This is a genomic window from Microcoleus sp. AT8-A3 (assembly GCF_036705675.1).
In the GTDB taxonomy this organism is placed as follows: Bacteria; Cyanobacteriota; Cyanobacteriia; order Cyanobacteriales; family Microcoleaceae; genus Microcoleus.
In genome coordinates, this window is record NZ_JAUBVD010000024.1 from 39,120 (window position 1) to 89,936 (window position 50,817).

The following is a 50,817-nucleotide window of genomic DNA, read 5'->3' on the forward strand; positions in this document are numbered from 1 at the left end:
AAGGTGTGGGCGGGAGGACTGGTGGACAAAAAGCTTAAGTTGAACACCTATGGGCTTGTCCTAAGTCCCTACAGTCGCCGTGTTCCTACAAGGGCTTACCACCAAAAGTGCGATACTTACTTGCGGCCCGAAGGTTGACCTTCCGTAGTCGCTATTTCCCCAGCTTCCATCAACTGCTTAAAGCGACGTAAATCATCTGCAATTTGCTGTTCGGGAGCTTCGCCAAATAGTTTAGCAGCACCAGCACCAATTGCACCGCCCGGAGGGTTGTATTCGATGACAACTTTTACCTCAGTACCGCGTCCCGCTGGTGCCGCTTGAAAGCGCACAAAACCCGAATTGTCAACATCAGCCCCTTCCACAGACGCCCAAGCAATTAAGCGATTTTCTTCTTCGCGGACAATCTCTGCATCCCATTCCACACTATTGCCCATCGGCGCGCTAGCAATCCAGTGAGAACGTGTTTCATCGATTACCGTAACGTGTTTGAGATGCTTCATAAACCGAGGCAAGTTTTCAAAATTGCGCCATAAACGGTACAATTCATCCGCCGGTTTGTCGATCGTCACCGTCTTTTCAACTTTAATGCTTTGATTGGCATCTGCGGCCGACTGCAAACCCTCTACAACCCCCAGCCCGCGAGCCGCTAAACCGCCGCCCGCAACCGCCAGCAAAGCACCTCTCAAAGAACGCTGCGACAAACCAAAAAGCACCAGCGCCCCGCCACCTATTAAAGATGCCCAGCGTTCGGTATCGCCGCTGCTACTTTGGTTTTGTTTGTCGGAATTTGTCATTGAAGTAGATTCCATTGCTTTAAACCTCGTGAATTAATAGCGAAAAATAGCAGCTAAAGGTGCCTCGTCCGGCACTTGTTCCGGCGGCATCGCGTAAACAGTTCCGCCGTTGAGAATAGTTTGAATTGCTGCGGCATTCAACAAATCTTCGTCGCCCAATTCTGCATCTGGGTGGATTTGCACCGCGTTCGTATCGGGATTAAAAGTACCCCACTGATGAACGCCAAGAGCCACAAATAGTCGATCGACCCGTCCAAAATAAGCAGCCGAAACAGCTTCTTTCAAATCAGCAGAAATTTTATCGCTGCTTCTGCTCGGACTGGCTCTAGCAATCCCACCGCTTCTTTCTTGTCAAATCCGTACTCTACTATTTTTTGTTCAGCCTCTCTGATTAAATTTTTGAACCGAATCGGATTTTGTTGAGTTTCTGTTCCTTGAGCGACTGGCATATAAATTGATACGCACAATCCCGGAGATTGTTGTACCAGTGCTTTGAGTTCCTCTGCAGATATTAAGTTCACCGCTGAAACTCTTTTTCTAATAAGGGGTTGTGTAATGAAAACAACAGATTCTTTAAAATGTATCTTTCCTGGCGGGGCTCCTGCGTCTGCCTAAAGTAATGATCGCCTGCTGTAGAGCATTTCATCTCCGAACTAAAACGGGGGTTTAAAGCTCTTGTCGCTTTTACTGCCCGCGTCCTGGTTTGCAATCTACGAAACCTAATGCTTCTGTGTCGAGAAAACTGGCGATCGCCATTTCGATCAGCGCTTCGATCGGATATTCAATTTCCGCAGCACGCGCGATTAGAGCTGCTTTAATTCGTTCTGGCAAACGTCCCAAAATAACTTCGGCATCAGCAGGAGAAAGTTGTTCTTGAAGTTTGGCTTGCATGGCATTCACCTTTAGGTTGGAATTTGAACGTTGTTAGGTTGCGTGTGCTATCAGATCGTGACGTTTGAATAGGTTGACCAGAAAATGCTCTACTATTATTTCCGCTTCACTTTCGTTATTAAGTTCATAACCTCCAAATCGATACACTTCATAACCACATAGCTTTAGCCGTCTATCTTCAGCAACCATTTCAGAATATAGCCTTGGACTGGCTGTATCTTCTTCAGCATAATGCTGCTTCCCGTCAATTTCTATTACTATCCTTATTCGATCTGATAGCAGAAACAAAAAATCCATTCTTTGGCGCACCAAGCGACGCCGAGCTTGCAACTGCTTAAGTGTATACGGGTCATAGTGCAAATAAACTTGTGGGACTAGAGCCGGAAGTTTCTCGTTGAATGACTCATAAAACTTCTTAAAATAACTTCTCCAAAATAACTTCTCCGGCTGAGAACTAAATGATTTATCCAAACGAGAATATAGTTTTCGGCCGACCTCTCTATCTGATTCGTTATTTAGTTGTTCTCTCTCCCTCCACCAATCAACAAGCTCCTTCCAAAGAAGACCGTGTGACTTGATTGGACGATCGTATATGAGACAATAATCCGCATTTTTGACTATCTCAATATCGTTGCTGACTGAATCAGAGAAGATGATTTCTGGCTTTGATCCAGTCGCTGCAAAAATCAAATTCTTAACGTTGTTACCTACCCCCAGATTGGCAGGGTAAACTCTATAACCATTCTTGTCTACTGTAAAACCGTGCTTTTCACAAAGCAAGCGTAATTCTTGTTTCCTCTCCTCACTAATCCAACTTATAAGTAATGTGTTTTCTAAAACTTTCACAAACTTTCGGATCGACTCCATACTTTCCCAATTTAGGGAAGCATAATAATCTTCAACAAGTGATCTACGAGTTCCACTTGAATTCTTCTCGGATTTTCCCTGTGCAATTCCAGCAGCAGTAAAAATATCATTGATGTTACGTACCACCAAATTATCTACACAGAATTCACGGAACTCTGTTTTCAAAATTTCAACATTTGGTGTCATCATAAAATAGTCTCATTAGGACAATCTCATCGCTTGCTTACTGCAATAAATTTAACAATTATTTTGAAACCTTTGTCTCTAGCTTACTTCATTTATCGCCCAAAACTCACACCGCGATATAATTCTGCGATCGCCATTTACGGTAGCGGGGGTTGACGAATTCGATCGCCTTAAACTACATCCGTTTCAGCAATTCATCGTACTCGTCGTGTACACCAATCCAGTACCAGTAAATACGATCGGCTTCCAATAAACCTAAAACACGATAATTGATACTGATACGAGCAGAATAAATCGGTTGCTTCTGACTGACTCGCTTGAACTGAAGACTTGGATGATAAGGATCATCCTGCCAAAGGGCATAAGCTTTATCGGCTTGTTCCTGAACTGATGCAGGAAGACTCTCTAGCCGCGTGCGAAATGACTTTGTAACACTTGATTTCATTTTTGTGTTGGGAAAACCTCATCAAGTGGAACCGTTTCTCCTCCCGCAATTTCTTGACGTACCATTGCAGCCATCTGATCCCATTGATCGTCTGTCGTGTCAGCAAAACGAGTTTCCCATTTTTGCTCGTCCTGCAACTCTGCCAAAAACCGAGCCGCGATCGCATCTTGCCGATCGGGTGGGAGTTTTTGGATTTGGGCGATCGCCTGTTGAAGGAGTTCAGTCATGATTTTGTTTGAAACCTGTATCTCTAGCTTACTTCATTTATCGATCGAAATTCACACCGCGATATAATTCTGCGATCGCTATGCTGTAATAGAGATCAGTCCCTTCAAACTTCCATAGTTTATGACCACAGCAGTATCTATTGACATTGGTACGCTCATTACACGCACTCCCGAACTGCACGGTGGATGTCCCCACATCCTCGGTAAAGGTGTTACCGTTCGCCGGATTGTAACCTGGTACAAGCGAGGATTGAATGCTGAAGAGATTTGCGATCGCATTTCTCATCTCACCCTCGCCGAAGTCTACGCCGCATTAACTTACTATCATGCCAACACCGCAGAAATTGAAACTGATTTGCTCCATCAAGCAGCAGAAGCCAAGCGTCTTGAAGCTTTGTACAGCAACTTTGGTAAAGAAGCATGAGTGAGATAGTAGGTGAAGAAACATCATGCTTTGTAAACATCTTTCCGATGTTTGCATTGTAATAGGAGAATGATTAGTTCTTCATCGCCGATTTCATAACGAACGCGATAATCACCGATCCGAATACGGTACTCATTGTCAGCACCTTTGAGCTTGACCACCCCATCTGGGCGCGGGTTTTCGGCAAGTTGCAAAATCTTGACAGCGATACGATCGTAGACATCATTGGGCAGGGCATCTAGCTGCTTTTGTACAGCTTTAGGGGTAAGGATAGTGTAAGTCATGTCGATTTATTTGCCCGCCCGGCCATATATCGATCGAAAGTTGTGTAATCTCCAGCTTTGTAATCAGCACGGGCCGCTTCAATTTCGGCAATATCTTCTGGATAATCGTCCTCATCCGGGAATAATTCAGCTTCCAAAAATTCCCATATCTTGTATCTTTCAGCAATTCCCAGTGACGAAATAGCTTCCAGCAGTGATTGAAATGAGATGTCTACTTTCACAGTATTCTCAGCCATCAGAACTTTCCTCCTATTTTAATTTTACACTTAGTATATTTATTCAAGATGATCAAAGTAGCTGGAATGTGATTTTATATTTAGCTAAATGGTTTCTGTCATGTTCTTTCGCTCTTTTTTTTACCGCAGATTAAAGCAGATTTACGCAGATTTACGCAGATGGAAGAATGACTATTGCTATTTTACCATAAACAAAACCCGCAAGATGCGGGCTTCATTTTAATCATGGCAATTTAACTAATTACTACATCACAACTGCACTAATCAAAGTTTGCACATTTTGTACAAGAGCAGTAGTCAAATTATGAGTCACAGGCAAACTGTCAACGACTATTCCAGCGCACAATAGCATCAGGTACAGAATAGAGTATTTGAAGAGCGATCGCGCAACAATCTTATCCTCTGGAGTCTGCAACAGCAACCAAGCTTTTTGGGCAAAAATAGCACCGAGGAAAATAGCTGTTCCCGCATACACCGCGCCGGCTAAATTCAGGGGATAAACTAGCAGCAAAGTTGCAGGAATCATCAATAGCGTGTAAATCCAAATTTGGCGGGCTGTCTCTTCGTCGCCCTCAATTACAGGTAACATGGGCACGCCTACTTCCTTGTATTCGTCGCGAATCATCATTGCTAATGCCCAAAAATGCGGCGGTGTCCACAGGAATATAATCCCAAACAGCAGCCACGCACCCCAACTCAAATCTCCCGTCACCGCAGCCCACCCAACTAGCGGCGGAATCGCCCCTGCTGCACCGCCGATGACGATGTTTTGCACGCTGTGACGCTTCAGCCAGTGGGTGTAAATTAGGACATAGAAAAGGATGCCTGACATTGCTAGCAATGCCGCTAATAAGTTGGCAACAACTGTGAGCAATGTAAAGGATATTGTAGCTAGGGCGATCGCAAATATCAAAGCATCCCGCTTCTTGACACGCCCCGAAGGAATCGGCCGCCACCGGGTGCGCTCCATGATATAATCGATGTCGCTGTCGTAGACACAATTAATCGTATTCGCCGACGCAGAAGCTAAAGCGCCTCCAGTAATAGTTGATACCAGTAATAGCGGATCTACTTCTCCTTTGGCCGCCATCCACATTCCTGCTGATGTCGTGATTAGCAGCAGTAAAATAATTCTGGGTTTTGTTAGTTGATAGTAACTTTTCACGACTTGCGAAAAGTTTTCGTGGAGACGGGGGCTATTGTTTGTAAGAACTTCTTGCATCGGTTATTAGTTGTTAGTTTTCAGTTGTCAGTTAGTTGTCATTGGTTCGTAGGGGCGGGTTTTACGAGAGATATCTGCCGTAGCTAAAAGGATTAATAAACCCGCCCCCACCGACGAGAGATAAATCAGCCCTCTCTTACTCAAGGAATAGATAAATCTGCGTTTTAGAGAGTGTCCGGTTGATTGGTGCTTGTCTGGGCGGGGCGGGTTTAGGAAACTGTTGGCTTTTATCGAGAATGATGGTGAACCCGCCCCTACAAGACCTTGGATTATAATAATAACGATGCTACCGGACATAATATTACTCTCAAGCTGATAAAACTCGATCGCGCCAAGCTAAAACACTAAAAGCTATCAGGGTTCCCAGCAAAGCAGCACCGACTGCTTGGTGGGCGACTGTCAGCGGTTCTACCTGAAGGTGCAGCCGGAATGTTGCTAATCCCAGAACTAATTGAGCCATTAGGCAAACACTCGCCCAGTTAGCCAGTTTTCGCAAATTTGGACTCAGTGCAGGCTGCCGCCAAGCCATGACTGCTACTGCTAAAGTCGCTGCTGTAGCTGGTACGATACCGGCGATGTGGCTGTTCATTACCGAGCACAATTCTGAGGAGTCCAAACATTGGTGCAGTGCCCATCTAGAGCCTACTAATGCTCCTAGCAAACTTTGCAGGTAAACTAACAATGCTGCGATCGAACTTACCCAAGCTAATTTGCCGACATTTCCTGTAGCTTGGTAGGGAGTCAGCATGAAACCGATGACTAGCAGGGCGCCAAAAAATAGTAAAGCTGTTCCCAAGTGAGCGGTAACGATGTCAAATCTCAGCAGTTGTGTTACTGTCAAGCCGCCCAATACGCCTTGAAAAACGATTAAAAATAGTGCTCCGGCGCTCGCCCAAGGCAGCCATTTTGGCAGGCGGCTGCGGTAAAACAAAGATAGTCCTAAAAGTGCGATCGCGCTCAGGCCAATCGCTGCTGCGTCCAATCGGTGAAACCATTCCAGAAATACCTGCAAATTCATTTGCGCTGCAGGTATTAATTGACCGTAGCACAGCGGCCAGTCGGGGCAAGCGAGCCCCGCATTCATGACTCGCGTGGCGCTGCCTACTGCCATTAACAGCCAGGTTGCGATCGCAATTTTCCACACTAGACCGCGGATAATATCTTGTGGCTGCCACTGCACTCCTGCTGCGTTTGGCTGATTTACAACTGAGTTTGCCATGAACTTTACCTTAGCCTTTGTTATCGATCGAACTTAATGAAATAGCGAGCTTTTACTTTTGCTGAGCTTAGCTGAGCTTAACACTCTTTTTCGGTGACAAACCGTCATATATACTACCTTAGCGACATCGCAATCCAATTAGTTTGTCTTTAGATATTTTTCAACTTTCCTCTTTACATTACAAAGTATTGCAGCTATTTTTATAAATTTCAACAAACTTTAATTATTTTACCCAACCCTTTGCTGTTACAGCCTCCCTCCCACTGCCACTCGCGGAGAAAAATAAAGATATCATTAAGAAAAGCTTTTTTTTAAAGGTTTATGATATATACCCAACTTTAACGTAAAAATTTGTAACTAAATACAGGAATGAAGAGTTACCCCCTAGGTGTTATTCAAGGTAGTTCTCAGGTTTACTCACCTTAGATTGTATAATTCAGTTCCAACACTCAGCGTTTTATCTAATCCACCAGTTATCATTTCTTGCCTGCTTAACTAAATTGGGAATGGAGGAAGTGGCGCTCTTGCAGGGTAGGGTTCACTAATCTTTGAATCGGTAACTTATAAAAATTCCTGCACTTTTCTGGTGGAACCACCTTGAAGGCATTCAGACTAAACAGTGCGAGCGCTATTTTTACTAGGCCAATGTTACTGAATTATATCATGTCCGGGCGATCGCATATAATAAGGGAGTAGTGACTACTGGATTTTAGGCTTGCATGGTGCCTCAGCTCCGAAAGCATCAATTGATAGATAAAATTACCCTATCTGACGCACCATACATCAATTCGGGATCGCCAAGTTAAAATCACTTTTTCTCCTCGATCAAGGTTTTTTACTTGCTCCTAATAACTAATGACAATGACTAATGACTTCGTTATTTCAAAAATCTAAAAATGTAAAATTATGTCACAAAAAAATGAAACTGCTGTTCTCATCTTATCCCTCCTAATTACGATCGGACTAGCCGGTGCAGGTATTTGGTGGCTGACAAGCCGAGGCGGCATCAATGTCGGGGGTTTATCACCCCAAAATCCGACATTTCCCAAGCCTCCGACTAATTCGTCGCAGTCAGATCAGGCAATTGAGCAGCGTCTGAGTGCCGGACAAAAAGTGTTAATTCCAGAGCAAGCCACAACAACTAAACAAGCAGCAGTACAGGCGATCGCATCTGGCAACTATAACGCAGCTATTTCCGACTTACAAGCTTCGCTGAAAACCAATCGCAACGATCCCGAAGCCTTAATTTACCTCAACAACGCCCGCATCGGCGATCGGAAATCCTACACAATTGCCGCCGCAGTTCCCATTGGAGGCGATATCAATGCGGCTCTAGAAATTCTGCGGGGCGTAGCTCAAGCTCAAAATGAAATCAACCAAAGAGGCGGCGTTAGCGGGACTCCATTAAAAGTGCTAATTGCTAAGGATGACAACAACCAAGAAATGGCTGCCCAAATTGCTACTGCTTTAGCAAATAATTCGGAGATTATAGGAGTAATTGGGCATTTTGGTTCAGATACAACGCTAGCAGCTAGCAAGATTTACCAGCAAAAACAATTAGTAGCAATTTCTCCAACAAGTACGTCAGTGCAGCTCTCAGGAGTTGCCAACAATATATTTCGGACAGTGCCGAGCGATCGGTTTGCAGCTAATGCTCTTTCCCGTTATATGGTGGAAAAATTGCAAAAGCAAAAAGCTGCTGTATTTTTTAATTCTGCCAGCAGTTACAGCAAATCTTTAAAAGATGAATTCACTACTGCAGTTTACGGAGATGGCGGACAAATAGTATCAGAATTTGACTTTGCTAAGGGCAATTTTAATGCCGCTGATAGTGTTAAAAGTGCGATCGCCCAAGGAGCAGAAGTCATTATGTTAGCATCCAATTCAGCCACGATCGACCAAGCTTTGCAAGTAGTGCAAGTAAACGCCAAACGGCTGCCATTACTAGCGGGAGACGGTGCTTATACTGCTAAAACACTGCAAATCGGTGGCGCAGGAGCAACAGATATGGTGCTGGCTGTTCCTTGGCACATTCTCGCAGATCCGCAGTCCAACTTTCCCCAAACATCCAAACAACTTTGGAATGCTGAAGTAAGTTGGCGCACAGCTTTAGCCTACGATGCGGCGATCGCGTTAATTGCCGGTTTAGAGCGCAATCCGACTCGTACAGGCATTCAACAAGCGTTATCGGCGTCAGATTTTTCGGCAAATGGAGCATCCGGCCCGATTCGGTTTTTACCTTCGGGCGATCGTAATCGCGCAGTTCAATTAGTAACTGTTAAACCCGGAAATCGCACCAGTTACGGTTACGAATTTGTGCCGATTAATTAAAAAACAAGTTCTGGTCATTTGTCTATGTATAAGCTGTTCTCCATTTAAATTGTGTGTCAAAAATCACTCAAATTATTGTGGGATGGGCACGCGAGCCCGTCCCGAATATGCAATTTAAACGCGCAACAGCTTAGCAGAAGGAAGAAGGAAGAAGCAATAAAATCAATCGTGTCAGCCATTAAGGATCGCGAATTAAATAATTTACACAAGTTTGTGAGTTGGGCGTCCCGCCCGCCCTTTCTGGACGGGCGGGACGCCCATCCCACAAGAACCATCAAAATTCTAAGTTATTTAATTCTCATTCCTAACAAGTCCTAACCGTCTTGGCGGTTGCTATAAAATCTACCATTCTTCCTTGGCGGGGGCAGCTTGATGGGATTTTTTGTTAGCGCGATAAAGGTTTGGTGCAAGCCGCGCGGGATGGAAACTCGATCTAAAGTTGCGAAACTGCGATCGCCCTAACTGCCCTATTCCTCTCAAAAACAGCCCTCGGTTTCAAAGCAATTCTCAACAACAGCCACAACGATCGCCATTCTCCGGGAGTTTCCTGGCGCTGCCACTGGCCCGGGCGACAGTACAGCATTTCGATCAAACAGCGGTGCTGGCTAATGTTCAGGCGATCGAACGCAATTCGCACAGTGGGAAATTCCGCAAAACTGCACTCCTTTTCATCCCGAAAACTCGACTCCCACTGAGATTTATCGCTCACCAACTCAATCTTAGCCACAGGAATAAAACAGTTCTCTTCCATAATTTCCAAAGTCGCCGAATCGCAATCAATCAAACCTTTTGCCAAAGGACGCTCAGTGCCAAACTCAACAACAGACGGCCCTACATATCTCCTTGCTTTGACTGTCGCACTGCGAGGGAGCGCTTTTATTTTACCCTGGGATAAAGTTGTCGGAACGGCATATTTTGGCAAAATGTCTGCTGCTGTAAAACTCTCTTTACTGCCTTTATTTTTCACCGCAAAACTTGGCCACTGTGTCAAAGCAACTTCCGCGCCACTTTCCGAAATTACAGTGGTTACACCCCAAAAACTTTGACCGCCAATATTCAGTTGTACAACCCTGCGTAAATTGAACCATTCGTAAATGTCCGGCTTAGGAATATCCACCAAAATCAGCAAGGCAATCCCCAGCATCAGCAGGTTGTACGCGCTCCAAATCCATCCCCAACCCAGGCTTTTTGACAAATCTGCACTTTCTGATATTGACTGTACGGTGCCAACATTTTTAACTAAATTAATGTTGAAATTGTGCCACAAACTGACTGCTGTAGCTGCGAACAAGACAATCAAAGGCCATCCCAAATTCCAATTAAAACGAAAGCGATCGCTCGCCATTCCTTTTGGCGTCACCTGAAACCCTTTCCCAAACGGATTCAGCATGGAACTCACCACCGTCACCGCTAAAGGAATACACTGGACGAACGAATAAATATCCGAAAGCAAAGCCGATCCCGATCTGCGGTTCAGCCAAGAAAACACAGTCAGTTGCACCAAATAGTAAGGCAGGAAAAAGTACAGCAATTCCCGCGCACTTGCCCGCAAAGGAATTATGCCAAAAAATGAATAAGCTAAAGGTATCAACAGATATAAAACCTTGGTTAAACTGGTAAACCAGTGCAACAATCCTTCCAAATGAGACAGCCTTTGTACGAATCTGAGACCGCGAATTGTTAAAGGATTGGAATCAATAAAAAATGCCTGAAGCGTGCCTCGCGCCCAGCGTAGCCTTTGATTTAGATGAGCCTCTATACTTTCAGCCGCCAAACCAGCACTCAATTTTTCATCTAAATAAACTAAGCGATATCCGGTTGCTGACAGCCGAATTCCGGTAAAATAATCTTCGCAGATTGAATCTGTGACCAAGCCTCCCGCTGCTTCTAAAGCACTTCGCCTCACAACAAAAGATGTACCGCAACAAACTACGCTGTCGGCGCTGTCTTTGATGATTTCAATTTGCCGATAAAAGATTTCTTCTTCCGGCGCGAGCACATTTTCTAAACCTAAATTCCGGGAGATGGGGTCGTGATTGTAAAAGCTTTGCGGTGTTTGAACGAGGGCGATCTCGGGATTTTGAAAAAATCCAACTGTGCGAGTTAAAAAGTTTTTAGTGGGAATAAAATCTGCATCGAAAACTACAATTAGTTCTCCATTTGTTAGGGCTGTGGCATGATTGATGTTTCCAGCTTTGGCGTGAATATTATCGGGTCTGGTTATATACTCGCATCCCAGTTCTTTTGCCAGCAACTTGATTTCAGGCCGCTTGGTATCGTCGAGCAAATATACTTTTTTGTTGGGATAATCTAAGGCTTGACAGCCGATTACACTGCGCCGTAAAATGAAAGCCGGTTCGTTGTAAGTTGGGATAAAAATATCTACGGGCGGGGTGAAGTTTCCAGCTTCCACTGCAACTGCCATGCGATCGGCTTCTCGACGCCGGTCTTTCATTCTCAGCATTAAATACAATTGAATACTGCTGTTAAAAACCAGTAACATTTCTAGGAAAAACAGCCCCAAACTAAAGATACCGTTGAGGGGATCGGTTAAATTTAGAGTAGCGAGCGATCGCCATAAAACGTAGCGAATCGTTAAAGCCAGAACTATTGCAACTACCACAGCGCGCGACCATTTCTGCGGTTGAGGCGAAATTTTAATTGCAGCTAAAGCGGTCGAAACCAGCATAAAAGTCGGCAGTAACAAATACATCTTGCTCGTAGCAGGCACTTGCAGCCACACAGGCGGGTTTTGCTGCCAAATGTTAATTGTGGCAAAAATACCGCTGACTGTACCTTCACTGCCAAACCAGGCTGCGGCGATCGCACCTGCGAAAGCAACCACCCCCAACACGACTAGCGTTGCCGTCTGCACCCGCGAAATCCGCCCAAAGCGGCGTTTCAAGTCTTGAAAATCAAATCTTGAAGTTGTCATAAAATAATTTTAAAGTCCCGATCGTGCATGCCACAGTAAGGGTTTCCTGCTGTCCACTTTTTACTTCAGTTGAAAATTCCGACACTCCCCAATTACTATTTTTACATTTTTTAACATTCTGACCCTTGTATGATAATTCATCTTGCTTGCTGTTGCCAAACTGCTAAGCGAGTCCAAACCTGGCCAAATATAGCAGAAGGAAGAAGGAAGAAGGCTTTAGTTACCGAGGAGAGAAGTCAATCGATTTTAGATTTTAGATTTTAGATTAAAGAATTGAAGCATTGACCCCCCGGATAAATTGGGGGGCTTGTATCCTGGATGCTTTCGGTCAGAAGCAATATTCGGCAAGGATTTCAGCAATGTCCGTAACAGGCTTTCCGGCCTGTTCCATAATAAAAAATATTTCTTGGGGGCCGTTTCTGCGACGCCGCCCATAAAAATCTTACTAAAAATTCTGCCACATCTCAGTCATAAACGTCGGGCGCGCTTGCTATAGTTCAAAAAAAATTACACCAGTTCTCAATCTTGGTGAGGTATGCCCACGGAGGCCTATGCCCACGGAGGCCTATGCCCGCTTATCAAGCGTGCACCTCATGTTACAGAGAAAGGCTATATCTTGTCTAATTACTAGAAACGCCTTTATTGGAGTAAAGCGGAGTTGATTGACGCATATTGATAGCCATCTTGTTTGTGCAAGAATTTGACGTTGCTCATATCTTTTGTACTTAGTCTAAAATTACCGATCTTAATCTCAACACCTTTATCTGTTGGAGTCTTGACCCGTCCAACGTAAAGTCCTGATTGGAATCGCTTGCGGTCTTCTAGAAGCTGAATGGCAACAATATCACCAGTCCTACAATGAGTAAAAGACTGTCTAGGCTTGGCACAAGGAAAACCGTATTTATCGTTTCTAGTGGACTGTCGATTCCCTTGTCCTGTTGATTTAATCAGCAAGGGCTGTAAGGCGAGCATCTCCAAGGAATCAATCTGACCCACACAAGCCGCATCTAACCAGTGAGTTTTAGGCAGGCTTAATCGAGTGCGGTTGTATTTGGTCAGACCACCCGAACCTGTGGAGACAGGAATACCCGCTTCTTTGAGTCGGTTGAACAATGCCCATCGGGTTGAGTTGACAGCCGCCGCGTCTTTTAATGGGCGTTTTGCTTGAGCTAGAACCGATCGCAGAACATCTGGCTTTTTGGCTAAGAAAACGCTAATATCCTGAGTCCCTTTTTTGAGATTGCATTTCTCGCAAGCCAGGCACAGATTGGAGATCCGATTTGTGCCACCTTTTGCTTTGGGCTGGATGTGTTCGACTTGCAATGGTGTGTCAGTCACGTCGCAGTAAGCGCATTTCCTGTTCCATTTATTCAATAAATACTCGCGGATTTCGTACCCACATAAAATGCCTTGCTGATACTGAATGCCTGAGATTTCTGGGTTTTCAAGTTGTTGTAAATCAAATCTGACAAGCTCCTGAACGATCTCACTGATGGGTGCAAATTTGATTAATTTATTCACCCATGTCAAAGTAGTTTCTACGCGATGCTGCAAACTTGGAGGCAACCAACCTGAAGGGCGGGTGCGATTGAGAAACCGTGCTTGCCGATAGCGAGTGTGACGATAACGCCTCCCCCGACGTAGAGAACGACGGGATTCTAAAGATGCTTTGATGGCTTGACCGCGATGAGTCAACTCAGCACCAAAGATTACTTTGTCGTTTTGAACAAGAGCAATCCCTGTGGTTTTAGAACCGGGGTCTAGTTTAATTGTGACGGGTTTAGGAATATCTGCAACCTCTTTTTTGAGAATGATGCTGAACGGATATCTTCTAAAAACAGACGCTCTACCCATCGATAATAAACGTCTCGCCATAGAAGGCTTACATGGTGTCAGCGGTTTCTTGTTGGCATCAATTACAAAAACGAAATTGGGTTTCAACATTTTGGCGTTGCTTCCTAAAAGTAAAGTTTGCTTCAACCCTGTTATCTTCTCGGTACTATGCAGATTGCACTTCCTCTAACCAATCTCGGATGTTTAACAATCTACTTACAGAGCTTGGAACTAGCGAATCCCAAGGTGTGAACTTAAACGCTTAGAGATAACGATTACTCGCTTTGAGTGGTCTGGAGTAGCTGCAATACCTCGGATTACGCCGAAATACTACGGATTGGTGCTACTCTACAAATCAAATAGGATTGCTATATCAAACTATAGCAATCCCTAGGATTTAACAATTAGCCGAATTTGACATCTAACTAAAGGTAGATTAATTTTATATTAATTTAAAAAAATTACCGCGATCGCAGCACAAAAATTTAGCCATCCAAAAACTAATCAGCAATTTCTAATTGCGAGATTGCATAGCGGGCGACAGCCAAACTAACTCTGGCTTGTTCTATTTCCGACAATTGGGCCCAAGGTCTTTTAGTAGCCATCACTAATTCTCCCCCTTCCGAATCCACATCTCGCATGGCATAAGCCAAAGGACGTGCCAACACCTGCAAATCTTCCTCAGCCCACTGAGGCAAAATATCTAAGACGCACTCTACCATTTGGTCAGCTAAAGATTGATACTTAACAGTGGCGTTTTGCACGCTTTGAGCGATGCTGGCCAGAAAATCTTGAGGAACGCGAGCAAATTTCTCGCGCAAAGACTTTTGCAGAGAAGTCGTCAGCCAAACTTGTTCTAATTGCGAGAATAAAACTTGGGACTTCAGGGCAATATCGCTGTCGCTGAATGAATCAGATAGCGCAAATTCCTGCTCTAGGGCAGTTAAATAAGATTCCGATTCAAGCTGTGCAGGATTCCAGGGGTAAGCAACATCAGTCTGAACAATTGTGGCGAGAAGTTCCATCTGGGCCTGAGTTTGAGAATCGCGAAAATATTCAGAATCAGTAGATTGGGTAGCCATGATGTAATACCTAAGTGGGAAAAGGAAAAGACAGAGGGGGGACTGTGCCAAGAGCTAGTGCCGAGCTATCAGTGGTGAGTAACTCTCTTAAATTCAGACTGGAGACTTAACGCCTAGAACTTTGCTGTGCTACTCGCCGCTTGTCTTCATTAGCTACACCCGCACCTTAATTCGTTCCGCAATCAGTCTCACTGTAGCCCGAAGTTTTAGGAACCTCAATAGTGAACTCAAAAATCTGACCTTGAGAACTGCCAAATTTTAGCTGAGTCCCGCTGCGTAGCAGCAATTCTTGGTGGTGAACTCTCTGCCATCCCTCAGAGCCCAAAACTAGAGTCCCGTAGCGAGAAAAATCGCGCAGGAAGTAGCTAGGTTCTTCCCGGCTATCTCCGATCGTGTTTCGGCAGAAAATCTCGGCGTGTTTTTGAGAAACCCACTGTTCTCGAATCACTACGTCGTTTTCTTCCCAGCGTCCGACTCGAACCATACCTGCGCGAATGGGCCAAACCTGATTGCTCGAGTCGGTGGATTTGCCATTGGGTCGATCGCGCCCCCGCAAATAAGCACAAGACGGCAACCGTCCCAGCCAAGTAGAAGAATTTAAAGGCAACTCAGTTTTCAGGTCATCTACCGGCTCAGTTAGCTGACCGTCAAACTCAGGGTGCATATACAGCACAGGCAGCGTCCAAGCCGGTTGATTGAACTTGTAGAGCGTCAGTAACTGCTGTCTGGCGACGGCGACTGCCCGATCGATCGACATCCGTCCGGCCAAAGCTTGGGCAAAAGTTTGGATAAAACTCAGGGCCTCGCGATCGGCGATCGAGTCCCGCATCCCCAACACCGCAGGCACCCCGTGATGGATCAGTACCTCAGCCAAACTGCTGCGGGCGATCGCCTGTTGCTGGCCGTTAGTTGAGTGCCACCTCTCCACCGCCGGCTGAGCTCCCCAGCAGGCATTAAACACCGCCAGAGTCACGCGGCACCGAACTAATACTTGAGCCAGTTCAGTGCCATTAATCGCCGTTTCCGGCCCCAAAAACAGCAAACCGCCGTCGGGGCCCGGTATCCCGTGGCCGGCGTAAAACAGAATGTTGTAAGTTTGCGTTTCCAGCCGAGAAATGAGTTCCGCCGCAGTAGGTTCGATCAGAGTATCGACGCGAGTCGGAACGCTGATGTCAAAATATTTGCCGCTGTCGTCGGTTTGAAAAGCACTTTCCAGAATGCCAGCTAGGGCGAGTGCTTCTTCTCCCAACTGCAAATGACCGTTATTACTGTTGGAAAATTGAGAATTAGCACCGCCGCCTGGTTCTGCTTGTCCCAAAACTAGCAAAATGTTGAGCGACTCCGCAGGATGCAGGGGTGGCAAAGGTTCAACATTGCTGGTAGTGCGGCTAAAAAGCAATTGCTGCGACAGAGAAATTGCTGGTTGACCAGCTTGAGGCTGCATAATTTCCCAAGGTAAAGCAATTAAATACGGTTCGCGCAAGTCTACGCGCACTCGCAGGGGTAGATTTTGCCCGATCGCGATACCTTTACTTTCCTGCAGACTACCCTGAATCGGCCCTTCAAACAGCCACTGCCAAAGATTAATCCCCAAATGCTGCATCAGGCGACTGCTGTAGCTTGCCGGTGGCCGAGGCGGATGCTGATCCCCCTTGTCGCCCCACCCCCCTTGACCGAGGTGGAGGGGCACAGAGGGCGTCGGTATTCGTTGTTCAGTTTCTGCCAGTATATTCTGGTTGTTTTCTGGCGAGACCAAACTGCCATCAGGATTTAGGGGCAATTCGTGAATTGTCCCGGAGGGCGAAAACATTTCCTGCCAAGCTTTCCAAGATTGGGAGAGGGTATCGGGCCACATACAGTCGTGGTGAACGTACCCGCTGGGATAAGGAGCTTGTAGAACCCAAGTGGCAAAATGGTTTGCCCCAGCGGTTCTCAGGCGAGCGATCGCTATACTGAGGCAAGGACTTTCAGGGCGCGCCATTCACAAAAAAGCTCGGTAAGTGGGAAGCTCAGAGACTTTAGTCCTGAGAGGAAAACGACCCGGCGATTTCAATCGCTTTGAATCCCCTTGCGGGGTAGAGGGGTATGGTTGCCCCTCTGGTGAGGTATGGTTGCCTCGATCTCCCTTGCGGGGTAATGTTAGCTTCGCCAATGTTATAGAGGCTTGCGCCGGCTGGCAGCACTGCCGAGCGTGACTTTAAGGCTGTTTAACTACTAGCGACAGAGCAAGGGACTAGCTTCGCATCAAGCGGGTGTCGTGACCTAAATAACGTAGCCAGTTAAGGCGATAGCTGGTCAGTACAGCTTGCTCGATCGCTCTTACAAGCGAGCGTGGCTTTAGCCCGCTCGTTACTGACAACTACCGACTCTTGATATAGGGTGGGATTGAGTTTCTCTATTTGTAGTTTATCGGGTTTGGGGTGCGATCGAGTGCGAGAGATTGCTTTGGGAGTTTTTACTTAGTGCCCAAAAATTTATCAATACTCGGTAAATCTACCCAAGTCCCCGTAGCATTCGACTCCTGGGTCAAATCCATCAACAACTGCGAGTAAACCCCTTCTCTGAGGGACGGTATCAAGGATTTACCTGCATCTATTGCTTCAACCCACCTATCTACTACTCGAATAAACGGTGCAATTCTCCCGTCTGGATAAACTTGAGGAAACTCCAATCTTTGAGGAATTTTGATTTCAGCTAAAGGTTCTCCACCTTGGGAACCCCACAAGCGAAATCCGTGGACGTAATCTTGCTGGTTGTCGCTTCCCAACACCAACGTACCCTTACTCCCGTATATTTCCACCCAGTGTCCCCGCCCTTGATACGTAACAGAACTCAAACAAACTTGGCAAGGCGTTCCCCCAGCTAATTCCAACATCAACGTGCAAGAATCATCTGCATCAACTAATTTTAATTTTCCCGAATCATTCGGATCTGGCCGCCGCGAAATTCCTGTAATCAATTGCCCAGAAAGCCTCTGTGGCGGGCCGAACAGCCAGCTAATATAATCAAAAACGTGAGAACCAGTCGCGCCCAAAACTCCGCCGCCTCGCTCTTTTTGCGCGTACCAATTCCAGGGGCGACTCGCATCAGCGCGGCTCGATACCAGCCAATCAATCTTAATTAAACGCTTTTCTCCCACATATTCTGCTGCCAATAGTTCTGCTAGCATTTGCCATGCGGGGATGAAGCGAAACTCAAAGTCCATTGTGGCAATTGCTCTCGAACCACCATTTTTAAAATCGGTTTGAGATTCGTTGTTTGCCAATCGGTAAAGTTCCCTGGCTTCATTTGCTGTCAGGGCTGTGGGTTTTTCTAATAATAAATGCTTGCCTGCTTCCAAGACGGTTTTTGCCATTTCATAATGCAAAAAGGGCGGTGTGGAAATGCTGACTCCCGCCACTTCTGGGATGGCTACTATATCGGCGATCGAGTCGCAAGCGTAGGGGATATTGTGGGTAGAGGCGAGATCCTTTGCTTTGTCTAAATTCCGGTGATAAACAGCCACAACCTCTGTCCGGTGATGGGCCTGGAATCCGGGAATGTGTACTTTTTGACCAAAACCGGTACCGACTACTGCAACGCCAATTTTTGACATAATTTAATAATTGGGAATTGGGAATTGGGAACTTGTGCTGCCCTGCGACTTCGTTCATGAACCGCGTAACCGAAGTATTAGGTATTGGTAGCAACTAACTAATAACTAATAACTTCAAAATCAGAAGGAACGCTCGATAATTAATCCGTGTATCCGTGTCCTAATCCGTGTCGTGCTTTCCTTCTTCCTTCTCCACCCATTCAATTACTTGTTTCCCCAAATTAACGCCCTCAAACAAGTCAATTTCTCTGATCCCTGTAGGGCTGGTGACATTAACTTCTGTGAGATAACCGCCAATGATATCAATGCCGACAAAGTACAGTCCGTCCCGTTGCAGCACTGGTTCTAACTGAGTGCAAATTTCCAGTTCGCGATCGGTAATTTCGGTTTTTGCGACTCGGCCGCCGACGGCCATGTTGCCGCGAAATTCATTGCCCGTGGGAATGCGGTTGATAGCACCGATCGGCTTGCCGTTTAACAATATAATCCGCTTGTCTCCCTCTTTGGCTTCCGGCAGATAAGTCTGAACCATCACTGGAATTTGCCCTTGTTGAGTGCTAATTTCGACCAGGGAGTTAAGATTGCGATCGTCCGCTTCCAAAAACAAAATCCCCTCGCCAGCTTTGCCGCCCAAGGGTTTAAGAACTGCTGCTCCTTTTTTCTCAACAAATTGCCGAATTACCTGCTTGTTTTGAGAAACAATTGTCTCAGGAATCGCTCCCTCAAATTGCAAAGCATACATCTTTTCATTCGCCGCCCGCAATCCTTTGGGACTGTTAACTACCAAAGTTTTAGCCGGATCGATGCCATCTAGAAGGTAAGTAGCGTAAAGGTAAGGAATGTTGACTGGGGGATCTGTCCGCATAAATACAGCGTCCATTGCTTCCAGAGGCTGCAAAGTAGGATGTTCTACCTGGTACCAAGCCTCAGCCGCCTCCCAGCGTCCCTCTACCACTTTTACTGGGGTGAGGGCTACCCGACTGAGCATTGCCCAGGTTTTGCCGCCGATGACGCTTAATTCGTTGGCTTGAGTCGCCCAGACTTCGTGACCCAACTCTTGAGCTGCCTCCATCAGCGCTACGCTGGTATCGTGTCCTGGAATTAGTCGCGCGAGGGGATCGATGATGAATGCAAATTTCATTGTCAGTTAAAATTAAGAATTGGTCGCCTAAAAATTTGGGCTAATTGAAAATTCCACAGGGAATGCCTCATTTTGCTGCTAGCAGCGGATCTAGCAGGCCTTGAGTATCGAGTTGGTGGATGTCGTCGCAGCCGCCTATGTGTTGGTCGTTAATAAATATCTGGGGCAGGGTGCGACCTCCGTGGGCTCGATCGCTCATTTGATCCCGTGCCGCTTCATCTCCGTCGATCGCGTACTCTGTGAAATCAACCCCTTTTCGTTTCAGCAGTGCTTTGGCACGAATGCAAAACGGGCAGGTTCTCCAAGTGTAAATTTCTACTTTAGGGGTCATGGGACGCTCAAACAATAACAATATTTTTTAATTTTAATCTTAACCCTAGTGCGGACTTTTTTTACTTCCTAGGCTGAAACCCTCGATTTTTCGTTGGTAGCAAACTTGCCTAGGAGCCTTGAAACCCTTATTATACGGTGGGTTCTCAAAAACTGTGCGAAGCATTGATCTTAACCAATCTTATTTTAATTTTTATATTTTAATTTTTATTATATATAGCAACCTTATCTGTTGCACCGGAGGTTATTCATTGCTAAAACCCTTGCAGGGAAGTGCATTTGCCTTCTTCCTTTTTTTTACCCTGATTGAAGTCGCTATCGCTTTCTTCCTTCAACATCCGGCTTTATTTGCAGCGCACAAGCTAGGTGTCAAGTTATTTTTTATACAACTTTTTATTTTTTATATAAATTTAAGTAAACAAATATCCTCGCTTAAAAAAAACGGAGACATTTTAAAGGCAAACAGGTTGGTCATCAGCCTGCCTAGCGCTGCGGACCAACCTGATTGTTTCGCTTTCTGCAGGAACATATCATACCTGCACCTGTCAGTAGGACTGCGATCGCAGTACCCGGTTCCGGAATAGAAGTTGCATTTCTCGAAGGTGTAGTTCTGTATATTTGGGATAAACGGGGCTGGGTCGCCAATGGGCTCTCCGATGCCGTTGGGGTGGGTGCCGGCGGGGGGGCACAGGCAGTAGAATAATTTCCCGGACCGCAGACATCTACTGCAGCTGCCGGAGGGGCGGCAGCTAGATAGTAAAACGCTGTTGCCATTGTGGCAGAGAGTCCAATTGCTAGTTTTGCCAGTGGCGTACACATAACTATTTAGTTAAACAGTGGTAAAATCGAAAAATAGAAATAGTCCTAGAGATTAGCGCTGTACGACGGGCAAGGATTTTAGAGTTCTTACAATCAATCTTACAATCAATTTACAATCAATAAGATGTATTCTCTCGCGGATGTCTGTAAAAGATAGTATAGCGCTTGAGGTAAGTGCCCAAACACTTTAATAAAATTATTCTCTTTTACCTTGACATCCCGTACCGTGGTTTGCACAGAGGTTTGCACAGACAGGTAGTTTGCACAGAGTTAACCAACAGTTAAGCAACAGTTAAGCAACATCTTTTTGCTACCTCTGAACCAACAGCCCTTACAGCCATTAACAAAGAGTCTTTTTACCTTGACCGCGGCCTCCGGGAATTAATTATTTAACCGCTCGCCAAATAGAGCTGCTGTATTGTACTTTGCCATGCACAATCTGACTACTCTTTTATCATCTCATATTTCGACTAAATCTGTCCTCAGTATATGTACGTATATTCCCCCATGTCAACTATTCAAAAGGAATATTTAAGTATTTACCGAGGGTAGAGGGCGTATTGAATGAGCTGAGCTAGTCTGTCGCGGAGAGTTTCCATCCCCAAACCTTTGGCGGCCGAAATAAATACTGCTTGAGGAAATTCTTCTCGGGCGAGGGCGAGAGTCTCTCCATCTACGGCATCTATTTTGTTAAAGACTACAAGGGCTGGGCCCGGAGTTACGGGCATATCTGTCAAAATATTCATGACCGATCGAATTTGGCTCTGCCACGCGGGATGGGAGAGATCGACGAGGTGCAGCAAAGCATCGGCGTCAGTGACTTCTTCGAGGGTAGCCCGGAAAGCGTCGATCAAGGCGGGAGGCAGTTCGCGAATAAAGCCCACTGTATCTGTGAGGACGATCGATAGCGGTTCCCTAGTGACAGTGCCAGGAATGGTCAACCGTCGAGTTGTGGGGTCGAGGGTGGCAAATAACTGGTCGGCGGCATAGACTTCGGAATTTGTGAGCAGGTTGAGCAGAGTAGATTTACCGGCGTTAGTGTAGCCAACGATCGCCACTGAGGGTACATCGTGATGATGGCGGTTCTGCCGCAGCCGGAAGCGGTGCGCCAGCAGTTGATTTACTTCTTGTTGCAATCGAGAAATGCGTTTGGCGATCGTCCGCCGTTCTGTTTCTAGCTTGGTTTCCCCAGGGCCTCTGGTACCGATGCCACCACCCTGTCTCGACATTGCCTGACCGCGACCTCTGAGCCGGGGCAGGGCATACTCTAGCTGAGCGAGTTCGACTTGTAGTTTACCCTCGCTCGATCGAGCTCTTTGGGCAAAGATGTCGAGAATTACCTCTGTTCGATCGACAACGCGAAGACCTATCTGAGTTTCCAAGTTACGTATTTGTGCGGGTGCCAGGTCGCGATCGAATACCACGAGGTTAGCGCTAATCGTCTGAGCGGTCAGGGAAATTTCCTGAACTTTGCCTTCGCCGACCACTGTCTGCGGATGGGGGCGCGATCGTTTTTGGCGCACTGTTTGCAGAACCTGACCGCCGGCGCTTTCAACCAGCCGCGTGATTTCTGCCAGCCCGTCCTCAAACTCCAACTGAGTCATGTGCTGAGTCATTACACCTACCAACAGCACTTTGTCTTGGTCTGCATCGACCTCCCCCGCGACAAACTCTGCTTCAAACTCTGCTTCGAGTCCTTCCACCAAATCCAGAAAGTCTTGGTCAGCGAGTTCTTCCAAATTCAGAGGTTCTGATATTTTCCAGGGAAAGTGTGGAGTTTGAATGAGTGACTTGGGAATTGAAGGCTCTTCTATTTCATCAGTTGAATCTGGTTCTAACTGAGCGCTCAAAACAGAGAACTCAAAATTGGGCTGATCTCCCTGGGGTACCAGGTGAGCGAGATAAGTTTCTTGGATGTAACCAGTCGCACCACCGCCCCGGCGCTGAAATCCTCCCCCCGTCAGTGTCAGCCAAACGAGGGCGTCCAGGCGCTGAATAGCCATTGCTGTGAGGGCTGCTTCGCTTGGGCTTTCTGGCTTTAGGTGGGTAGCGATGCAGCGAATGCCGCTGAGGCGACCTCCCCCATACCGGGGTAATTCTAAGGGTGCAATCTGGGTTTGGCGGGGTGAACCGACGCCGACGCGAATTACTTGTCCGCGGCGGTTGATGTAGGTGCAGATTGGTTTGTCTATTTCCGTGCTGATGGCGGCGACGCGCTGGGCGAATTCTGCAGTGGTAATGCGATCGCCCGGTAGTCGCTGGTGGTACAGCTTTTCGAGTTGCTTGAGCTGGCTGGACTTTAAACCTTGAAGATGGCCGTAGATGGTTTCGATAACTGTTTCTCCCGATCGATCTGTTTATCTCCTATTTTAATTAACTCCCGCGCTATGTGTTCGGCTTTTGAGTTTAAATTTACTAAATTTTCTTGCTTCTAGGATTTCGCGGATTCAGTCTGAGCGAGCTCAAAAACGGATACTTGCTTTCCGACAACAGTCGTGAGTCTGCCAAAATTTTAGAGCTTCCAGATTCATCTGTAGAGTAAATCTCAAATCTCAAATCTACTGACGAGTCAAAAGCGCCGTTGTTTGTCGCGGCAGCGCGATCGGGCTTGTCACAGCAGCAATCTCAACTTGCACTTGTATTTAGTATCTACAGATACAGGCGATCGCTGAAAAATCTCGCGAAACAAAACTTAACATTTTTTTTTCCGTTTCCAAATCCTCCTTTAGACTTGTGTGTATCTTGGGCCTAGAGACAGATAGCAAAGCAGAAATTAGGCCGCTACCATGAGAAGCGAAACATTGTTAAGGAATGTAAAAACATGGAAACTCGTCCTACTAACCTGCCTCCTACAGCTAATGCTTACAACGGCAAAGATCGGAATGCCTTCTTGTTTGGCTTCAACCCACAAGCAGAACTTTGGAACGGTCGCTTAGCGATGATCGGTTTCTTAGCTTATTTGCTCTGGGATGCTGCTGGATTTAGCGTTCTGCGCGACATTCTCCACTTTCTGCCTACCTACATTGCTCAGTAATGAGTAGGTGTGTTTCCTGTCTGGCAGCGTGAGTAAATGCCGCCACTGCCAGACAGGCTAAAAGTTACAAATGGCAGCGAGTATGGTTTTGTCCCTTTGTATCTTTCGTTACTTTTGAATGGCATTAAAAGACTTCTTGCTGTGATTCGACGATTACGGGTGGGGGCGCTGTAGCTGGCGCGGTGAATATTAATAGCAACAGATATTTATGGCGTAAAGGCGATCGCCCCTGCTGTATTTTTGGCAAGAAATCTCATCGAGCATTTCTGATAATTTATGAAAAATAGGAGCATCAACGATGATTAACTCAAATTTACTGGCAGTAGTAGCATCGACAGTGACTGACACAGCATCAGGAGATTGGCAAAAGCCTCTGGTGATGTTTGTTTGCAATATCTTAGCATTGCTAGTTCTCAGCCGCCGAATTTGGTATCCCCACGTCGGGCCGAAAATGCCTTTGCCCTTCCCGTCTTTGTTCAACAATGTTAGCGTACCGGCATTTCTGGCTTGCATGAGCGCAGGTCATTTGCTCGGAGCATTTATGATTTTGACCCTCAACATCGACAAATATTTTTAGAATAAATGGGGTAGCTTTTGTGGTAATTTATTCCTACATTTTTTAGTAGGTTCAAAAGCACCAAAAAAATAGTAGGGGTAAGTGAAAAGCACTCACCCCTAATTTTAATTTTATATATGGAGTGGCGCAGAAATCGTTTTTTTACCATCCACATTATTAGATCAGCTTACTATGCTTAAAGCCTTCAAATTCGACTGCAAAGCCTTCACCTTGGGGAGCCGCACACATTAACCCAACTTGAACGATTGGTGACTCAGTTAGATATGCCAGTCGCATCATTGAATAGTCTGACCCATTCAACGAGTATTGCACTTCCACCGTTTCAGCTCGGCGCTTTACCCGCAGCCACAGGGAAACAGGCGGCACTTCCAGCGGCATAACACACCAATCGGAATAGTCTCGTGTCACAACCGCACTCACGTTTTGCACTCCCTCAACAAACTCAATGCCGCACTTTAGCCAGATATTTTCGCTCTCTCGAATCATCAATCCTGCTTGATCGTAGAGCGATCGATAGCAACCAGTAATTTTGACTTCGGCTGTAAAGTCGCCTGACACTTGACGGTAGTAAAAGTTGCCGTTATCGCGAATAAATCCGTAATGAGTTTGGCGCCAAAAGTCAGTCTTGGCGCCTGCGGTAACGTGGATAACATCGTTATCCTCATGCCATTGTAAAGGTTCGTTGTACCATTGCATTGTTTGCATCTCTTGCTAACTTCCTCCAATTCCGTGCAGTACCAAATCCGCCAAAAAATGAGATAACATTGCGTATTCTAATCCCCAACGCCAGTAAAGAAAACCAAAGGGAATTCCTAAGAGGGCATTGAGTGTAATGGTGCGGATAACGACGATCGGGGTTAATGCCCAGACATTCGCAGCCGCAGGCAAATGACCCACACCAAACAATATTGCAGCCGCCACAATTGCCAGCCAAAAAATCAATGTAGAGGGTTGCGGTTTGTCTCGCTCAAAAATCTTCCAAAGTAGCCACGCAATCAATGTCATACCGAACAGTCGCAGCAAGAGTTCTTCGGTGATGCCTCCGTAGAAGGAAGCTAATATGCGTTTCCACAGGTCAATTTCGAGCGTTGTTGGAGTTGCCATTGGCGGCATCCAAGGTTGGAAAGCTAAACTCAATCCAATTAAGACGATGCCACCGATGCAGCCTACAATTAGCGCTGTGTTAAGGGCAGATTTAGATATTGGCGCGAAAGGCTGTCCGTATACCAAAGCACGAGCTATGGGGGTATCAAGTCCGATCGAGTTACCGAGGCGAAGCCCAATCCAATTCAGGAGAATCAAAAGAAGTCCAGTCTGAAGGGCGGAAGCAATAGCTATAACAGGTAAGGGTGTAGGCAGTTGCGCGACTGCTGGATTCAGAGACAGCGCATAAGGAAATAATGCCAACGCTGCCAGAGTGCCCAGTAAGGCCCAAAACAGCGCCAATCGCAGGTGATGTTTGTTGGAAGTATCTGTAGTCATAATTTTTGATTGCAGATAGAAATACCCAATTAATAAGGATCGCGAATTAAATAACTTACAATTTTAATTGTTATTGTGGGATGGGCTCTTATAGCCCGTCCAAAAAGGACGGGCGGGACGCCCATCCCACTTTCAAGAGTGGAAGTTATTTAGTTCTCATTCCTAAGTCAGGAATTACGCACTTCCACCAAAGAAACCGGGTTTTTTATCGAATCTGGGGGTGGCCACGAAATATTATCGTAAAAAACCCGGTTTCTGGGCCCCCATGCGTAAGCCCTATATAAGATTAATTTGACTGAATTTGCGAATTCAAAACCTTAGAAATTCGATCGCGCGTTTCCTCCAAATGAGCCCGCGTATAAGCATCCGCATTCCGATCCAAATTCCGAATACTCTTGCTCAAACCCTCCCGCAACTGCCGCAACTCGTACCAAGCCAAACTCCGCGCATCCTCTGGAACATTCGTTTTTCGCAGTACCATTCCGATCAAAATTGCTAAATGTTCCCGCTGCAAAGAACGCCGAAAAGTTGAAATTTGCATCTTCTTTTCCGGCTGCAAAACCTCTTGCCAGATATCCTTTTGCACAGTGTTCAACACTTCCGGCAACCTCAAAGCAGTTTCCGGGGCGGATTTTAACTCGGCATCCCGCAGTCTCGCCAAACGCATCGGAGATAGCAAAACCCGCAACACAAACCGCTGCAAAAAAGTAATTCGATCGCCGATCGGGTAATCTAGAGGAAACACCAAAGCCGGACTTCCCCAGTGCTCCCAGCGCGAAGGCGCCAATTTATTCAGCAATTCCGGCGCAAAACTAAACGCATCCGGCGCAAAAACGTACTTTTCAAGGGTTGCTAATGCTTCTCGCTGCACAGAAAGTTCGATCGGCACAAACGGCAACTTCGCATTAGTATCTCCAGGGCGAATCCGACTAAACGACTGTCCCCCCACATACAAAGTAGCATTCATCACCTGCTGAACATAATACCCGAACACCGAATCAAACATCACCCGCAGTTCGTTATAACCATCTCCCCCAACCGGAATTCGCTTTTCCAAACGCTTCCACATCGCCCTAGCATTATCCAATTGCCATTGCGAATACCTCAGCATATTGGCGCTGAGATCAAAGGTATTTGCAGCCGGATCGAGAATATCAAAAGAATCCTCATCCGGCGCGTAAGATAATTGGGGTTCCGCAGCGCGGCTGGCAATTTGTTGCAGCGTGGGTAAGTCGCTGTTCGGGTCCCGGCCGCCAATCACCTTGTAACCATACTCGATCGCCCAATCGTCGTAAGGCCCTACAATCGTTGGAAAATAGTCGCCCTGCACAGTTCCCGGAGGTGCCAAATTAATCGGCACATAATCCATCACCGACGCTACCAAACCTTGCGTGCGAGTTACCTGAGTATTGTGCAAATCCTCCGGTTGCAGCATCGTACTTCCGTGAAAATTGTGCCTCAAACCGAGAGTATGACCGACTTCGTGGGCTGTCAAAAATCGGATATATTCATTCACATAATTGTCAATCGTCCCACTGCTAGGCGCTGCATTTTCCAACAAATCGATCGACATTGCCCCCATCGCAAACTGGCGGTTCGATTCCAACCCAAAACACATATCCGAACTCGACATCAACCGCGATAAAGACGATCGCTTTTGCTCTTGGTATCTTTCTACCAAAGTCGGCAAATCATCAGCAATTCCACCTTGAGCATTTTCCCTGCTGCTTTTTCCTAAATCCCCATTTTCTAGCACATTCAAATAGCGAGAATACATCCCAAACTGACAGGGATTAGTATTAGAACCGTTTCGCCCTTGAAAACTCTTAGAAAGCGATCGATTTTGTTCCACCAAAGACCGATAGCCCTGTTTGATTTCCCGGACAACATTAGCATCCAACAGAATGTCAGCATCCAAAATTTCCCCAGTCAGCGGGTTAGTGCGAGACGGCCCGATGCCGGCAAACTGAGGCTCAAAAGAACTCGACCAGCGGATAGTATTGTAGCGAACATCAGCCGGGTCCCATTTAGCATTGTCCGGCATTTGTTTGACCTGAATTGCCTCAGTAAAACCTGCTTTTTCAAAAGCTTTGTTCCACACCAAAACGCCCTCGCGGATTGCGTTTCGGTATTCGGTAGGCACATTATTTTCAATCCAAAAGACGATCGGCTGAACCGGAGGCGACATCGGCGCTGTCGGGATTTGCTTTTGCAAATGCCAGCGATTGATATAGCGCACAAAAGGCTCCCGGCTATTCTTGTCAGAAAAGTCCTTATATGCTGTGAGGAAATAGCCCACTCGCTCGTCTGCAAGTCTGGGGCGATAGCCGTTATTTAGCGGCACTTCCGAGAAACTATAGTGAATGCGGAGGTTAAAAGCCCGACTGTCAGGAACCGAAGGTAAATAGTTAACTTCACTGTCATTATCGCTAGAAAAACCATAGACAGAAGCAATCTCCACATTCAGCGGAAACGCTTTAACATCTTTAAAAGAAGACTTGTCTGCATCGATCGAGTAAGAAGCGCCCAAAAGCATCGGCAAAATCGCTTTTACCCCTGGCAAATCGCGTTTGTCGCTCATCAGCAAATCGCCTAAATCGATTAGCAGAGTTTGTCTTTGCGGATGAATGCTTTTGAGAGGCAAAGAATAGAGAATCGACTCGCTAAATCCCCGTGCTACCGAACCTGCTTGCGGGTCGCCCGGACTGGTGCGAAAATTTATATTTGGTATCACAAACTGCACGTTATTTTGGACGCGCCGCAGTTGAAACAAGAAATCGCCGATCGGCATTCCGCTCAAAATGCCCGCTTCCCCCAAACCCGATGCCAATGTCACAAAGCATAGGAACTTTTTGTTGAATTGTTCCGGTTTAATTTCCAGATATACTTTATCAGTTGCTTGATTGCGGTAAAGGGTAAATAATCCCTCTAACTTTTTCGCGTCTTTGACAACCTCTTCAAAGGGTGCGAGAGTTTGCTGTTCGCTACTTTGTTCGTTGCTGGGCGGCCCAGATGATAAAGCTACAGGTAAAAAGAAACCTTTATACAAACTGAAACAGAAAAATGCTAAAGATAATATAAAAAATATCAAAGGCAGATTTTTTATAGGATTTTTTATCTGTGTATTTTTGCTATTTTCAGGAAATATCAATCTTTTCATTTTCAGTAATTTAGCCGCAGGAAAGAATAGTTTTGAGATAGTCGCGCCGCACTCGCAATGTTGGGAGCATTTAACATCTTGCACCATTCTCAATTATATCAAGTTCGGTTAATTGCTTATAAGAACCGACCGGGCGGGTTTATGAGATTGTCAATTTTAGGCAATTATTATTGGTGAACCCGCCCCTACAGGAATTATATCTATTTAACCGAACCTGATATTACTTGTTTAGGAACAGGCTTTCCGGCCTGTTCCACAAGAAGAAAACTCACTCTTTGTGGAACGGGTCGAAGAGCCGGTTCTTGACAATGGTGCAACATCTAAGGAGCATTTAACATCTAAAATAACTCAAAGCTCAAAAATTAGAACTATTGTTGCGCTGGCCAGGGAATCATGGGATCTTGAGCCAACCGCTTAGAAACTGCAACAGCACCGTAACGGTTGAGGTGGCTGGGGTCGGAAAAAGATTCCCGCGCCTGGGGCCACAATAAACTCTTATCTAGGAAAATTAGTCCGCTTTGGGCTGCTAATTCTTGCATATATTGCCGGAATTCTTGTTCGTAACCTGTCCGCACCGGGTCTAAATAATCTTCAGTCAGAGGCATATTAACAAACACCAGATTAATGTTGCGAACTTTGGTAAATTCGATCAGATTTTTGAGTGCTAGAGCTTGTTCGCCTACCAATTTAAAATTTTGATAGTCGGAGTCGTAATAACCAGATACTTTCGGGTGTTTCTGAAAGTAAGTTTCGGGATTGAAGCGTATATCGATCGGCAAAAAGCCATTTGGTTGATACTCGCTGACTGGTTTACTCGCAGCAGTGGGCTGAACGTTTTCAGTTGTTTGTTCACCCAGGGCTGCGGTTTGGGGGCTGTCGGTTGCAACAGGGGCTGAGGGATTAACGATCGATCGCAAAAACCCTTTAAGTCGATCGCGCTTTTTGTAAGTTGCAGAACCCTCCACCAACTTTTGACTCACCAATTGCTGAACATTAGCTTGAGCTTCTCCCAAATTCTGCACCAATTCAGTCGCAGTCGCCACCGGATTGTTGGCGCTTTCCTTCGATGTTTCGGATTCTAATTGATTGGTGCGGATCAGAAAACTACCCCGGCTCAATTGCCTGTAACCTTCCGAAGAAGCGATCGCACTAAAAGTCAAATCCGGCCGCCCGCTGTTGAGAGCCCTCGCCCCGTCAGCCAACACCAACAATTTCGGCAGTTGTTGCGGCGGCAAAATCCGGCGGACGATCGAATCTACAACTTGGAGAGTAGCTCCATTAACTCCAAAATTGTAAGCCCTCAGCCCCGGATAGCCCGAAGCTGCCAAAGCTGTTTCCAAAACCGCCGGATCGATGCCCCGCAGCGCCCTCGAACTACCGACAATTAAAATATCCGGCGGTTTTTTGTGCAGGTGAATGTACTCTTGATAGCGCGCTATCTGATCGTCAAGCTGCTCGCTCCTCAAAGTCGGGAACACCGGAGGAGCAGAAACATCAGCTACAGGAACGCTAGTATTTCCCGGTTTCGTAAACCCAGAGCCATTGAAAGCCTCTTGCTGGTTGGCGGACGGCGACGGCTGCAACGGAATTCGAGGCAAATTAACCTCCTCAGCAGGGGGAAGGGGGTTCGCGGTTTCCTTCGGAAGTCGGGCTGTAACGTCGCCAGAAGCCTTGGGAGCTGAATTTTGACAATTTGGGCCGCTGCAAACTTCGGAGGCACTAGGAGCTTGACTGACCGTCGCAGATTGCAGAAATTGACCGAGGATCCAATCGGTATTGAAAGTCAGCAGACAGCCGGCGATCGCCCAAATCAAAGCCATTCCCGCCGCGCGATCGGCTCTCACGCCACCGGGCGCAGCAGCATTCGTGGATAAACCATCGTTGGGAACAAACAAACCCGAAGCGACAAGCGGTTGCACCGCAGCTTGAACTAACTGCTCGCCCAGATTGTATCCGGGGAGTCTGATTTTGAAGCGGGGCCGCCAGGAGTTGGGCGTCGGAGCATCGAACACCAAATTGTCGCCCAAACCCGAAAAACTCCCATCCTCCGCCGGCGCAAACTCCGGCACCGGTTCCTTTTCCAAGACAGCCCCTTGGGAGGGAGCCTGTGCGGGTGCCGTCGCTGATTCTTCGTCAACAGCGGTTCTGAGGTCGATTGCGTAGCGCCACAGGGGCAGCTTCTGGCCCGCGCGCCGTCCGTAGACTCGCACCCCTGCCACTCCCGGAATTTGTAACTGTCGCAAAAATTTCGCCACCGGCGGGCCTATCTTCGACTGAGAAGGGCAAGTCAGAGCTTCTGTCATGACGTGCAGCACGTTGGCTTTTTGCAGCACGACAGCCCGAATCCCTCCTGTTTCCAGCTTGCGTCTGAGATTGGGGTTGAGCAACCTGTTCAATAAAAAAGTCAGAGCCAATTGGTCGCCCTCAACTGCCAGCGTTCTAGCGTTCGCAGCCAAGTCGGGGTGGTGGGCGGCAGGCAAGTCTACCCAGTCTATCCACACCGGCGACTCCGGCGCCGCCTGAGAGTCCTTGGCCGGTTCTACGCCGTAGATTGTAGCTGCGCGGATGCCTTGGGGTGCAAAGGAGGCTAACAAAGGGGCGATCGCGTCGGTGGTTTGCTGCTTGTCGGGGTATTCTTGCCGTTTAGGCTTTTGTCCTTTTTTGGCAGTTTTGCTGCAAAACAGGTGGAGGGTTGCTTCTTTGAGGGTGGCCCGCACTTCGACTCTCGATGCAGCCAAGTGTTGATTTAGCAGTTTGGCGATCGACTGTACGTCTCCCCACCTAGCCCATTCCTTAAGAATTTTGTCCGGCGAAGTCAAATCCACTCGCAGTAGCCAGTCCGGCTTCGCTTCGCCGCTGACTTGGCTGGCGATCGCAGCTTCCCGGAAATCCTCTAGTTGCAGTTTCCGCAGCCTGCCGGCGATGGGTTCGGCCAGCAATGAGGGGTCTGGGCTGTAAGCTGACTCGCACAGCACTAGCAGTCGGCGTTCCTTGGGCTTGATATTTTCCGGCGCATTCACCGGCAGGGTTTCTCGGCTGCTTTTGAGTTCTTTTTCGCGAATGCTGACTTTCACCGAAACTCCCATCGGGCCGAGGATTTCGCTGAGATAGCTGGCGATCGCATCTGGATAGCCCCGGCGCGCCAAGGTTTCCGGCGAAACCGTCAATGTTCCATCTCGATCGCCCTCGCCTGAGTCAGCTTCGGGGGATTGAATCAAAGCCACTGCGCCACGGTTCGCTTTCTGCTGCGGGGGAACGGCGGAACCGACGGCTTCCCGCGTCGCAGCAGCCGAAGTGTCGATCGTCACGGGGGAAGTTTCAAAAGCTTCCGGGTATTCAATGCGGGAGGCGATGGGCAGACTGTCGGCGTCAAAATCCAGTTCTTCCCGTACTTGTGGCGGTTGCGCGACTGTTTCTACGGGTTTTGGTGTCTGTTTGAGTTTCTGGTTGTCATTCTTAAATCTGCCGAAAAATCCGCCTCTTTTAGGGCTTGCTGGCGGTTCGTCGGGGGAACTCGCTGGCGGCGGCACTTCGGCAACTTTTGGTTCCGGTTGCTGTGGCTGTTGCTGTCGCTGGGGACTGCTGCAATCGAGCCGGACTGTCCAGTCATTTTGTCTGGAACCGATTTTGCGGCCGCACAGAAACAACTGGTAAATTTTAGGTCGATCGGGCAGCAGTTGCGTTAAATCAGTGTGTTCGAGGGCGCTGGTAAATCTCGCCGTCACCAATTCTTGAGACGGACACTGCGCTGCTTCGCACAAAATGTGCAGGTGATTTCCCCGCAAACGCGCTTGTACTTGAACTTCGGGAAGCCCTAAAGCTTCTTGCGCCCACTGCGACGCGGCCGATCGATTGTCTGCCAATATGCTCCCGTTCGCATTCAACATGGGACTTTAAATTTCGTCAAGGCTGCTTTCGTCTTCTACAGATAGCACATTTCGTCCGTATTTTGGCATATATTAGGCTTCACTTAGGCGAAGTCCTCAGTCATTGGTCGTTGGTAATTATTAGAAATCGCACCACACTACATATAGTGTGTCTGCGTCCAAGACTGTACAACCTAGTTTCCCAAGCCTTTACTGTTGCGATCGGGTTTTGCGTAATTTTGCAAAAAAATAAGTTACTTTTTATACAGTAAACAGGGAAATTAGTTGGGCGATCGCCAGTCCTAAATTCTCACTCATCCCAAAATTCGTAGCGTGACACTTCAGTACACGGAAGTGGATTAAAGCTTCCATAAAGTTTACTTCCTGATGGTCAAAAGCACTTGCGATCGATAAAAGTTACTGATATTCTCAAATCAATCTGTTAACAACAGCAATAAAAAAATCAACCTAATCCCCTCACATCAAATTTTGGTCAGCCTCGCTGGCAGGTTTTCACCTGTCGATATCGCAGCTTGCATCATCAATAAAAAAAAACAAATTCCAGCATCGTCTGGACTCGCTTTGCTTGCGATTTTTTCAAGATTAACATCCTCATTATTTGCATAACTTTAGTCACTTTCATCATCAAAAAACCAAACTGTAAATCATGTCACCAATCGAAGCATCTACCCCAAAACTAACTGCCAATATTTCCCTCATCCCCGACATTACAGAAGAATTGCAACTAACTACTTCTACCAAGAATTACTCTGACCCTCCGAAAAATCCCCTAACAACAAACGAAACATCCTCCACAAACTCCAGCATCGAACTATCATCATCAAACAACCAAATCCTCGACAAAAACCCAGAAAACTCTCCCCAACCAGACACAGACGCCTTCATCCTCAACAAAAATCCCACACCAACAACCAACAAAATCCCCCAAGAACCGCAAACATCCACCACTAAAACCGACCCAATAACAGGCGATACAGCCAAACCAGCAACTCAAAATAACATTTCTTTCGACTCCGGCATTTTCCAAGCAGACGAAACAGGTAAAATAGTGTTCGATTACCTATCAGACGGAGGCTGGTATCAAGGAGAACTAGCAATTATCAGCCTCACAGGAATGCCAGAATTTGTTCCCGATTCCCAAGCATTTATACTAGAAGCAGCCAGACGCGCTTTAAGCAACTCCTCACTCGGTTACATCGCCATTTCTGACAGTACAGAAGCAGCTTCATTCTCTAGTTTAGAGGGAGAAAACAACTTCAATATCGGAGAATACCGAGGAATCAAAACCTTCGCAATGACACCAGGAGACGAACTTGGCATCATCCTAGTTCCCAACGGCAAAATACAAGAAGCGTACAATAATCCAGCGATTGGCGGCGACAAAAAACCCTTATTTTCAATGGCAACAGCTAATTCCAGCGATGCTTTTCAACGGGGACAAATAGCCAGTGTTGCCAATGGCGGCAGTATATTTGTCATGGAAGATATGGGGATAGGAGAAGGGAGCCATGCTGATTACAATGATATCATATTTTCGCTCAAAGGTGCAACCCCTAAAGTCATTTCAATGGATGATGTAATTGCCAAAAACTCCGATTGGCGTACATCAGAAAAAGGCAAAGAATTGATAGCTGGCGCTGCGCCAAAAACTGAGACTAAATTAGAAGACAAAAAAGCAGATACTACTTCTGCAACAAATCCTGTTGAAACAAAACCAGAAAATTCTCCAGCGACAGAAACTGAAAATCCGACAATTTCCGAAAATCCCAATTCTGATCCAAATTCTGCTGAGATAAAAACGGAAAATTCCTCTGCGACAGAAACTGAAAATCCGACAATTTCCGAAAATCCCAATTCCGATCCAAATTCTGCTGAGACAAAAACAGATTCTCCCGCAGTAGAAACCAAAAATCCGACTGTTTCCGAAAATCCCAATTCCGATCCAAATTCTGCTGAGATAAAAACGGAAAACTCCTCTGCGACAGAAACTGAAAATCCGACTGTTTCCGAAAATCCCAATTCCGATCCGAATTCTGCTGATCCAAAAACAGATTCTCCCGCAGTAGAAACTGAAAATCCGACTGTTTCCGAAAATCCCAATTCCGATCCGAATCCTGTTGAGATAAAAACGGAAAACTCCTCTGCGACAGAAACTGAAAACCCGACAATTTCCGAAAATCCCAATTCTGATCCAAATCCTGCTGATCCAAAAACAGATTCTCCCGCAGTAGAAACCAAAAATCCGACTGTTTCTGAAATTCCCAATTCTGAGCCAAATTCTGCTGAGACAAAAACAGATTCTCCCGCAGTAGAAACCAAAAATCCGACTGTTTCCGAAAATCCCAATTCTGAGCCAAATCCTGCTGATCCAAAAACAGATTCTCCCACAGTAGAAACTGAAAATCCGACAATTTCCGAAAATCCCAATTCCGATCCGAATTCTGCTGAGATAAAAACGGAAAATTCCTCTGCCACAGAAACTGAAAATCCGACTGTTTCTGAAATTCCCAATTCTGAGCCAAATCCTGCTGATCCAAAAACAGATTCTCCCACAGTAGAAACTGAAAATCCGACAATTTCCGAAAATCCCAATTCCGATCCGAATTCTGCTGAGATAAAAACGGAAAATTCCTCTGCCACAGAAACTGAAAATCCGACTGTTTCTGAAATTCCCAATTCTGATCCAAATCCTGTTGAGACAAAAACGGAAAATTCCTCAGCGGGAGAAACCGAAAACCCCACAATTTCCGAAAATCCCAATTCTGATCCAAATTCTGCTGAGACAAAAACGGAAAACTCCTCTGCCACAGAAACTGAAAATCCGACAATTTCTGAAAATCCCAATTCTGAGCCAAATCCTGCTGAGACAAAAACAGATTCTCCCGCAGTAGAAACTGAAAATCCGACAATTTCCGAAAATCCCAATTCCGATCCGAATTCTGCTGAGACAAAAACGGAAAATTCCCCAGCGGGAGAAACCGAAAACCCCACAATTTCCGAAAATATCATCTCAATTATCTCAGAAAACACTCAACCAGCGATCGCAGTTGTCAACTCAATCGACTTCATCACAGGTGACAAAATCGAAACACCCGTCTTTTTCCAACCCGACAAACCAGAAATATCGGCAATACCCGCAGAATCCACAGACATTCTCACTGGGGAAATTGAAAACATCTCCCCAACTCTTATCGATACCCCCGAAATAGCCAGCCAAACTCCTGAAAATTTCCCGCTAATTTCTCCGGAAGAAATTTCCCAACTGTGGGAAAGCCTCAACAGCATATTAGCCCAACAATTCCCTAACATTCCCGAAACAGAATCCAGTCAAAATCATCAACCATCCGCATCAGAATATATAGTTACCGACGCCCAAACTATTATTCCCGAAATTGCCGTCACTGAAAATCATCACTCACAACAATCGGAAAATATCACCGCCGGCAGTGACAATCAGCCACCAACAACCATTGATGAATATGTAAACCCCGACTTCGACTCCGAAAACATCGCCATTACTCCCGAAATACCATCCGACGCCAACAATCAGCCAGACAATTCACTTCATATCATCGCTGACTCCGAAATCGCAACTGCAACTGACAGCGACTCCGAAACAACCATCAACGAATACGCAATCACCGACACAAAAACCAAACTAGAAATAACCCCCAACCTCCCCCAACAAAACCAACCATTAATCGGCATCATCGACACCGGCTTCACAACCAACAATCCCAACATCAACTACAGCCAAATCTTCCTCGGCAAAGACTTAATCGAGGGCGACAACAATCCCCTACTCCAACCAAACCAAGCAAACCAACACGGCGACACAATTTTAGAAATTATCAGCCACTCCAACAATCAAAGCGACACCAAAAAATCCACTCCGATTTGGTTGGGACGAGCGATCGGCAGCGGCAACTGGCATCAATCCCTGATAGAATTTGTAGACACCGCAAAAGCTTCAAAACAACCCAACGCCGTCGTCAACCTCAGCTTCGACTTAACCCAAATCAATCCCGACGGCACGCAAACCACACGCTACCAACTGACAGCAGAAGAAAAATCAGCACTTAAATACGCCCATGACAACAACATACTGATTGTAGCAGCGGCCGGTAACGAAGGGGATCTCGCATCAGCCCTCGGACAAGCCTCAACCGAATTCGACAACATCATCACAGTCGGCGCATCCGACAACAACAATCGAGCCGCCTATTCCAGCTACGGAGGCGGTTTAGATATCCTAGCACCAACAAGCCTTACACAAACAGCAGAACCATCAACAACCGAAACAAAACAAGGCACATCAATCGCTGCTGCTTTCGTTACAAAAACCATCTCCCAAATGTGGGCAGCCAACCCATCCCTGAACCGCCAACAAATCAAAAACATCCTCCTAAAAACAGCAACAGACATCGACGTACCCTCATGGGACGAAAGGACAGGATACGGAATATTAAACCGCGAATTAGCAATAGCCACCGCCACAGAAACAATCCCCACAATTCCAGTATTGGCAGCCGTCAAACAATTGACTAAATCGCTGATTGATGCCGATGCAAATGTCAGTAACTCTCCGAATAATAGTACAGCCAAACCCTCAGAAAGAGCCACCGCAACCAACGCCCCAGGCACACCAAAGACTACCAGTACCTCAACCGGAGACTACAACCAAGGCACCAGCTCCTATACCACAGAATTAGCGCCATACAGAACCACCAGTACCAGCAACTATAACGGTACAAACAGCACTAACTCTCAAACCAATAGCAACTTCTCAAACACAGAATCAAGCTGGGATAAAAGCACCGTCAAAACCAACACCAAGGGCAACTCTTTTAACGAATCTATAAGTGATTCCAGCACAAATGCTGCTACCTACACCAGCAAAAACTTTTCCCAAAACTCAGTCGAAAACAAAAATCAATCGCAGCAAAAATACAGCCGAGTTAAATACGAAGGCACTCGCGCCGACCAAAGCTCATCCAATCAAAAATCTCGCAGTTCTACCAATTATACCACTCCTTCACAAACTACAAATACCACTGCCGAGAGCTACCGAAACAGCTTCTCCCAATCCGACAGCAAATACGGCACGGGGTATGCAATGAATAACGGCAAGCGCCAAGACGATTGGGGGTCAAAATCAACTTCAAATACTCGCAATACTAGCAGCACCGGCAGTTCTCTCAGCAACAGTTCAACTCAAGTTCAAGGCAAAGCCGATTGGACGAATAGCAGTAACGGTAGCAGTTCCAACAACACTCATAGTGGCGAAGAAACGACAGTTACCAAATCTGATTCTCAAAGCAGCAACACCAGCGGTTTCTCCAAAACTAATAACAGTGGCGACAACTATTCTGTAATTAACTCAACCTGGGACAACTCTACAATTAACGGCAAAGCCGTCAACAGCAACACCCGCGATGTTTATTCGGAAGGGAACAGTAATAGTAACAGCAGTTACGACGACGGTAAGTCAAAAAATACCAGCAACAGAGACACTTACACTGTCAATCAATCCCAACAAACCAACAGCAGCAACGGCCCAGCATATTGGCAAAACAACCGCAATAACAATTATTCTGTCACTCAAGGTAATGACACCCAAAACTACAAAAATGGGCCGTCAACTAGCAGCCACAATCGGGATACTTATTCTGTCAGTAAGTCAAATTCTTCGAGCAGCAACAGTTCGGGAAAAGTTAGTTCTAAAAACCAGCAGGAAAATTATTCAGAAAATAATGCTCAGTGGGAGAGCGAGTATAAGGCTGATACTTATACAACTCAAAGCAATAGCGACGAATCGACAATAACCGCTACTAAAAGTAACAGTAGCACCGAAGGCAGTAATTCCAATTCATCTAACAGTAGCGATACCTACCGGACTCGGAATTCACAGACAGTTACCACTTATAAAGATGGTCGAAAAACTGAGAATGGCGGTTCGACTTACGAGAAATGGTCGAGCGAAAGCACTTACGATAGTAAGGGTTTAGTTAGCTCAATTTCCAAGTATTCTACATGGAGTTCGAGTTACAGCAGAAATTACTTTAAAGGAGGTTACAGTTGGAGTGAAACCCTGAGCGGTTACGATTCAGAATCGGGAACAAAAGGAGGTGTTTCGACGAGTAATGGCAGCAGTTGGAGTTGGACTCGGAGCGGGACAGTATGGGATGATGGTCGCAATAATTGGAGTGAAAGCTGGTCGAAGTCTAGTTGGAAAGATGGCAAGTATGCGCCGGGTGAATCTGAATCAAAAAGGGGAGCATTTGACCCGAAGAAAACAACACCGCAGGTTAATGATGTGCCTTCATTTGGGGATGCGCCGCGGTTGACTAAGGCGCCGAAAAAACAGGTGCCAATCGATTTACAGAAGCCTCCGAAGCCGAGTGATGATATTTGGACACCACCGCGTCGTACTGTTACTCCTCCACGAGAAGTAGAGAATTTTCCAGATAATTGGGTTGCTGGGCCTGGTGGTGGTAGCTCACCAAATCAGGACAAAATACAGAAATTTCTTCGCGAATTTCGTAGGGTAATGGCACAGGGAAAACGTGCTGTCATAGATTTTCTCAAAGGATTCATTTACCACTCTCTCATAAATGGCGTTGGTCTCCTCAAGGATGTAGCTGACCTCTTGTACCCACCAGGAGCAAAATCTCATGCGGAAATTGAGGCATATTACCGGAATAATCTGAGTTTTCAGCTAGGAAGAGCCGTTGCCAACGGATTAACTTTTCTAGCAGGAATACTAGGAATTTTGTTGATCGGGCTGACTATTGGAGGTAGTGGTGGCAGTGCTTTAATAGCAGCGCCCGCACAGGCAGCAGCATTGATAGTGGCTGGCAATATGACGGCAGCTAGCGCGAGAGATATCCTCAGTCTTGTAGGTCAAGTCTTTCAGATGACTTCTGGGAACAGCGGTGGTTCTTCTTCTATTCCAAACCCAGACAGAACTAGACCTTCTCTAAACCCAGATCCCAACAGACAGCCTAGTGGCTCGAAAACAATTCCAGAACCAAAGGCTGATGAGCTTAACATTCGGGGGATAGCGCGAGAAAATGAATCTGCTGAGATACTATCTAAAGCTGGCTACAATGTGGAGCAAAATCCAACAGTTAGTGGTACAAGAAGACCAGACTACAAAATCGAAGGCAGAATTTTTGACTGCTACGCGCCAATAACTTCAGACCCTAATAAGATTATATCAGCATTGAAAGACAAGATTGTAAAGGGTCAAGCTGACAGGTTTATACTTAATCTTGATGACTCTAAAGTGTCACTTGCAGATATACTGGTGCATCTTAATCGATATCCCGCACCAAGTATCCGAGAGATAATTGTTGTAAGAGGTGGAACTATCCTCCATTTTTTCCAATAAAACCATAGATCGTAGGAGAGAAAAATGTCTACAGAGTATCAGTTGTATTTAGCAACTATTCTAGAACCGTTACAAGCTTTACAAATAGCATTTCAAGGATTTGAGTTAGAATGGGTTGATGAACCTAATGGGCCCTGTTTATTGGGTTCAGGAATGTTAGTAGGAGCCAATCATGCGATGGAATTTCAATCTATTCTTGAAGAAGAATTTGGATTTGTACCGAATATAACTATTTGGTTTCGACTCAATTGGGATGCAGATTTTGAAAAAGCTAAGCAGATTATGATTCGAGTAACCATCGAGTTGCTGCGCCAGAGTTCAGAAGATGCAGTGCTGCTCTTCAATTATGACAGTATAGTGCTTCAGAGGCTGGGAGGAAATCTGTTACTAAATGATGCCTTTAACCCTTGGATTACAGATTTACTTCCTGAAGTGACACTGCCCTATGAAATCCGCAATATTCCATCTTTGTAATGTGCAATGAATGTGCGCTGTTTCTGATTGTCGATAGTTTGACCTGACTCGGGATCTCGCACACCGGGTACAACTTCCTTTGAGTCGAGAACCCCTTTTTAGCTGATTTTCTGGTTCGGGCGTGAGGGCTGATTAAACAAACGGGATTTCGAACTTTCGTATGACGGGCGTGAGGGCTGATTAAACAAACGGGATTTCGAACAAGCGGGTAGAACTTCCTTTGAGTCGAGAGCCCGTTTTTAAGTGATTTTCTGTTTCCCGGGAGCGGGATATCGAACTTTTGTATGACGCTCCGATTCCCATATAAATCAAAAATTGAGTGATTTTTAATACAATTGCGGACTCAACACTCGCTCGAACTCCTCAATTTTCGATGGGGATCTAAAATTCACCTAAAGTTCGACGCCCGATCGCAAGACCCTTCCTAAGATAGAAGTTAGGGGACGATCGACCTAAAAGCCGATATAGGGGCAAAGAAAGGTCAAGCACCTAAAAATCCCCAACTAGCGAGCCGCAAGACAGGGAGGAGATCGAAATCATGGTAAACGCGCCGACAGGGGAAACCCGTCTGGGTCCGACCGAGCAGGTACAAGCCTTAGACCGCGATTGCACAACCCTACTAAAGCCTGCTACAATGTGGAGCAAAATCCGATAGTTAGTGGTTCAAGAAATCCGGACTACAAAATCGAAGGCAGAGTGTTTGATTGCTACGCGCCAACTACTTCAACTCCGGCTAAGATGATCTCAAGATTGAAAGAAAAAAATTTTCAGGAGCAAGCCGACAGGTTTGTACTTAATCTTGATGATACTCAAGCGTCACTTGCAGATATACAGGCGCAACTTAATCGATATCCCTCACCAAAGCTCCAAGAGATAATTGTTGTAAGAGGTGGAATAATCCTCCATTTTTTCCCATAAAAGCATAGAGCGTAGAAAAAAAAATGGCTATAGATTATCTGTTCTATATAGCAACTATACTAGAACCATTCCAAGCTTTAGATATGGTATCTAAAGGATTTGAGTTAGAGTGGGCTTCTGAACCTTATGGACATTGTTTATTTGGTTCAGGAATGTTAGTAGGGGCCGATCATGCGCTCGATGTTCGTCAATCTCTTATTGAGGAAGAATTTGGATTTGTCCCGGATATATGTATTTGGTTTCGAATTAATTCGAACGCAGATCGTGAAAAAGCCGATCAGATTATGATCCAAGTAACCGTTGAGTTGCTGCGCCAGATATCTGAAGATGCAGTGCTGCTATTCAACGGTGAAAGTATAGTGCTTCAGAGGCTGGGAGGAAATCTGTTACTAAATGACGCATTTAACCCTTGGATTACAGAATTACTTCCTGAAGTGACACTGCCCTATGAAATCCGCAATCTTCCATCTTCGTAATGTGCAGTTTTGTGCGCGAGAATCATTGTCCATAGTTTGACCTGACTCGGGCGATCGTACACCGGGCACAACTTCCTTTGAGTCGATCGACTTTACAAGCGAGTTGTTTTGTGCGATCGCATGATTGTTGATAGTTTTATACCCCTCGGGCGATCGTACACAGGATACAATTTCCTTTCAGCCGATCGACTTTGCAGGAGAGCAATTTTGTGCAATCGAATTATTATCGATAGTTTGACAAGGAAGGGCGATCGACTTTGCCGCCGCCGATCGAACTTTTGTACACGGGATTTTACGGGCGATCAACTTTGGGGGCGCTCGAACTGTGCGCTCGAACTTTTTACGGGCGATCGATTCTGTAGGTGCTCGAACTTTTGTACACAAAACTTTACGGGCGCTCGATTCTTTCGGCGCCGGACTTTACGGGCGATCGATTCAGCAATCAATTCCACCTGGGGCAACACTACAACAGACGGCAAAACAGTCGGCAGCAACAGCCGCGATACTTATTCAGAAGCCAATAGTAATTATCACAGCAGTTACGATGACGGTCAGTCAAAAAATACCAGCAATCAATCCACTTACACCGTCAATCAATCTCAAGAAACCAACAGCAGCAACGGCCCATCATACTGGCAAAACAATCGAGATAATAATTACTCGGTAACTCAGACCAATGACACGCAAAACTACAAAGACGGCCCGTCAACTAGCAGCCACAGTCGGGATACTTATTCTCTCAGCAAGTCGAACTCTTCCAGCAGCAACAGTGAGGGTCAAGTCAGTTATAATTCCGAACTTGAAAATTATTCAGAAAATCATGCTCAGTGGGAAAGCGAGTATAATGCTGATACTTATACTACTCAAAGCAACAGCGATGAATCCACAATAACCGCTACCAAAAGTAACAGCAGCACCTCGGGCAGTAATTCTACTTCATCTCACAGTAGCCATACCTCAAGAACTGGCAATTCACAGACAGTTATCACTTATCAAGATGGCCAAAAAAGCGAAAATGGCAGTTCGAGTTACGAGAAATGGTCGAGCGAAAGCACTTACGATAGTAACGGCGTAGCTAGTTTGGTGTCCCAGTATTCTAGCTGGAGTTCAAGTTACGGCAAGTCTGATTTTCAGGGAGGTTACAGTTGGACGGAAACTGTCAGCGGTTACGATTCGGAATCGGTGACGAAAGAGGGTGTTTCGACGAGTAATGGCAGCAGTTGGAGTTGGACTCGCAGCGGGACTGAGTATGATGATGGCAGGAATAGTTGGAGTGAAAGTTGGTCGAAGTCTAGTTGGGAAGATGGCGAGTATTTGCCGGGTGAATATGAGGTAACGAGGGGGTCATTTGACCCAGAAGGAACACAGACCCAGACGAATAATTTGCCCTCATTTGGGGAAGCGCCGCGGTTGAATAAGGCGCCGAAACAACAGGTGCCACCGGATTTAGTGAAGCCTCCGAAGCCGAGTGATGATATTTGGCAGTTGCCGACTGTGATTTTTAAAGATGGTGCATCTAAAAATGCTTCAGAAGATAAGACTTTTTGGCTCCCAACTGATATTTACAAAGAGCTTACGTCTCAGAAAGTGATTAATGGAGATGGCTATTTTAATGCAAGTAGCCCTAAAAACGAAAGCCCTTGGGACAAATTTTTGGCAAAATTGCGTAGATTTATCCAAAGGTTGTTAGAGCTATCTCAACAAGGCAAGCAAGCTGTTCTAGAATTTTTAGGCGCACTTCTTTACTACTATCTCAAGAATAATGGGGCTTTACTTCAACCTTTCACTGACCTTCTGATACCAGGAGGAGCACAAGCACGAGACAAACTGGAAAAACTCTTACAAAAGAGTAAAGCAGCTCAGTTAGGAAGAGGTGCTGCTGATTTAATCGGAATTTTGCAAGGAATAGCGGAAATTTTGTTGGGAACTGGTGGTAGTATTGGAGGTGGTTTAACTGGAAACCCCGCACTGGTTGCTGCAGGATTGGGAGCGCTAGCACATGGGATCAGCTTAGTGGGAGTTAGCGCTCAGGATCTATCTAATCTGATTGTTCAGGTTCTTCAAAGTAATTCCGGTCATAATCCTTGGGATGATGTTCCAGAAGGGGACTTGGAAGAATTTTTGAATCCAGCGTATGAGTATATCGATACTCGTTCATGGCATCAAGGTGGTTCCACTACAGCAGAAAATTCTGTAAAAAACCATTTTAGGGATCATGGTACGGAAGTAGAGGCAGCGAATGTGCAGGAATATATTGACCTAGCAGAGAAGTTTAAACAAGTAGTTCTGAATAATAATAGAACCGAAATACGCCGAATAAGTGGAGCTACCTCAAATGTTTCTAGGTACGAACTGGGAGATAGATACATAGATTTAGTAGATTTAGGTCAAGGAGAATATGGTATAATATCTTTTGGAAAAGTTTGGCCTCGCCGCTGATTGAATCAAGTGTTAAGAGAATAAAGAGGGTTGTTGAAATATGGCGCTAGAACATAGATTTTTCTGCTTAAGAGAAGGAGAAGTGAGTTATGCAGAGTACATGAAATACTTCAAAATTAAGTTTGAAGTCAGTATCCACGATGATGTAATGCGCTACATGAATGATACCCTAATGTGGATACCATGTACTCATCTTTCAGTTAGACATAGAAGGAAGGCTCACGGATTAATGCTTTACGGTGATACAATTATTAATCAAGAAGGTGTTGAAATGTTTTATCATGTGATCGAGTCATGGTATCGCTTATTTTCAAAAGCTCCTGAGAAATTTCAGCTTGATGGAGGAATAATTATAGAAGCTGACAGAACGGTTTCTAGTCCACCAAAAGTTCACACTATCGAAGTTGAGCGAGACTTGCTCCTTGAAAAGCTTCGGATTTTACTCAATTATGCTAATCAGGTAATTGAGGGTGAATTCTTTATTTTGCATTTGGGTATTTGATGATAAAAATCTCAGTAAATCTCGATGAGTTATTGGATGTTTATTCAGAACCAAATAGTAAAGTAACTCTAACAGCAGTTACGATTGGAGAAGTTTGGTCTGGCCGCTGATTGAATTAAGTGTTAAGAGAATAAAGAGGGTTGTTGAAATATGGCGCTAGAACATAGATTTTTTTGCTTAAGAGAAGGAGAAGTCAGTTATGCAAAGTGCATGAATTATTATGAAAAGGAGTTTGAAGTTAGTATCCACGATGACATAATGCGGTACATGAATGATACCTTAATGTGGATACCGTGTACTCATCTTTCACTTCCCTATAAAAAGAAAACAAAGGGATTATCGCTTTACGGTATTACAATTATTCACCAAGAAGATGGGGAAATGTTTTATCACGTAATCGATTCATGGTATCGCTTATTTTCAAAAGCTCCTGAGAGATTTCAGCTTGATGGGGGGATAATTATAAAAAATGACAGAAAGGTTTCAACTCCACCCAAAGTTTACACTATCGAAGTTGAGCGAGACTTGCTCCTTGAAAAACTGCGGATTTTGCTCAATTATGCTAATCAGGTAATTGAGGGTGAATTCTTTATTTTGCATTTGGGTATTTGATGATAAAAACCTCAGTAAATCTCGATGAGTTATTGGATGTTTATTCAGAACCAAATAGTAAAGTAACTCTAACAGCAGTTACGATGACGGCAAGTCAAAAAATACCAGCAACAGAGACACATATACCGTCAATCAGTCTCTGGAAACTTCGGGCAGCAACGGCCCATCATATTGGCAAAACAATCGAGGTAATAATTACTCGGTAACTCAGACCAATGACACCCAAAACTACAAAAACGGGCCGTCAACTAGCAGCCACAATCGGGATACTTATTCTGTCAGTAAGTCGAATTCTTCCAGCAGCAACAGTGAGGGGAAAGTTAGTTATAATTCCGAGCTTGAAAATTATTCAGAAAATCATGCTCAGTGGGAGAGCGAGTATAATGCTGATACTTATACTACTCAAAGCAACAGCGATGAATCGACAATAACCGCTAGCAAAAGTAACAGCAGCACCGAGGGCAACAATTCCACCTCATCTAACAGTAGCGACACCTCCCGTACTTGGAATTCACAGACAGTTACAACTTATAAAGATGGCCAAAGAACTGAAAATGGCAGTTCGACTTACGAGAAATGGTCGAGCGAAAGCACTTACGATAGTAACGGCGTAGCTAGTTCGGTGTCCAAGTATTCTAGCTGGAGTTCAAGTTACAGCAAGTATTATTTTAAGGAAGGTTACAGTTGGACGGAAACTGTGAGCGGTTACGACTCAGAATCGGTGACGAAAGGGGGTGTCTATACGAGTAATGGCAGCAGTTGGAGTTGGACTCGCAGCGGGACAGTATGGGATGATGGAAGGAATAGTTGGAGTGAAAGTTGGTCGAAATATAGTTGGAAAGATGGGGAGTATACGACGATTGAGTCCTCGTCAGCAGGGGGAGGGTTCGATGCTTCGGGGACGGGGGAGCAGGTTAATGATTTGCCCTCAATTGGGGAGGCGCCGCGGTTGAATAAGGCGCCGAAACAAGAGGTGCCGATTGATTTTCAGAAGTTGCCGAAGCCTAGTGATGATATTTGGCAGTTGCCGACTTTTATTGTTAAGGAGCCTGAGTTTAAAGATGTCTTTGCTAGTTATGAAGTTGATGCGCCTTCAGGTGGGAGTGGGAATGATTATTTAGCTAATAATCCGTCTGGTGGTTCTGGTGCTCCTGGTGGAAAATTACCTGAAAACAAACGTTCTGCACTGGCAGAAGTTATTCAACAATTGTTGAATTTTTTTAGACCTCTTGGAGAGTTTGTTGCTGGCGCAGTCTATCAATGGTTGCGTAATAATGGAGAACCAGCTACATGGTTGCTGGAGGTTTTGAGCCCTGGATGGAACCGATTAGAACAAGATGTGGAGCGTGGGCTTCCTCAAACCTGGCCTTTTAAGGCAGGGCGAACTTTTGGAGATGGGGCAGCAATTGTCACAGGGATTTTAGAGATAATAGGGGGTAGTGGGGCTGCTGGTGGCGGTAGTAGTTTATGTGTAACAGGATTCGGCTGCATTGCAGGTGATCCTGCCATAGTAGCAGGAACCGCTCTAGCGCTACATGGCTCTGGTACAGCTTCCCGTGGATTAGCAAATATATTAGCCGACATAGCTGAAAATCTGGGGGTAGTTTTTCAGAGTTCATCAGGTAAGAGGAACAGTGGAGGTAGACCCTATGAACCACCTATAAGGAGCAGTCAAACGTATGACGGCTATACTCAGGTAGAGTGGAGCACCTCACCTAACGACCCACGTACTCCGTTGGTGACTTTCAAAGAAGTTAATCCAAACATTATCGAGGTGTCAGATATATTTCCACGCGATTTTCCCCGTCGTATTGGTGGTAATATGATTGCAGATGCCTTACGAACTCACGGAATAAATAGACCATCAACCATCAGATTGACGAATGTAACGAACGCTCCCACCAAAGAAGCAATTGACCAGGGCATTTCTGTTGAAAATACGGTCTTGGGTGACACTTTGAAAGATGCAGCCAGAGAATTGGGTGCTACACCTACGAGTTGGAGTACAAATACAAATGCTAGAGGTCAAAGATGGATAGAAGTAAAATTGTCTTACTAGAGCAACTAAAGCAAGCTTGTTCGCAACGAATCGATAAGAGCTGGCACCTGCTAGCAACTGCTGCGGGAAATGAGGAAGGTATTCGTGTGACGTTGCGCGGTCTGGAAATTAATGAGTTACGCCTTGACACATTCATTGCTATGCCCACCCGCTTAGTAGAAGATAGGGTTCTAGCTCTTTCTGTTTCCCGACCCGAGCTTTTACGTAATTTGTTAAATCAGTGGGAAATGGAACCACGCACTGGCAATCCCGATATCGATGCTGGGTGTTTAGAAACAGCTCTTACAACAGGTCGCAGATGTTTCACAGTTTTGGAAATAGATCCAGAAGCAGAACCGTGGTCGTGGGAGGAGGAATTAAAAAACAAACCTTTAAAACTTATATACAACTCCGAGTATATTCGCTTGTTAGGTAGTCGTCCTTTGAAGGACAAAGTGCTAACACAAAAGGATATAGAAAACGCCATAGGATCGGGAATGTTTCTGCTCCAAACATTACGCACACAACAGGTACAAATAGATGAATCTGTATTTGCTCACTATGCAGATTTAATCAGTTCCACAGGTCCCTACGTAACCGCTATGCTGATTGAGTTATCGAGACAAACTAATTTCGATTCCCGGATCTGGTTTGAACGGATTCTGGAAGTATTTCCGACTATTTCTGATCCGCTCGATCTGACTCTATCAACCTATGCTTTACTCAATGAGCAATGGGTTATGCCTTGGTGATTGGATCTCAAATTCCTTTTGTGCTATGGACTTGATAGGCGATTAGTTTTGTGCGCTCGAATTATTGTCAATAGTTTGACCTGACTCGGGCGATCGCACACCGGGTAGAATTTCCTGTGAGTCGAGAGCCCGTTTTTAGTGAATTTTCGGCTTCGGGATCTCGAACTTTAAATACACAACCACCGACACAGAAACCCAACCAGAAACAACCCCCAACCTCCCCCAAAAAAACCAACCATTAATCGGCATCATCGACACCGGATTCACCACCAACAATCCCCACATCAACTACAGCAAAATCAGCCTCGGCAAAGACTTAATCGAGGGCGACAACAACCCCCTACTCCAACCAAACCAAGGAAACCAACACGGCGACACAATTTTAGAAATTATCGCCACCACAGACAATCAAAACCCCACCCAAAAATCGACTCCGATTTGGTTGGGACGAGCAACAGGCAGCGGCAACTGGCATCAATCCCTGATAGAATTTGTAAACGCAGCAATCGCCGCCAAACAACCCAACGCCCTCATCAACCTCAGCTTCGACTTAACCCAAATCAACCCCGACGGCACACAAACCACACGCTACCAACTCACACCAGAAGAAAAATCAGCACTTAAATACGCTCAGGACAACAACATCCTGATTGTAGCAGCGGCCGGTAATGAAGGAACTCTCATCTCTGCCCTCGGACAAGCCTCAACAGAATTCGACAACATCATCACCGTCGGCGCATCCGAAAACAACAACCGCAGCGCCTATTCCAGCTACGGAGAAGGCTTGGATATCCTAGCACCAACAAACACTCAAAAAACCGCAGAACAGTCAACAACCGAAACAAAACAAGGCACATCAATAGCAGCAGCCTTCGTCACAAACACCATCTCCCAAATGTGGGCAGCCAACCCATCACTGAACCGCCAACAAATCAAAAACATCATCCTAAAAACAGCCAGCGACATCGACGTACCAGGATGGGACGAAAGGACAGGATACGGAATCTTAAATCCCCAATTAGCAATTGCTACCGCCACAGAAACAATCCCCGCAATACCAGTATTAGCAGCCACCAAACAATTGACAAAATCGCTGATTGATGCCGATGCAAATGTCAGTAACTCTCCGAATAGTACAGCCAAACCCTCAGAAAGACCGACCGCAACCAACGCCCCAGGCACACCAAAAACTACCAGCACCTCAACCGGAGACTACAACTCTGGCACCAGCTCCTATACCACAGAATTAGCGCCATATACAACTACCTCTACCAGTAGTTCCAACGGCACAACCACCACAAACACTCAAACCAATAGCAACTTCTCAAACACCGAATCAAGCTGGGATCAAAACACCGTCAACACCAACAGCAAGGGCAACTCTTTTAACGAATACACCAGCGATTCCAGCACAAATGCTGCTACCTACACCAGCAAAAACTTTTCCCAAAACTCAGTAGAAAACAAAAATCAATCGCAGCAAAACTACAGCCGAGTTAAATACGAAGGCACTCGCAACGACCAAAGCTCATATCTTCAAAAATCCCGCTCTTCTAGCAATTATACCAGTCCCGAACAAACTACAAACACCACTGCCGACAGTTACCGAAACAGTTTTTCCCAATCAGAAAGTCAATACGGAACCGACTATGCAATGAATAACGGCAACCGCCAAGACGATTGGGGTTCAAAATCAACTTCAAACACTCACTATACTAGCAGCACCGGAAGTTCTCTCAACAACAGTTCAACTCAAATTCAAGGCAAAGCCGATTGGACGAATAGCAGCAATGGTAATAGTTCCATCAACACTCACAGCGGGTCAGAAAGCCAAGTAAATCGCTCGAACTATGAGAGCAACAGTAGCAGCGGCCCCTCCAAAACCAGCAACAGCAGCGACAACTATTCAGTAATCAATTCAACTTGGGACAACACTACAACAGACGGCACAACAGTCAGCAGCAACAGCCGCGATACTTATTCAGAAGCCAATAGTAATTATCACAGCAGTTACGACGACGGCCCGTCAAAAAATACCAGCAATCAATCCACTTACACCGTCAATCAATCTCAAGAAACCAACAGCAGCAACGGCCCCTCATACTGGCACAACAACCGCAATAACAATTATTCTGTCAGTCAAGGGAATGACACGCAAAGTTACAAAAACGGGCCGTCAACTAGCAGCCACAATCGGGATACTTATTCTGTC

38 protein-coding genes are annotated in these 50,817 nt (G+C 45.8%); 15 read left to right on the forward strand and 23 right to left on the reverse strand.

The features are described 5' to 3' along the window. Nucleotides 1–116: 116 nt before the first annotated feature. From QUB51_RS15860 to QUB51_RS15890, 7 genes are all read right to left on the reverse strand, one after another. Nucleotides 117–809: an SRPBCC family protein gene (locus QUB51_RS15860; protein ID WP_333231425.1), complete on the reverse strand. Its 693-nt coding sequence runs from the start codon at nucleotides 807–809 to the stop codon at nucleotides 117–119. A gap of 18 nt (nucleotides 810–827) precedes the next feature. Beyond that, a complete protein-coding gene (locus QUB51_RS15865; RefSeq protein WP_333231423.1) occupies nucleotides 828–1,079 on the reverse strand; it encodes a hypothetical protein in 252 nt (83 codons plus the stop codon). Next, nucleotides 1,076–1,315 (reverse strand): hypothetical protein, encoded by a 240-nt coding sequence (locus QUB51_RS15870; RefSeq protein ID WP_333056717.1) that lies wholly within the window; start codon nucleotides 1,313–1,315, stop codon nucleotides 1,076–1,078. The genes QUB51_RS15865 and QUB51_RS15870 overlap by 4 nt, the downstream gene beginning before the upstream one ends. 163 nt (nucleotides 1,316–1,478) lie before the next feature. Then, nucleotides 1,479–1,685 carry a hypothetical protein gene (locus QUB51_RS15875; protein WP_333056716.1) on the reverse strand — a complete coding sequence of 69 codons (207 nt, stop codon included), beginning with the start codon at nucleotides 1,683–1,685 and terminating at the stop codon, nucleotides 1,479–1,481. 33 nt (nucleotides 1,686–1,718) lie between these two features. Then, the gene (locus QUB51_RS15880) at nucleotides 1,719–2,741 is read right to left on the reverse strand and encodes a DUF559 domain-containing protein (RefSeq protein ID WP_333259083.1); all 1,023 of its coding nucleotides are present in this window, start codon (nucleotides 2,739–2,741) and stop codon (nucleotides 1,719–1,721) included. Nucleotides 2,742–2,913: 172 nt separating this feature from the next. Further along, nucleotides 2,914–3,183: a ParE family toxin-like protein gene (locus QUB51_RS15885; RefSeq protein ID WP_333056714.1), complete on the reverse strand. Its 270-nt coding sequence runs from the start codon at nucleotides 3,181–3,183 to the stop codon at nucleotides 2,914–2,916. Beyond that, entirely contained in the window at nucleotides 3,180–3,410 is a 231-nt protein-coding gene (locus QUB51_RS15890; RefSeq protein WP_293208071.1) for a hypothetical protein, read from the reverse strand. The genes QUB51_RS15885 and QUB51_RS15890 overlap by 4 nt, the downstream gene beginning before the upstream one ends. A gap of 121 nt (nucleotides 3,411–3,531) precedes the next feature. Between QUB51_RS15890 and QUB51_RS15895 the strand changes: the two genes are divergently transcribed. Next, on the forward strand, nucleotides 3,532–3,834 hold the full coding sequence (locus QUB51_RS15895) for a DUF433 domain-containing protein (protein ID WP_333056713.1): 303 nt from the start codon (nucleotides 3,532–3,534) through the stop codon (nucleotides 3,832–3,834). A gap of 23 nt (nucleotides 3,835–3,857) precedes the next feature. Here QUB51_RS15895 and QUB51_RS15900 read toward each other — a convergent pair whose 3' ends face one another. From QUB51_RS15900 to QUB51_RS15915, 4 genes are all read right to left on the reverse strand, one after another. Further along, nucleotides 3,858–4,118 (reverse strand): type II toxin-antitoxin system RelE/ParE family toxin, encoded by a 261-nt coding sequence (locus QUB51_RS15900; protein ID WP_333056712.1) that lies wholly within the window; start codon nucleotides 4,116–4,118, stop codon nucleotides 3,858–3,860. After that, the gene (locus tag QUB51_RS15905; RefSeq protein WP_333056710.1) at nucleotides 4,115–4,354 is read right to left on the reverse strand and encodes a hypothetical protein; all 240 of its coding nucleotides are present in this window, start codon (nucleotides 4,352–4,354) and stop codon (nucleotides 4,115–4,117) included. Before QUB51_RS15905 ends, QUB51_RS15900 begins: the two co-directional genes overlap by 4 nt. Before the next feature lie 244 nt (nucleotides 4,355–4,598). Then, the gene (locus tag QUB51_RS15910; protein ID WP_333056708.1) at nucleotides 4,599–5,576 is read right to left on the reverse strand and encodes a heme o synthase; all 978 of its coding nucleotides are present in this window, start codon (nucleotides 5,574–5,576) and stop codon (nucleotides 4,599–4,601) included. Between the two features lie 307 nt (nucleotides 5,577–5,883). Beyond that, nucleotides 5,884–6,795, reverse strand: a complete 912-nt coding sequence (locus QUB51_RS15915; protein WP_333259080.1) for a heme A synthase — start codon at nucleotides 6,793–6,795, stop codon at nucleotides 5,884–5,886. A gap of 906 nt (nucleotides 6,796–7,701) precedes the next feature. Between QUB51_RS15915 and QUB51_RS15920 the strand changes: the two genes are divergently transcribed. Beyond that, the gene (locus QUB51_RS15920; protein ID WP_333259077.1) at nucleotides 7,702–9,126 is read left to right on the forward strand and encodes an ABC transporter substrate-binding protein; all 1,425 of its coding nucleotides are present in this window, start codon (nucleotides 7,702–7,704) and stop codon (nucleotides 9,124–9,126) included. A 433-nt stretch (nucleotides 9,127–9,559) separates the two neighbouring features. Here the strand turns inward: QUB51_RS15920 and QUB51_RS15925 are convergent, their stop codons facing one another. The 8 genes from QUB51_RS15925 to hflX form a co-directional block, all read right to left on the reverse strand. Further along, nucleotides 9,560–12,061, reverse strand: coding sequence for a glycosyltransferase family 2 protein (locus QUB51_RS15925; RefSeq protein ID WP_333209777.1), 2,502 nt, complete (start codon nucleotides 12,059–12,061; stop codon nucleotides 9,560–9,562). 639 nt (nucleotides 12,062–12,700) lie between these two features. Beyond that, a complete protein-coding gene (gene iscB, locus QUB51_RS15930; protein ID WP_333209835.1) occupies nucleotides 12,701–14,005 on the reverse strand; it encodes an RNA-guided endonuclease IscB in 1,305 nt (434 codons plus the stop codon). A gap of 389 nt (nucleotides 14,006–14,394) precedes the next feature. Then, nucleotides 14,395–14,976: a hypothetical protein gene (locus QUB51_RS15935; protein ID WP_333209775.1), complete on the reverse strand. Its 582-nt coding sequence runs from the start codon at nucleotides 14,974–14,976 to the stop codon at nucleotides 14,395–14,397. 166 nt (nucleotides 14,977–15,142) lie between these two features. Then, nucleotides 15,143–16,957, reverse strand: coding sequence for a CHAT domain-containing protein (locus QUB51_RS15940; protein ID WP_333209773.1), 1,815 nt, complete (start codon nucleotides 16,955–16,957; stop codon nucleotides 15,143–15,145). Nucleotides 16,958–17,431: 474 nt separating this feature from the next. After that, nucleotides 17,432–18,571, reverse strand: a complete 1,140-nt coding sequence (locus QUB51_RS15945; protein ID WP_333056700.1) for a Gfo/Idh/MocA family oxidoreductase — start codon at nucleotides 18,569–18,571, stop codon at nucleotides 17,432–17,434. Between the two features lie 160 nt (nucleotides 18,572–18,731). Next, the gene (gshB, locus tag QUB51_RS15950; protein ID WP_333056699.1) at nucleotides 18,732–19,712 is read right to left on the reverse strand and encodes a glutathione synthase; all 981 of its coding nucleotides are present in this window, start codon (nucleotides 19,710–19,712) and stop codon (nucleotides 18,732–18,734) included. Between the two features lie 67 nt (nucleotides 19,713–19,779). Continuing rightward, nucleotides 19,780–20,043, reverse strand: a complete 264-nt coding sequence (gene grxC, locus QUB51_RS15955; protein ID WP_333056698.1) for a glutaredoxin 3 — start codon at nucleotides 20,041–20,043, stop codon at nucleotides 19,780–19,782. 1,357 nt (nucleotides 20,044–21,400) lie between these two features. Beyond that, entirely contained in the window at nucleotides 21,401–23,041 is a 1,641-nt protein-coding gene (gene hflX / locus QUB51_RS15960) for a GTPase HflX (protein ID WP_333056756.1), read from the reverse strand. 4 nt (nucleotides 23,042–23,045) lie between these two features. Between hflX and QUB51_RS15965 the strand changes: the two genes are divergently transcribed. The 3 genes from QUB51_RS15965 (at nucleotide 23,046) to QUB51_RS15975 (ending at nucleotide 24,472) form a co-directional block, all read left to right on the forward strand. Continuing rightward, nucleotides 23,046–23,171, forward strand: coding sequence for a hypothetical protein (locus QUB51_RS15965; protein ID WP_263053573.1), 126 nt, complete (start codon nucleotides 23,046–23,048; stop codon nucleotides 23,169–23,171). A 511-nt stretch (nucleotides 23,172–23,682) separates the two neighbouring features. Next, nucleotides 23,683–23,895: a chlorophyll a/b-binding protein gene (locus QUB51_RS15970; protein ID WP_333056696.1), complete on the forward strand. Its 213-nt coding sequence runs from the start codon at nucleotides 23,683–23,685 to the stop codon at nucleotides 23,893–23,895. Nucleotides 23,896–24,193: 298 nt separating this feature from the next. Next, entirely contained in the window at nucleotides 24,194–24,472 is a 279-nt protein-coding gene (locus QUB51_RS15975) for a Photosystem I reaction center subunit PsaK (protein WP_333056695.1), read from the forward strand. A 156-nt stretch (nucleotides 24,473–24,628) separates the two neighbouring features. Here QUB51_RS15975 and QUB51_RS15980 read toward each other — a convergent pair whose 3' ends face one another. From QUB51_RS15980 to QUB51_RS15995, 4 genes are all read right to left on the reverse strand, one after another. Beyond that, entirely contained in the window at nucleotides 24,629–25,177 is a 549-nt protein-coding gene (locus tag QUB51_RS15980) for a DUF1349 domain-containing protein (RefSeq protein ID WP_333231412.1), read from the reverse strand. A 6-nt stretch (nucleotides 25,178–25,183) separates the two neighbouring features. Then, nucleotides 25,184–25,954 carry a CPBP family intramembrane glutamic endopeptidase gene (locus tag QUB51_RS15985; protein WP_333209767.1) on the reverse strand — a complete coding sequence of 257 codons (771 nt, stop codon included), beginning with the start codon at nucleotides 25,952–25,954 and terminating at the stop codon, nucleotides 25,184–25,186. 286 nt (nucleotides 25,955–26,240) lie between these two features. Then, nucleotides 26,241–29,114: a zinc-dependent metalloprotease gene (locus QUB51_RS15990; protein WP_333259073.1), complete on the reverse strand. Its 2,874-nt coding sequence runs from the start codon at nucleotides 29,112–29,114 to the stop codon at nucleotides 26,241–26,243. A 368-nt stretch (nucleotides 29,115–29,482) separates the two neighbouring features. Continuing rightward, nucleotides 29,483–33,001 carry a hypothetical protein gene (locus tag QUB51_RS15995; protein WP_333259071.1) on the reverse strand — a complete coding sequence of 1,173 codons (3,519 nt, stop codon included), beginning with the start codon at nucleotides 32,999–33,001 and terminating at the stop codon, nucleotides 29,483–29,485. Between the two features lie 646 nt (nucleotides 33,002–33,647). On the opposite strand from QUB51_RS15995, the gene QUB51_RS16000 reads away from it, so the two are divergent. From QUB51_RS16000 to QUB51_RS16040, 10 genes are all read left to right on the forward strand, one after another. Next, a complete protein-coding gene (locus tag QUB51_RS16000) occupies nucleotides 33,648–40,394 on the forward strand; it encodes a DUF4114 domain-containing protein (protein WP_333259068.1) in 6,747 nt (2,248 codons plus the stop codon). A 24-nt stretch (nucleotides 40,395–40,418) separates the two neighbouring features. Then, nucleotides 40,419–40,868, forward strand: coding sequence for a SitI3 family protein (locus QUB51_RS16005; RefSeq protein ID WP_333259065.1), 450 nt, complete (start codon nucleotides 40,419–40,421; stop codon nucleotides 40,866–40,868). Nucleotides 40,869–41,504: 636 nt separating this feature from the next. Next, on the forward strand, nucleotides 41,505–41,786 hold the full coding sequence (locus tag QUB51_RS30430; protein ID WP_445299457.1) for a CdiA C-terminal domain-containing protein: 282 nt from the start codon (nucleotides 41,505–41,507) through the stop codon (nucleotides 41,784–41,786). Between the two features lie 23 nt (nucleotides 41,787–41,809). Then, complete coding sequence (locus QUB51_RS16010) at nucleotides 41,810–42,262, forward strand: SitI3 family protein (RefSeq protein WP_106333563.1); 453 nt, start codon at nucleotides 41,810–41,812, stop codon at nucleotides 42,260–42,262. Nucleotides 42,263–42,382: 120 nt separating this feature from the next. Further along, nucleotides 42,383–44,701, forward strand: a complete 2,319-nt coding sequence (locus tag QUB51_RS16015; RefSeq protein WP_333259058.1) for a hypothetical protein — start codon at nucleotides 42,383–42,385, stop codon at nucleotides 44,699–44,701. Between the two features lie 40 nt (nucleotides 44,702–44,741). Next, complete coding sequence (locus QUB51_RS16020; RefSeq protein ID WP_333058543.1) at nucleotides 44,742–45,203, forward strand: Coagulation factor 5/8 type-like protein; 462 nt, start codon at nucleotides 44,742–44,744, stop codon at nucleotides 45,201–45,203. Nucleotides 45,204–45,353: 150 nt separating this feature from the next. Beyond that, nucleotides 45,354–45,815, forward strand: coding sequence for a hypothetical protein (locus QUB51_RS16025; protein WP_333058544.1), 462 nt, complete (start codon nucleotides 45,354–45,356; stop codon nucleotides 45,813–45,815). A 622-nt stretch (nucleotides 45,816–46,437) separates the two neighbouring features. Then, the gene (locus QUB51_RS16030; RefSeq protein WP_333393048.1) at nucleotides 46,438–47,874 is read left to right on the forward strand and encodes a hypothetical protein; all 1,437 of its coding nucleotides are present in this window, start codon (nucleotides 46,438–46,440) and stop codon (nucleotides 47,872–47,874) included. Then, the gene (locus QUB51_RS16035) at nucleotides 47,847–48,605 is read left to right on the forward strand and encodes a hypothetical protein (RefSeq protein WP_333058546.1); all 759 of its coding nucleotides are present in this window, start codon (nucleotides 47,847–47,849) and stop codon (nucleotides 48,603–48,605) included. Before QUB51_RS16030 ends, QUB51_RS16035 begins: the two co-directional genes overlap by 28 nt. Nucleotides 48,606–48,846: 241 nt before the next feature. Continuing rightward, on the forward strand, nucleotides 48,847–50,817 hold a 1,971-nt coding region (locus QUB51_RS16040; RefSeq protein ID WP_333393050.1), incomplete at its 3' end, for a S8 family serine peptidase.

What these genes read in the sequence shown, in the direction of transcription:
- QUB51_RS15860 (WP_333231425.1), bottom strand. Translation starts at nt 809, where the DNA reads ATGGAATCTACTTCAATGACAAATTCCGACAAACAAAACCAAAGTAGC.
- QUB51_RS15875 (WP_333056716.1), bottom strand. Translation starts at nt 1,685, where the DNA reads ATGCAAGCCAAACTTCAAGAACAACTTTCTCCTGCTGATGCCGAAGTT.
- QUB51_RS15880 (WP_333259083.1), bottom strand. Translation starts at nt 2,741, where the DNA reads ATGATGACACCAAATGTTGAAATTTTGAAAACAGAGTTCCGTGAATTC.
- QUB51_RS15885 (WP_333056714.1), bottom strand. Translation starts at nt 3,183, where the DNA reads ATGAAATCAAGTGTTACAAAGTCATTTCGCACGCGGCTAGAGAGTCTT.
- QUB51_RS15890 (WP_293208071.1), bottom strand. Translation starts at nt 3,410, where the DNA reads ATGACTGAACTCCTTCAACAGGCGATCGCCCAAATCCAAAAACTCCCA.
- QUB51_RS15895 (WP_333056713.1), top strand. Translation starts at nt 3,532, where the DNA reads ATGACCACAGCAGTATCTATTGACATTGGTACGCTCATTACACGCACT.
- QUB51_RS15900 (WP_333056712.1), bottom strand. Translation starts at nt 4,118, where the DNA reads ATGACTTACACTATCCTTACCCCTAAAGCTGTACAAAAGCAGCTAGAT.
- QUB51_RS15905 (WP_333056710.1), bottom strand. Translation starts at nt 4,354, where the DNA reads ATGGCTGAGAATACTGTGAAAGTAGACATCTCATTTCAATCACTGCTG.
- QUB51_RS15910 (WP_333056708.1), bottom strand. Translation starts at nt 5,576, where the DNA reads ATGCAAGAAGTTCTTACAAACAATAGCCCCCGTCTCCACGAAAACTTT.
- QUB51_RS15915 (WP_333259080.1), bottom strand. Translation starts at nt 6,795, where the DNA reads ATGGCAAACTCAGTTGTAAATCAGCCAAACGCAGCAGGAGTGCAGTGG.
- QUB51_RS15920 (WP_333259077.1), top strand. Translation starts at nt 7,702, where the DNA reads ATGTCACAAAAAAATGAAACTGCTGTTCTCATCTTATCCCTCCTAATT.
- QUB51_RS15925 (WP_333209777.1), bottom strand. Translation starts at nt 12,061, where the DNA reads ATGACAACTTCAAGATTTGATTTTCAAGACTTGAAACGCCGCTTTGGG.
- iscB (WP_333209835.1), bottom strand. Translation starts at nt 14,005, where the DNA reads ATGTTGAAACCCAATTTCGTTTTTGTAATTGATGCCAACAAGAAACCG.
- QUB51_RS15935 (WP_333209775.1), bottom strand. Translation starts at nt 14,976, where the DNA reads ATGGCTACCCAATCTACTGATTCTGAATATTTTCGCGATTCTCAAACT.
- QUB51_RS15940 (WP_333209773.1), bottom strand. Translation starts at nt 16,957, where the DNA reads ATGGCGCGCCCTGAAAGTCCTTGCCTCAGTATAGCGATCGCTCGCCTG.
- QUB51_RS15945 (WP_333056700.1), bottom strand. Translation starts at nt 18,571, where the DNA reads ATGTCAAAAATTGGCGTTGCAGTAGTCGGTACCGGTTTTGGTCAAAAA.
- gshB (WP_333056699.1), bottom strand. Translation starts at nt 19,712, where the DNA reads ATGAAATTTGCATTCATCATCGATCCCCTCGCGCGACTAATTCCAGGA.
- grxC (WP_333056698.1), bottom strand. Translation starts at nt 20,043, where the DNA reads ATGACCCCTAAAGTAGAAATTTACACTTGGAGAACCTGCCCGTTTTGC.
- QUB51_RS15970 (WP_333056696.1), top strand. Translation starts at nt 23,683, where the DNA reads ATGGAAACTCGTCCTACTAACCTGCCTCCTACAGCTAATGCTTACAAC.
- QUB51_RS15975 (WP_333056695.1), top strand. Translation starts at nt 24,194, where the DNA reads ATGATTAACTCAAATTTACTGGCAGTAGTAGCATCGACAGTGACTGAC.
- QUB51_RS15980 (WP_333231412.1), bottom strand. Translation starts at nt 25,177, where the DNA reads ATGCAAACAATGCAATGGTACAACGAACCTTTACAATGGCATGAGGAT.
- QUB51_RS15985 (WP_333209767.1), bottom strand. Translation starts at nt 25,954, where the DNA reads ATGACTACAGATACTTCCAACAAACATCACCTGCGATTGGCGCTGTTT.
- QUB51_RS15990 (WP_333259073.1), bottom strand. Translation starts at nt 29,114, where the DNA reads ATGAAAAGATTGATATTTCCTGAAAATAGCAAAAATACACAGATAAAA.
- QUB51_RS15995 (WP_333259071.1), bottom strand. Translation starts at nt 33,001, where the DNA reads ATGTTGAATGCGAACGGGAGCATATTGGCAGACAATCGATCGGCCGCG.
- QUB51_RS16000 (WP_333259068.1), top strand. Translation starts at nt 33,648, where the DNA reads ATGTCACCAATCGAAGCATCTACCCCAAAACTAACTGCCAATATTTCC.
- QUB51_RS16005 (WP_333259065.1), top strand. Translation starts at nt 40,419, where the DNA reads ATGTCTACAGAGTATCAGTTGTATTTAGCAACTATTCTAGAACCGTTA.
- QUB51_RS16010 (WP_106333563.1), top strand. Translation starts at nt 41,810, where the DNA reads ATGGCTATAGATTATCTGTTCTATATAGCAACTATACTAGAACCATTC.
- QUB51_RS16015 (WP_333259058.1), top strand. Translation starts at nt 42,383, where the DNA reads ATGATTGTTGATAGTTTTATACCCCTCGGGCGATCGTACACAGGATAC.
- QUB51_RS16020 (WP_333058543.1), top strand. Translation starts at nt 44,742, where the DNA reads ATGGCGCTAGAACATAGATTTTTCTGCTTAAGAGAAGGAGAAGTGAGT.
- QUB51_RS16025 (WP_333058544.1), top strand. Translation starts at nt 45,354, where the DNA reads ATGGCGCTAGAACATAGATTTTTTTGCTTAAGAGAAGGAGAAGTCAGT.
- QUB51_RS16035 (WP_333058546.1), top strand. Translation starts at nt 47,847, where the DNA reads ATGGATAGAAGTAAAATTGTCTTACTAGAGCAACTAAAGCAAGCTTGT.